This window comes from Micromonospora sp. LOL_021 (assembly GCF_048060215.1).
Classification (GTDB): Bacteria; Actinomycetota; Actinomycetes; order Mycobacteriales; family Micromonosporaceae; genus Micromonospora_E.
Genome location: NZ_JBHMIN010000026.1, coordinates 1 through 56,805, shown reverse-complemented (window position 1 = coordinate 56,805; position 56,805 = coordinate 1). Strand labels below are relative to the sequence as shown.

General features: G+C 70.8%; 52 protein-coding genes and 1 pseudogene (1 of these 53 only partly in view). 20 read left to right on the top strand and 33 right to left on the bottom strand.

The genetic code is table 11. The annotated features are described in order from the left end of the window. The 5 genes from ACFHWT_RS18020 to ACFHWT_RS18000 all read right to left on the bottom strand — a co-directional run. Positions 1-338: the 5' portion of a flavin reductase family protein gene (locus ACFHWT_RS18020; protein ID WP_416595860.1), read on the bottom strand. It extends 124 nt beyond the left edge of the window; only the first 338 of its 462 coding nucleotides appear in the window; the start codon lies at positions 336-338; its stop codon lies beyond the left edge, outside the window. A gap of 92 nt (positions 339-430) precedes the next feature. Next, a complete protein-coding gene (locus tag ACFHWT_RS18015) occupies positions 431-916 on the bottom strand; it encodes an acyl-CoA thioesterase (RefSeq protein WP_281551612.1) in 486 nt (161 codons plus the stop codon). A 3-nt stretch (positions 917-919) separates the two neighbouring features. Continuing rightward, positions 920-6,748, bottom strand: coding sequence for an SDR family NAD(P)-dependent oxidoreductase (locus ACFHWT_RS18010; protein ID WP_416595827.1), 5,829 nt, complete (start codon positions 6,746-6,748; stop codon positions 920-922). A 13-nt stretch (positions 6,749-6,761) separates the two neighbouring features. Further along, positions 6,762-7,757, bottom strand: a complete 996-nt coding sequence (locus tag ACFHWT_RS18005) for an enediyne biosynthesis protein (protein WP_416595825.1) — start codon at positions 7,755-7,757, stop codon at positions 6,762-6,764. Further along, positions 7,754-9,661, bottom strand: a complete 1,908-nt coding sequence (locus ACFHWT_RS18000; protein ID WP_416595859.1) for a CRTAC1 family protein — start codon at positions 9,659-9,661, stop codon at positions 7,754-7,756. The genes ACFHWT_RS18005 and ACFHWT_RS18000 overlap by 4 nt, the downstream gene beginning before the upstream one ends. Positions 9,662-10,181: 520 nt before the next feature. Here ACFHWT_RS18000 and ACFHWT_RS17995 point away from each other — a divergent pair. Further along, the gene (locus tag ACFHWT_RS17995) at positions 10,182-10,496 is read left to right on the top strand and encodes a hypothetical protein (RefSeq protein ID WP_416595823.1); all 315 of its coding nucleotides are present in this window, start codon (positions 10,182-10,184) and stop codon (positions 10,494-10,496) included. A gap of 206 nt (positions 10,497-10,702) precedes the next feature. Continuing rightward, positions 10,703-12,256, top strand: a complete 1,554-nt coding sequence (locus ACFHWT_RS17990) for an NAD(P)-binding domain-containing protein (RefSeq protein WP_416595822.1) — start codon at positions 10,703-10,705, stop codon at positions 12,254-12,256. Positions 12,257-12,310: 54 nt separating this feature from the next. Here ACFHWT_RS17990 and ACFHWT_RS17985 read toward each other — a convergent pair whose 3' ends face one another. The 3 genes from ACFHWT_RS17985 to ACFHWT_RS17975 all read right to left on the bottom strand — a co-directional run bounded on the left by ACFHWT_RS17985 (position 12,311) and on the right by ACFHWT_RS17975 (position 15,403). Beyond that, a complete protein-coding gene (locus ACFHWT_RS17985) occupies positions 12,311-12,910 on the bottom strand; it encodes a nitroreductase family protein (protein ID WP_416595858.1) in 600 nt (199 codons plus the stop codon). 149 nt (positions 12,911-13,059) lie between these two features. Beyond that, entirely contained in the window at positions 13,060-14,061 is a 1,002-nt protein-coding gene (locus tag ACFHWT_RS17980) for a carboxylate-amine ligase (protein ID WP_416595820.1), read from the bottom strand. A gap of 175 nt (positions 14,062-14,236) precedes the next feature. Then, positions 14,237-15,403, bottom strand: coding sequence for a M20/M25/M40 family metallo-hydrolase (locus tag ACFHWT_RS17975; RefSeq protein ID WP_416595818.1), 1,167 nt, complete (start codon positions 15,401-15,403; stop codon positions 14,237-14,239). A gap of 194 nt (positions 15,404-15,597) precedes the next feature. On the opposite strand from ACFHWT_RS17975, the gene ACFHWT_RS17970 reads away from it, so the two are divergent. Continuing rightward, complete coding sequence (locus ACFHWT_RS17970; protein WP_416595817.1) at positions 15,598-16,143, top strand: carboxymuconolactone decarboxylase family protein; 546 nt, start codon at positions 15,598-15,600, stop codon at positions 16,141-16,143. A gap of 41 nt (positions 16,144-16,184) precedes the next feature. On the opposite strand, the gene ACFHWT_RS17965 is transcribed toward ACFHWT_RS17970, so the two are convergent. After that, positions 16,185-17,090 (bottom strand): hypothetical protein, encoded by a 906-nt coding sequence (locus ACFHWT_RS17965; RefSeq protein WP_416595816.1) that lies wholly within the window; start codon positions 17,088-17,090, stop codon positions 16,185-16,187. Between the two features lie 181 nt (positions 17,091-17,271). On the opposite strand from ACFHWT_RS17965, the gene ACFHWT_RS17960 reads away from it, so the two are divergent. The 3 genes from ACFHWT_RS17960 to ACFHWT_RS17950 all read left to right on the top strand — a co-directional run bounded on the left by ACFHWT_RS17960 (position 17,272) and on the right by ACFHWT_RS17950 (position 19,916). Beyond that, positions 17,272-18,117 (top strand): maleylpyruvate isomerase N-terminal domain-containing protein, encoded by an 846-nt coding sequence (locus ACFHWT_RS17960; protein WP_416595815.1) that lies wholly within the window; start codon positions 17,272-17,274, stop codon positions 18,115-18,117. Between the two features lie 155 nt (positions 18,118-18,272). Then, positions 18,273-19,532, top strand: coding sequence for an extracellular solute-binding protein (locus ACFHWT_RS17955; protein WP_416595814.1), 1,260 nt, complete (start codon positions 18,273-18,275; stop codon positions 19,530-19,532). 33 nt (positions 19,533-19,565) lie between these two features. Beyond that, positions 19,566-19,916, top strand: a complete 351-nt coding sequence (locus ACFHWT_RS17950; RefSeq protein ID WP_416595813.1) for a hypothetical protein — start codon at positions 19,566-19,568, stop codon at positions 19,914-19,916. Positions 19,917-19,928: 12 nt separating this feature from the next. On the opposite strand, the gene ACFHWT_RS17945 is transcribed toward ACFHWT_RS17950, so the two are convergent. Beyond that, positions 19,929-20,612 carry a DsbA family oxidoreductase gene (locus ACFHWT_RS17945; RefSeq protein ID WP_416595811.1) on the bottom strand — a complete coding sequence of 228 codons (684 nt, stop codon included), beginning with the start codon at positions 20,610-20,612 and terminating at the stop codon, positions 19,929-19,931. 345 nt (positions 20,613-20,957) lie between these two features. On the opposite strand from ACFHWT_RS17945, the gene ACFHWT_RS17940 reads away from it, so the two are divergent. Next, positions 20,958-21,659, top strand: coding sequence for a helix-turn-helix transcriptional regulator (locus ACFHWT_RS17940; protein WP_123603638.1), 702 nt, complete (start codon positions 20,958-20,960; stop codon positions 21,657-21,659). Between the two features lie 29 nt (positions 21,660-21,688). Here the strand turns inward: ACFHWT_RS17940 and ACFHWT_RS17935 are convergent, their stop codons facing one another. The 15 genes and pseudogenes from ACFHWT_RS17935 to ACFHWT_RS17865 form a co-directional block, all read right to left on the bottom strand. Continuing rightward, entirely contained in the window at positions 21,689-21,961 is a 273-nt protein-coding gene (locus ACFHWT_RS17935) for a hypothetical protein (protein WP_416595810.1), read from the bottom strand. 101 nt (positions 21,962-22,062) lie between these two features. After that, the gene (locus ACFHWT_RS17930) at positions 22,063-22,575 is read right to left on the bottom strand and encodes a hypothetical protein (RefSeq protein ID WP_416595809.1); all 513 of its coding nucleotides are present in this window, start codon (positions 22,573-22,575) and stop codon (positions 22,063-22,065) included. Positions 22,576-22,664: 89 nt separating this feature from the next. Then, a complete protein-coding gene (locus ACFHWT_RS17925) occupies positions 22,665-23,618 on the bottom strand; it encodes a hypothetical protein (RefSeq protein ID WP_416595807.1) in 954 nt (317 codons plus the stop codon). Beyond that, positions 23,615-24,001 (bottom strand): hypothetical protein, encoded by a 387-nt coding sequence (locus ACFHWT_RS17920; protein ID WP_416595806.1) that lies wholly within the window; start codon positions 23,999-24,001, stop codon positions 23,615-23,617. Before ACFHWT_RS17920 ends, ACFHWT_RS17925 begins: the two co-directional genes overlap by 4 nt. A 44-nt stretch (positions 24,002-24,045) precedes the next feature. After that, a complete protein-coding gene (locus ACFHWT_RS17915) occupies positions 24,046-24,912 on the bottom strand; it encodes a hypothetical protein (protein ID WP_416595805.1) in 867 nt (288 codons plus the stop codon). A gap of 162 nt (positions 24,913-25,074) precedes the next feature. Continuing rightward, a complete protein-coding gene (locus ACFHWT_RS17910) occupies positions 25,075-26,103 on the bottom strand; it encodes a hypothetical protein (protein WP_416595804.1) in 1,029 nt (342 codons plus the stop codon). Next, positions 26,100-26,981: a hypothetical protein gene (locus ACFHWT_RS17905; protein WP_416595803.1), complete on the bottom strand. Its 882-nt coding sequence runs from the start codon at positions 26,979-26,981 to the stop codon at positions 26,100-26,102. Before ACFHWT_RS17905 ends, ACFHWT_RS17910 begins: the two co-directional genes overlap by 4 nt. Before the next feature lie 564 nt (positions 26,982-27,545). Next, a complete protein-coding gene (locus tag ACFHWT_RS17900) occupies positions 27,546-28,610 on the bottom strand; it encodes a Gfo/Idh/MocA family protein (RefSeq protein ID WP_416595857.1) in 1,065 nt (354 codons plus the stop codon). A gap of 11 nt (positions 28,611-28,621) precedes the next feature. Then, positions 28,622-29,890, bottom strand: coding sequence for an aspartate aminotransferase family protein (locus ACFHWT_RS17895; protein ID WP_416595802.1), 1,269 nt, complete (start codon positions 29,888-29,890; stop codon positions 28,622-28,624). A gap of 10 nt (positions 29,891-29,900) precedes the next feature. Continuing rightward, a complete protein-coding gene (locus ACFHWT_RS17890) occupies positions 29,901-31,265 on the bottom strand; it encodes a formylglycine-generating enzyme family protein (RefSeq protein ID WP_416595801.1) in 1,365 nt (454 codons plus the stop codon). A gap of 326 nt (positions 31,266-31,591) precedes the next feature. Then, positions 31,592-32,365 (bottom strand): alpha/beta hydrolase family protein, encoded by a 774-nt coding sequence (locus ACFHWT_RS17885; RefSeq protein WP_416595800.1) that lies wholly within the window; start codon positions 32,363-32,365, stop codon positions 31,592-31,594. 23 nt (positions 32,366-32,388) lie between these two features. Continuing rightward, positions 32,389-34,503, bottom strand: a complete 2,115-nt coding sequence (locus ACFHWT_RS17880) for an AAA family ATPase (RefSeq protein ID WP_416595799.1) — start codon at positions 34,501-34,503, stop codon at positions 32,389-32,391. A 209-nt stretch (positions 34,504-34,712) separates the two neighbouring features. After that, positions 34,713-34,892 carry a DUF397 domain-containing protein gene (locus tag ACFHWT_RS17875; protein ID WP_416595856.1) on the bottom strand — a complete coding sequence of 60 codons (180 nt, stop codon included), beginning with the start codon at positions 34,890-34,892 and terminating at the stop codon, positions 34,713-34,715. Then, positions 34,887-34,964 (bottom strand): annotated as a pseudogene (locus ACFHWT_RS17870) (DUF397 domain-containing protein); the annotation flags it as partial. The gene ACFHWT_RS17875 and the pseudogene ACFHWT_RS17870, both read right to left, overlap by 6 nt. After that, entirely contained in the window at positions 34,961-35,740 is a 780-nt protein-coding gene (locus ACFHWT_RS17865) for a helix-turn-helix domain-containing protein (protein WP_416595855.1), read from the bottom strand. The gene ACFHWT_RS17865 and the pseudogene ACFHWT_RS17870, both read right to left, overlap by 4 nt. Before the next feature lie 170 nt (positions 35,741-35,910). On the opposite strand from ACFHWT_RS17865, the gene ACFHWT_RS17860 reads away from it, so the two are divergent. The 4 genes from ACFHWT_RS17860 (at position 35,911) to ACFHWT_RS17845 (ending at position 37,842) form a co-directional block, all read left to right on the top strand. Further along, complete coding sequence (locus ACFHWT_RS17860) at positions 35,911-36,141, top strand: hypothetical protein (RefSeq protein WP_416595797.1); 231 nt, start codon at positions 35,911-35,913, stop codon at positions 36,139-36,141. Then, positions 36,131-36,388, top strand: a complete 258-nt coding sequence (locus ACFHWT_RS17855) for a hypothetical protein (RefSeq protein ID WP_416557259.1) — start codon at positions 36,131-36,133, stop codon at positions 36,386-36,388. The genes ACFHWT_RS17860 and ACFHWT_RS17855 overlap by 11 nt, the downstream gene beginning before the upstream one ends. Positions 36,389-36,493: 105 nt before the next feature. Next, positions 36,494-36,850: a PadR family transcriptional regulator gene (locus ACFHWT_RS17850; RefSeq protein WP_416595796.1), complete on the top strand. Its 357-nt coding sequence runs from the start codon at positions 36,494-36,496 to the stop codon at positions 36,848-36,850. Beyond that, the gene (locus ACFHWT_RS17845; protein WP_416595794.1) at positions 36,847-37,842 is read left to right on the top strand and encodes a hypothetical protein; all 996 of its coding nucleotides are present in this window, start codon (positions 36,847-36,849) and stop codon (positions 37,840-37,842) included. The genes ACFHWT_RS17850 and ACFHWT_RS17845 overlap by 4 nt, the downstream gene beginning before the upstream one ends. 43 nt (positions 37,843-37,885) lie before the next feature. On the opposite strand, the gene ACFHWT_RS17840 is transcribed toward ACFHWT_RS17845, so the two are convergent. The 5 genes from ACFHWT_RS17840 to ACFHWT_RS17820 all read right to left on the bottom strand — a co-directional run bounded on the left by ACFHWT_RS17840 (position 37,886) and on the right by ACFHWT_RS17820 (position 41,052). Next, positions 37,886-38,293 carry a VOC family protein gene (locus ACFHWT_RS17840; protein ID WP_416595793.1) on the bottom strand — a complete coding sequence of 136 codons (408 nt, stop codon included), beginning with the start codon at positions 38,291-38,293 and terminating at the stop codon, positions 37,886-37,888. Positions 38,294-38,303: 10 nt separating this feature from the next. Continuing rightward, positions 38,304-38,744, bottom strand: a complete 441-nt coding sequence (locus tag ACFHWT_RS17835) for a helix-turn-helix transcriptional regulator (RefSeq protein ID WP_416595791.1) — start codon at positions 38,742-38,744, stop codon at positions 38,304-38,306. 59 nt (positions 38,745-38,803) lie between these two features. Further along, entirely contained in the window at positions 38,804-39,436 is a 633-nt protein-coding gene (locus ACFHWT_RS17830; protein WP_416595789.1) for a hypothetical protein, read from the bottom strand. Between the two features lie 70 nt (positions 39,437-39,506). After that, positions 39,507-40,811, bottom strand: coding sequence for a YcaO-like family protein (locus ACFHWT_RS17825; RefSeq protein WP_416595788.1), 1,305 nt, complete (start codon positions 40,809-40,811; stop codon positions 39,507-39,509). Between the two features lie 106 nt (positions 40,812-40,917). Further along, complete coding sequence (locus ACFHWT_RS17820) at positions 40,918-41,052, bottom strand: hypothetical protein (RefSeq protein WP_416595787.1); 135 nt, start codon at positions 41,050-41,052, stop codon at positions 40,918-40,920. A 236-nt stretch (positions 41,053-41,288) separates the two neighbouring features. Between ACFHWT_RS17820 and ACFHWT_RS17815 the strand changes: the two genes are divergently transcribed. Continuing rightward, positions 41,289-43,133 carry a BTAD domain-containing putative transcriptional regulator gene (locus ACFHWT_RS17815; RefSeq protein ID WP_416595786.1) on the top strand — a complete coding sequence of 615 codons (1,845 nt, stop codon included), beginning with the start codon at positions 41,289-41,291 and terminating at the stop codon, positions 43,131-43,133. On the opposite strand, the gene ACFHWT_RS17810 is transcribed toward ACFHWT_RS17815, so the two are convergent. Beyond that, positions 43,026-43,982 carry a hypothetical protein gene (locus ACFHWT_RS17810; RefSeq protein WP_416595785.1) on the bottom strand — a complete coding sequence of 319 codons (957 nt, stop codon included), beginning with the start codon at positions 43,980-43,982 and terminating at the stop codon, positions 43,026-43,028. The genes ACFHWT_RS17815 and ACFHWT_RS17810 overlap by 108 nt on opposite strands. A 186-nt stretch (positions 43,983-44,168) precedes the next feature. Between ACFHWT_RS17810 and ACFHWT_RS17805 the strand changes: the two genes are divergently transcribed. The 8 genes from ACFHWT_RS17805 (at position 44,169) to ACFHWT_RS17770 (ending at position 54,775) form a co-directional block, all read left to right on the top strand. Next, complete coding sequence (locus ACFHWT_RS17805; RefSeq protein ID WP_416595784.1) at positions 44,169-44,744, top strand: TetR/AcrR family transcriptional regulator; 576 nt, start codon at positions 44,169-44,171, stop codon at positions 44,742-44,744. Positions 44,745-44,781: 37 nt separating this feature from the next. Beyond that, positions 44,782-45,963: an FAD-dependent oxidoreductase gene (locus ACFHWT_RS17800; protein ID WP_416595783.1), complete on the top strand. Its 1,182-nt coding sequence runs from the start codon at positions 44,782-44,784 to the stop codon at positions 45,961-45,963. An 85-nt stretch (positions 45,964-46,048) separates the two neighbouring features. Further along, complete coding sequence (locus tag ACFHWT_RS17795) at positions 46,049-47,308, top strand: sensor histidine kinase (RefSeq protein WP_416595782.1); 1,260 nt, start codon at positions 46,049-46,051, stop codon at positions 47,306-47,308. A 20-nt stretch (positions 47,309-47,328) separates the two neighbouring features. Continuing rightward, positions 47,329-48,036, top strand: a complete 708-nt coding sequence (locus tag ACFHWT_RS17790) for a response regulator (RefSeq protein WP_416595854.1) — start codon at positions 47,329-47,331, stop codon at positions 48,034-48,036. 96 nt (positions 48,037-48,132) lie between these two features. Then, complete coding sequence (locus ACFHWT_RS17785) at positions 48,133-48,966, top strand: ABC transporter ATP-binding protein (protein ID WP_416595781.1); 834 nt, start codon at positions 48,133-48,135, stop codon at positions 48,964-48,966. Then, complete coding sequence (locus ACFHWT_RS17780) at positions 48,911-51,592, top strand: FtsX-like permease family protein (RefSeq protein WP_416595780.1); 2,682 nt, start codon at positions 48,911-48,913, stop codon at positions 51,590-51,592. The genes ACFHWT_RS17785 and ACFHWT_RS17780 overlap by 56 nt, the downstream gene beginning before the upstream one ends. Before the next feature lie 291 nt (positions 51,593-51,883). Further along, a complete protein-coding gene (locus ACFHWT_RS17775) occupies positions 51,884-52,474 on the top strand; it encodes a lytic polysaccharide monooxygenase auxiliary activity family 9 protein (RefSeq protein WP_416595779.1) in 591 nt (196 codons plus the stop codon). A 147-nt stretch (positions 52,475-52,621) separates the two neighbouring features. Further along, positions 52,622-54,775 (top strand): ATP-binding domain-containing protein, encoded by a 2,154-nt coding sequence (locus ACFHWT_RS17770; RefSeq protein WP_416595778.1) that lies wholly within the window; start codon positions 52,622-52,624, stop codon positions 54,773-54,775. A gap of 71 nt (positions 54,776-54,846) precedes the next feature. Here ACFHWT_RS17770 and ACFHWT_RS17765 read toward each other — a convergent pair whose 3' ends face one another. Together ACFHWT_RS17765 and ACFHWT_RS17760 are read right to left on the bottom strand one after the other, a co-directional pair. Further along, positions 54,847-55,302: a hypothetical protein gene (locus ACFHWT_RS17765; RefSeq protein ID WP_416595777.1), complete on the bottom strand. Its 456-nt coding sequence runs from the start codon at positions 55,300-55,302 to the stop codon at positions 54,847-54,849. A 9-nt stretch (positions 55,303-55,311) separates the two neighbouring features. Next, entirely contained in the window at positions 55,312-56,223 is a 912-nt protein-coding gene (locus ACFHWT_RS17760) for a ParA family protein (RefSeq protein WP_416595776.1), read from the bottom strand. Positions 56,224-56,805 lie beyond the last annotated feature (582 nt).

The following is a 56,805-nucleotide window of genomic DNA, read 5'->3' as shown; positions in this document are numbered from 1 at the left end:
GCGGCCAGCTTGCACTCCACCCAGGCCAGGCTGCCGGAGATGATCGGGGCGCCGGTGTGCCGCCCCGCCCAGTGGTCGACCGTCTCGAACTCCCGCTCGTCGCGCGGCCGCGACGAGCTGGCGAAGTAGCGGGCCAGCCCTTCCTGGTCGGCGCCCAGGATCGACACCGCGAAGGTGCCCTGGGCCAGGACCGTCGCGTGCAGCACCGCGGTGCGCTTGACGCACACCAGCACCAACGCCGGCTCCAGCGACACCGAGGTGAACGCGTTCGCGGTCATCCCGTGCGGCAGGTCGGTTCCGGACGTCACCAGGGTGACGCCGGTGGCGAACATGCCCATCACGGTGCGCAGCTCGGCGTGGTCACCCGTGCCCGTACCGTTGGAACCGGCCGGCACGACGCCCGGCACGGTCTGCTTGTCGGTAGCCACGGTCAGCCCTCCCTGACGTCTTCGAGCACCCGGCGCTGCCCGTTGCCGTTACCGTTGCCGCCGGTGACGGCGTAGTGCGACAGCGCGATCCGCAGCGGGTCCGGCACCCGGGCCGGGCGGGTGTCGGTGTTCGGCCCGCGCATGCACGCGATCCGCTGCCGGCCGCGGGCGACCAGCTCCTCGAAACCGTCGCGCAGCCGGACGTAGTCGAACGCGAAGCCGATCTGGGTCTGGGTCAGGTCCTCCAACCGCATCCGGATCGACAGCTCGTCGAAGGCGCTGATCTCGGCGAAGAACTCACACTCGCACTTGAGGGTGAACAGCTTGAGATCGTCCCGGATGTCGGCCAGCACCTCCGGCGCGCGGTCCCGCAGGAACATCTCCCGGCACCGGCCCTGCCAGCGCAGATAGTTGACGTAGTAGACGTTGCCCACCAGGTTGGTTTCCTCGAAACCCACCAGGTGCCGGTACTCGTAGTAGGACTCCATGACTCACCTGCCTCCGTCGGCGGACATCGCGAAGACCACCGGGTCGTCGACGCCCTGCAGCGCGGTGGTGAAGGTGGCGATCCGGGTGGTCCCGGACCGCAACGCCACCCAGCCGGCCGGTGCGTTCGGCTCGGCGGCCAGGTCGACCCGCGCGTGGCCGTTCTTGCGCAGACACTCGACGGCGCCCCACACCCGGGTCGCCGACACCGACAACTCCTCGCCGCGTTCCCGGGCGACCAGCCTGGCCAGCGCCAGGTTCTCCGCGCCGAGCAGGTCGGCCCACTCCTCGTCGGTACGGCCGGCGGCCACCTCGACGTCGCAGCCGACCGCCGCCGGGCCGGTGACCGCCACGGTCACCCCGGCGCCGTGCGACGCCGAAATCTGCGGCCCGCCGGTGACCTCCGGTTTGCCGTCCGGCCGGTAGCGCACCTGCGTGTCGCCGCCCAGCGCCCAGCTGACCGCCTTGCGGGTCTGCTCCCGCCGGTCGGCCACCTCGGTCGCCTGCGGGTCGTCCGGGCGGACCACTACCCGCAGGTCGGTCGGCAGGAACGCGCCGACCCGCCGCTCCAGGTAGGGCCCGACCAGCGCCGGCAGCCACGGACCGGAACCGTCCAGTTTGCGTACGGCGTGCAGCCGCAGCCCCACCCACCGTTCGACGAGGTTGCCGTCCGGGTCACAGACGTCCACGTCGTACAGGTAGGTGTCGCCCTCCCGGGACCGTTCCAGCGCGTGGATGGTGACGGTGTCCAGGGTGGCGGCGACCTTCGCGTCGGCCAGGTGCAGCCGTTCGATCGCCCCCGGCAGCAGCGTGGCGTCCGGTACGCAGCACTGCAGGGCGTGCATCACCGTGTCCCGGGTGCCGGGGTCGCCGAGCACCAGCTCACCCGGCCGGAACCGGGCGAACCACGGCGCCACCGACCGGTTCGACACCCGCGCCACGCAGTTGGTGGCGGCCAGATCCAGGTAGCCCTGCAGCCGCTGGAACCGCGCCCCCTGGAACAGCACCGGCCCGTACAGCTCGGCGGCCGGGTCAATCGGCAGCAGCTCGGTGGCCGCGGTCGCCGGTCGTACCTCGGGACGGGCCGGCAGGTCGTAGCGCAGCCGGGCCCGGAAATGATCGGCCGCGAACCCGGTGTCGCTGCTGCGGACCACCGCGTCGACGGCGCCGTCCGGCGCGGCGAGCACCGCGATCCGGATGGTGTTGCTGCCGTCCGGCGGTACCACGATCGGCCGGAGCAGTTCGACGTTCTCCAGCACCGGCGTCTCGATCCGCCCGGTCAGCGCCCGCGCCGCCTGGGCCATCGCCTCCATGCCGAGCACCGCCGGCAGCAGCAGGTCCCCGTCGAGCAGGTGGTCCGGCAGGTAGAGGTCGTCGTCGGCGGTCAGGTCGGCGTCGACGATGAGCTCGACGCCCGGGTAGTGCACCTGCGGCCGGTCGACGAAGCGCAGCAGCGGCAGCTCCCGCCGCTCCATGGTGACCGTCGGCAGCCCGTCGGAGCGGCTCATCACCACCATCGCCTGCGGCGCGGACGGGCTGGCCAGCACCTCCTTGAGGATCGCGATGCCGTCCTCGACCGGGATCGGGGAGATGCCGTCGCGGGTCAGCGACTCCAGCACCCCGAGCCGTTCACCCATCCCGGCACCCGACCACACTGACCACTCCAGGGCGAGGCAGCGGATGTGCGGGTGGTCCTCGCCGACCTTGCGGGTCAGGTCGGTCATCCAGTCGTTGGCGGTGGCGTAGTGCGCCTCGCCGCGCAGCCCGGCCCGGCCGATGATGCTGCCGAAGGTGATCAGCAGCCGCAGCGCCTGCGGGTCGGTCGCGGCGAGCACCGCGTCCAGGCCGTCGATCTTCGGAGCCAGGGTACGGCGGAAAGCGGCCTCGTCGAGCGCGGCCACCGGCGTCGGTTCGTTGCGCCCGGCACCGTGCAGCACCCCGGTGACCTGGCCGAGCGCCTGCTCGACGGCGTTCACCGCCGCCTTCACCTGGTCCACCGCGGTGATGTCGGCCCGGGCGTAGTGGAACCGGACGCCGGCGGCCCGCAACCGGTCCAGGTTGGCGGCCAGTTCGGCGTCGTCGGCCGGGTCGGAGCGGCCGAGCAGGCCGACGGCGGTGCCGGTGTCCCGGCCCAGCGCCAAGGCGCACTCGGCGGTGATGCCCTTGCCGCCGCCGGTGACCAGCAGTACGTCGTCCGGGCCGATCCCGGCGCCGCCGTTGGGTGGCAGCTGGATCGGCCGCAGCACCGGCTCGTACCGCTCACCGGCGGCGTCGTAGTGCACCTCGCTGAACCCGGTCGTCGCACCGACGTCGGCGACGAGCCGGCGCACCACCTCGTCGAGTCCCTCGTCGCGGGCCGCCGGGTACTCCGGCAACGGCAGCAGCACCACCGTGGTGTCGATATCCGGATGCTCCTGGTGCAGCGTCTTGGCCAGGCCGGCGGCGGAGCGCCGGTCACCGACCGCGACGAACCGGACCGGCCCGCCGGCGGACAGCGCCGCGCGGGCGGCCCGCAGCAGCACCGGAACGTGCTCCGGCTGGCCGTCGCGGGGCAGACAGAGCAGCACCCCGTCGCCCACCCCGGCCGTGCCCAGCGCCGCCGCCAGTGGCTCGGCGAGCGGGTTGTGACCGGCGGTGAAGACCTGCCAGTCGCCGTCGACACCCGACCCGGCGAACGGGGCGACCCCGGTGGGCACCAGGTCCACGGCGAACGCCCGGACCCAGGGGGCCACTCCGGCGACGACCGGCTCCGCGTCGTCGCCGGCCGGTGCGGCACCGGCGGCGTCGTCGAGGATCTGCGCGATCTCGGCCACCGTCGCGGTGGCGTAGCTGGAGGTCAGCGTCGGCGCCGGTACGTCGAGTTCGCGGGCCGCCTGGTTGACGATCTGGCCCACGGTGATCGAGCTCAGATGCAGTTCGTCGAGGGGCCGGCTGCCCGGGCGTACCGCCTCCAGCGGCAGCTCGGCCCGTTCGGCGGCGAGCCGACGGAGCACCTCGAGACTGTCCGCACCGGAGCGCACCGCCGCCTGGTCCCGGGCGCCGTTCGCGGATCCCGGGGCGTGATCGGTCGGCTCGGCTCCGGCCTGCCGGGCGACGGCGAAGTCGCCGGCCGGGGCCGACTCGGCCGGGCTGGCGAGGAAGCGCAGCGGCCGACCGGGTTCCAGCGGCCGGGTGAACCGGCCCTGAAACAAGGCATCATGGTCGATCACAGCGCCCAGCGCGTACGCGGCCCCGACTGCGTTGAGCAGCCCGGACAGCGACAGGCTGTCGGTCTCCAGCGAGATCGTCGGCACGTCCGGGGCGATTTCGCCCGCCAGGCCCCGCAGGATCCGGCCCGGGCCGACCTCCAGCAGCAGGTCACTGGTCTGTGCCAGCCGGCCCACCGCCTGGGTGAACCGCACCGGGTCGAGCACCTGCCGACGCAGCAGGTCGACGACGTCGGTGTCGGCCGGCAGCGGCTCACCGGTGACGGTGGAGACCATCGACCTGGCCAGCGGGGTGAACGACTGACCGGCCAGGTGTTCACCGAACGCCACCGCGGCCGGGGCGACCGCCTCGGAGTGGAAGGCGTGCGACACGGCGATCCGGGTCCAGAACAGGCCCTGCCGTTCGGCTCGGGCACCGACCTGCTCGACTGCGACGACCGGGCCGGAGACCACGGTCTGCTGCGGACTGTTGTAGCCGGCGATCACCACCGCCGTACCGGCGAGCAGCGGCTGCACCACCTCGGGCGCGGCGGAGATGCTGGCCATCGTGCCGTCACCGGCGCTGGCGTCGGCCATGATCCGGCCTCGGGCGGCGGCCGTGGCCAGCAGCGTCGGCTCATCCATCGCCCCGGCCCAGTGCAGCGCGGTCAGTTCACCGAGGCTGTGCCCGGCGGCGCCGGTGGCCTCGATGCCCACCATGGACAGCACCCGCAGACCGGCGACCGATCCGGTGACGATCCGTGGTTGGGCGACCGCCGTGGCCACCAGGTCGGCACCGGCCGGTGGCTGGTACGTCCGGTACAGCGTGTCGACCTCGGCGAACCGGCGACGCAGTGCGCCACCGTCGGCCCGCCGGCCGGCACCCTGCCCGGGGAACAGGTACCCGATGCGCGGGTTGCCGCCGGCGGCGCCGAGGAACACGCCGTCGGCGGCGTCGATGACCGTAGGCTCGCCGGCGGCGACCGCCTCAGCCAGCCGGCTGAGCCGGCCGGCGGCCTGTTCCGGGGAGCCGGCGACCACCGCGGCCCGGACCGGCTGGCCGGCCAACTGCCCGGCCAGCGCGGCGGCCAGGTCGCCGAGTTCGGCGTAGGACAGCCGGGCCACCCACGGGGCCAGCCCGGCGAGTCGTTCGCCGAGCTCCTGCGGGGTCCGGGCGTCGAACAGCAGCAGCTCGGTGTCCTGCCGGGACCGCACCAGCGCCGTGGTCGCGGTCCCGACCCGGGTCCGCCGGCTGGTCTCGGCGGTCTCCACCACCACGTGGGCGTTGATCCCGCCGAAGCCCATCGACGAGACCGCGGCCCGGATCGGCTGGTCCGCCGGCCACAGCTCGGCGCTCTCCGGCACCCGCAGCGCGGGCTGCTCGACGTCCAGCTCCGGGTGGGTCTCGACGTGCCCGGTGGCCGGCGGGATCACCTGTTGGCGGACCGCCAGGATCGCCTTGAGCAGGCCGGCCACCCCGGCGGCGGCCTTGGTGTGGCCGAAGTTGCCCTTGACCGTACTGATCGCGGCCGGCTCGCCGTCCGGGGCCGCCTCCCGGCGGGCCTCGGTGAACGCGCGCAGCTCGGTGGCGTCGCCGACGGCCGTACCGGTGCCGTGCCCCTCCAGGTAGGCGACCGAGTCGATGCCGAAACCGGCCCGCTGGTACGCCCGCCGGATGGCCAGCCGGTGACCGCTGGCCTCCGGCCGGGTGATGCCGCCCTTGCCGTCGGAGGAGTAGCCCCAGCCGGCGATGACCGCGTGCCGACGCAGACCCCGGGCGATGGCGTCCTCGTCGCGCATCAGCACCAGCATGCCGCAGCCCTCACCGGGCCAGAAGCCGTTGGAGTTGCGGTCGTACACCCGCATCTCGGCGGTGGCCAGCGCGCCGGTCTTGGCGAAGCCGATCACCTCGAACGGGTCGATGCTCAGGTCCACCCCGCCTGCGACCGCCGCGTCCAGCTCGCCGTTGCTCAGCGCGTTGCAGGCGGTCGCCACCGACAGCAGCGACGACGAGCAGGCACCATCCACGGTGTACCCGCCGCCCTTGAAGTCGAAGTGGTTGCAGATCCGTCCGGCGATGGTGTTGGCCAGCCCACCCGCGAGGGTGTCCTCGTCGATCGGCGGGAACGGCGCCTTGTAGCGCGGCTCCAGATCGTCCAGGAAGGCGGTCACCGCGGTGTCGTCCCAGCCCTGTTCGCGCAGGGCCGCGCCGACCGTGCGCCGCACGTACGGCCAGCGCAGCCGCAGCAGGTTCGCCCGACTGAACTCACCGGTCAGGGTGTTGCCGATGACCACGCCGGTGCTGGCCGCCGGCAGCCCTTCGCCGTCGGCGAAGCCGGCGTCGGCCAGCGCCCGGGCGACGGTGTCCAGGGCCAGCCAGTGGGTCATGTCGGTGGACCGGAAGGTGCTGCCGGCGATCCGGTACTTGACCCGGTCGAACTCGAACCCCTCCAGCACCGCCGCCTTGGCCGAGTAGAACCGGTCCGGCGCGGCCGGGTCGGGGGAGTAGTAGTCCTCGTGGTTCATCCGCTCGTCCGGCAGCCGGCGGAAGGCCCGGCGGCCGGTGAGTACGTTCTCCCACAGTTGGTTGGGGGAGTCGGCGTCGGGATACCGGCAGGCGATCCCGACCACCGCGATACGGTCACTCATCAGATACCTTTCCTCACGCCGTCGCGCCGGCCACCGGCGCGGCGGCGGGTGCCACCGCCGCCTGCTGCTGGGCGCGCTTGCGCAGGTGGACCATCCACCAGTAGATGCCGCGGGCGCCGCAGACCACGACGACGGCGAAGAACAGCGTGTAGACGACGTTGAACAGCATCAGTACGCCGTAGACCATGGCCACCGACGACCCGAACATGAACTGGTGGATCGGCTTGACCGGGGTGGTCCCCGGGTCGGTGATCATGTAGTTGGTGAACAGCACGAACGCCACCCCGGCCATCACGCCGAGCGCGGAGAACAGCGCCACGTCCCAGATCCAGTGCCGCAGCAGCGCCTGGATGGCGAAGCCGCCCAGCCAGCCGACGATCAACGCCACCTTGCGGGTCAGCATGGCGTTGATCACCGTACCGGCGGTGACGATGATGATCGGGATCATGATCCGGAAGAAGGTGTTGGCACCCTCGGTGAACTGGTACGGCGGGGCGATCGAGATCCACGAGCCGAAGCAGACCAGGGCCACGGTGATGCCCAGGTTGGACGGGTTCATGTAGTGCCGCATCCGGCCGTACACCGGGGCCTGGAAGACGTACTTGCCGGTGACCCCGACGATCACCGCGAAGGCGATCGGCAGGAACATGTCGTTGGCGTACAGCAGCATGTTGCAGGCCAGCGCGGTGATGTGGGCAGGCAGCAGGAACTCGTACATGCCGCGTCCGCCGCGCCCGGTGTACCGGGGTGCCCGCTGCTGCATCCGGGCGCTGAAGGTCTCGAAGACCAGCTCGGTGGCGTAGCCCACCAGCACCGCCAGGATCGGCCACAGCCACGGCTGCTCGAAGCCCAGGACGGTGTACCCGAGGATGTTGAACACGGTCATCGAGATGGCGAAGTTGCGCAGCGCCAGGTAGCGGCGGTCCGGCTCCTTCGCCGCCGGCGCGGGTGGGCCGGCGGGGGCCGTCGTCGTGCCGACGGTCTGTTGGCGTTCGGCGGTCGTGGTCATCGGTTCGGAACCTCCTGGACACGGTCGGTCAGCACGAGGGTGTGCGTGCCGGCCGACAGCTGCTGGGTGGTGCTGTGCAGATCGCCGTCGAGGTCACGCCAGCGCAGGTCGACGGTGACCGGGCCGGTGGCGTCGCCGAGTCCGAGGTGGACATCGAAGCTGCGTTTGCCGCCGTGGCCGCTGCCGCCGTCGAGCTGGGAGACCTGCCGGCGTCCGTCTGCGGTGGTGACCGTGACGGTGGCGCCGTAGGCCGGCGTACCGGGCAGGTCGGCGTCGGTGCCGTCCAGCGTCGGCCGGTACAGCCGCAGGTTGAGGTAGTCGCCGAGGTCCGGTGCCTCGTTGGTGTAGAACGCCGGGGCGGCCCACTGCCGGGCCACGGCCAGGTCGAGCGCGCCGGTCGCCCGGGTGTCGGCGGTGGCGATGCCGCGGGTCGGGATCGGCACGTCCAGGCCGAGCTGCTCGGTGATGTTGGTGAACTCGCCGCTGTCGGTCCGGGCGAAGAAGGCGAGCGGCTGGTGACCGGCGATGTCGTCGCCGGGCTGCATGTTCGGCCACATCGCCGGGTTGGACAGCAGGTTGTCGTTGGACATCGCCATCTCCTGCAGCCACGGCCACCGGTCGATGTCGCCCTTGACGAAGCCGAGCGTCTGCACGACCTCCAGGTCACCGTCGTTGCGGAAGTCGGCGAACTTCACGTCCCAGCCCCAGCCGCTCCAGGCCAGGCCGAGCGGCCGGGCCTGCTGGATGAACGGCGCGGTACCGGCGGAGAGACTCTGCAGGGCCTCCTCCTCGGAGCCGGCCTGGTTCACCCAGACGAAGTTGCTCTCCTCCAACCCCCAGGCGGTGGTGATGTTGGAGACCACCATGTCGAAGCTGCCGTTGGCGTCCAGGTCGCCGAAGTCGACGCCCATCCCCTTGAACGAGTCCTTGCCCAGCTGGAACGACTTCGGCGTACCGTGGCTGCGCTCGCCGTACACCGCCTCGAACTTGATCCGACCCGGCCGGGAGACGTTGTGCAGCAGGGCGTCGAAGGTGAAGTCGTTCGCCACGTACATGTCCGGCAGGCCGCGACCGGTCAGGTCGGCGGAGCTCAGCGCCAGGGTCCAGCCGGTGCTCTTGGCGAACGGGACCGCGCCGCGCTCCGGCACGAACGTCACCGACGGCGTTTCACCGGAGGTCGCCGCGTGCCAGCGCAGCACCTGCAGCCCGCCGCCGTTGGTGGCGGTGGAGAGCGAGTCGTTCATCTCGACGTTGTCCTGGCCGTCCGGGTCGAGCACGTCGGACTCGGGGAAGTAGTTGCCGATCACCACGTCCGGCTTGCCGTCACCGTCGAAGTCGTTGACCGTGGCGGCGTTGGTGTGCCACTTCGGACCGTGGTAGCGGCCGTCCGGCGAGTCCTGCGGCAGGATCTCCTGCCGGTGGTACGCGTCGTTGGCGGGCAGCTCGGTGCCGGCCTTGCGCAGGAACATGATCGGCACCCGGCCCCAGTAGGTCACCATGATGTCCATCCGGCCGTCCAGGTTGTAGTCACCCGGTACGCAGCCCATCGGCGCCATCGTGTGGTCGATCGGCAGCGGTGCCGGGTCGAGCAGGAACGGCTCGAACCGGTCGGCGGCCGGTGCGGTCGGCGCGTAGGTGACCACCACCTCGTTGGTCCGCACGTCGACGAAGCACAGGCTGTTGGCCACCCCGTGGCCGGTCAGGTCGTTGACGGCGATGCTCGCGCCCACCGAGGAGATCCAGGACCGGATCTTGTGGTACGACTCGTTGACCTCACGGATGTTCCGTTTAGGTAGTTGGTCGTAACCTTCCGGATAGTCGATCTCATGCTCGGTGAACCGGTACTTTTGGGCAACCTCGTCAGCGCCGGCCACCGACACGCGAGCGTCGATGACGAAGAACATCACGACGAGAAGTAAAATCGCCGTTATTCCGGGGCTGATCGAGCGCAGGCGTTGACCCAGCACGGTCTGGTCTCCTTACTGCGGGAACCATCGGCTGTTGTCCAGGCCGACGGAGTTGACAGGGCGGACGTCGTTGCCGCAACGCCGATCCGATGAATTTCCGGAAATGGCGTGCGGTGAACGGGAGCCCTCGTGGCTCCCGGCTCGCCGGGGATCCTCCTGATGCCGAGGGTGGGTGGATATGGGGAGGCCGCGCGGCACGGTCGGCCACCGGGATCATCGTCCGACGGCCGTACGGTGCAGCGCTTCTTTCACATTGCCTCCGGTGATTCGTTGCATTCTCGGGATCTGTCACAATCCGTCGCCGATCCGACCGGGCCGAAAGACGGCAATATTGCGAAACCCTCGGCGACGGGAGCTGGCTAGCCTGAGTGAGGTGTCGCATGACGCGTCATCCGGACACCGTGCACCGTCGTATTGCGGTCGGCTGTCCGGCTCACCGCGCAGAGAAGGAGCCGTCGTGTCTGTCGAGGGATTCTGGAAGGTCGCCGTGTCCACCCCATTGGGTACCCGGCACACCGTGCTCGAACTGTTCACCAAGGACGGTGTGCTGCAGGGGATCTCCCGCGGGGAGAAGGAGGAACTGGTCCTGCAGGACCTGCAGTTGGCCGGCGACCGGTTGTCCTGGTACCAGTCGATCACCAAGCCGATCCGGATGAACCTGCTGTTCGACGTGGTGGTGAACGGTGACGAGCTGTCCGGCACCGCGAAGGGCGGCCCGATGCCGCCGGCGAAGGTCAGTGGCCGGCGCGAGCCAGCGACCCAGGCGGCCTGACCTCGGCCGCGGCAGCCCGGGCGCCCGGCCCGTCCACCACGGCCGGGTTTCCGGGCGCCCCGGGTCGTCCACCGTGGCCCGGGGATCGGATTCCTCGGCCGGGCCGCGCAACCGCCCCTCGGGCGGTCGTCGATGATCCGTACGACCGTTTGACTTATGCGCATTCATCATAAAAAGTCATGGATATTCCGACCGGGGAGAGATCCATGACCGACGTGCCGCCCGCGACCACCCACCACCGGTATCTGATCGTCGGCGCCGGCCCGGCCGGGCTACAGCTCAGCTACTACCTGCAGCAGGCCGGCAGTGACTACCTCACACTGGAGCGATCCGACGCTCCCGGGGAGTTCTTCCGGCGGTTCCCTAGACACCGCGGCCTGATCTCGCTGAACAAGGTGCACACCGTCAGCGCCGACCCGGAGATCCGACTCCGCTGGGACTGGAACTCGCTGCTGCACGAGCCGTTCGAACTGCCCTTCTCCGACTACAGCCGGGAGTACTACCCGAGCGCCGACGACCTGGTCCGCTACCTGGCCGACTTCGCCCGGCACCACCGGCTGGCGATCCGGTACGGCGTCGGCGTCGAGCGGGTCGAGAAGACCGACGACGGCTTCGTGGTGTCCGCCGGTGACCAGACCTACAGCTGCGAATGCCTGGTCGTGGCCACCGGCTGGGGCCGGCCGAACATCCCCGACGTAACCGGTATCGAACACGCGGTCGGCTACGAGGCGATGAGCACCGACCCGGCGGACTACACCGGCCACCGGGTGCTGATCCTCGGCAAGGGCAACTCGGCGTTCGAGACCGCCTCGGCGATCCTCGGCCACGCCGCCATGGTGCACCTGGCCAGCCCTCGGCCGATGCGGCTGGCCTGGAACACCAAACACCCCGGGGACGTACGCGGCCACCACGGCGCGGTGCTGGACAGCTACCAGCTCAAGACGCTGCACTCGGTGCTGGACTGCGTCGTCGACGAGATCCGCCCGGTCGGCGACCGCTACGAGGTGCACCTCACCTACACCCACGCCGACGGCGAGACCGCGGTGATGGAGTACGAGTCGGTGCTGCGCTGCACCGGCTTCGCCATGGACACCTCGATCTTCGGTGCCGGTGCCAGTCCGAAGCTGGTCCCCAGCGGCCGGATGCCGGCCACCGACCCGGACTGGCAGTCGGTCGACGTCGACGGGCTCTACTTCGCCGGCACCGTGGCCCAGGACCGCGACTTCAAGAAGGCATCCTCGGCGTTCATCGACGGGTTCCGGTACAACCTGCGGACCCTGACCGCGCTGCTGCGCGAGCGGTACGAGGCGGCGCCGCTGGGCTTCGACAAGGTCTCCGCCGACGCCGACTCGCTGACCCGGGCGGTGCTGGACCGGGTGAACTGGAGCTCGGCGCTGTGGACCCAGTTCGAGTTCCTGGTCGACGCCCTGGTCGTCGACCAGGCGACCGGTCACGTCCGGCACTACCACGACCTGCCGGAGGACTACGCGGTACGCCGATTCGGCAGCGAGAGCCACTACTACACGTTCGGGCTGCGGTGGGGGCGGGACGACTATCCGGACGTCTTCTCGATCGAACGCCACCCGCAGCCCGACCGGGCGTCCGAGAGCGCCTTCATCCACCCGGTGGTGCGCCGCTACCGGGGCGGCGAACTCGTCGAGGAGCTGCACCTGCTGGAGGACCTGCTGGCCGAGTGGCGTCGACCGGACCGGCACGTCCAGCCGCTGACCCGGTTCTTCGCCGCCGACCTGGACCGCTGACCCTGCGGGAAACCCGCCGTCCTCGCCGTCCGCCCGGCCCGGTACCACTGCGGCCTACCGGCGGACCAGGACTTCGGACAGCGGCTTGCGGGTCAGCTGCGGCACGGTCACCCCGGCCGCCGGGTAGCCGACCGGCATCACCACGCAGGCCCGTTCCTCGGCGGGGCGGTCGCAGATCTCGTTGAGGAACTTCATCGGGCTGGGCGTATGGGTGAGGGTGGCCAGCCCGGCCAGGTGCAGCGCGGTGATCAGCACCCCGGTGGCGATGCCGACCGACTCCTTGACGTAGTACGGCCTGGGCGAGTTGGGGCCCCGGTGCACCTCGAACACCACGATGACCACCGGGGCGGTCTCCAGGAACGGCTTCTGCCAGTCGGTGCCCATCGGGGCCACCGCCCGCAGCCACTCGGCGGACGCCCGGCGCGTGTAGAACTCCAGCTCCTCCGCCTCGGCGGCCTGACGCAGCCGGCGCTTGCGCTGCGGGTCGGTGACCACCACGAACCGCCACGGCTGCAGGTTCGCGCCGCTGGGCGAGCAGGCCGCCGCCCGTACCGCGTCCTCGATGACCTCCAGCGGCACCGGGTCGGGCGCGAAGTGCCGCACCGAGCGGCGGCTGGCCATCTGGTCGGCGAACCGGCGGGCGGTGGCACCCATCGCGACCGGGTCGAGCCGGTCGAGATGGAACGGGACCGTCGCGACGTTCTGCACGGGGACCTCCAGGACCGGTCGGGCTGTCCCTCAAGGATCACCCACCGCGGGCCGCGATGGTTGCCCCGGATTGCCGTTGTCCCGTACCTCCCGGGTCAGCTGGCGGTGCACTCGGCCAGGTAGTCGACGACGGCGGCCAACCCACCCGGCCGCCGCGCGGCGAGCCGCTGCCGGCGGGCGCCGGTGCCGTCGGCGAGCAGCCGGTCCACCCCGTCGACCACCATCCGGTGGGCGCGCTGGGCGTGCAGCTGCGGCTCCATTGCCGCGACCAGGTCACCGACCAGGTCAGCGGTTGGCCGGAGCCGACCGGTGGCCGGGTCCAGGCCCGCGCCGTCCAACCCGTCGCGCGCCGCCCGCCAGTACGCCACCCGCAGCAGTTCGTCCGGTACGTCGGGCGCGGGCACACCCTGCTCGACCAGCGCCGACAGTCGGGTCACCAGGGCGCGGACCACGGCCGCGTACAGCGCGGTCTCCTCGACGGTGAGCGCGGCGTCGGCGACCCGGACCTCCACGGTCGGGCTGTGCTCGGACGGGCGGACGTCCCAGAAGATGGTGCCCCGGTCGACCAACGCGCCGGCGGCCAGCAGCGAGTCCACCACCCGGTCGTAGTGGGCGGCCGAGTCGAACTTCGGCGGGGGACCGGCCACCGGCCAGCGTGGCCAGGTCATCGCCCGCCAACTGGCGTAGCCGGAGTCCCGGTTGTCCCAGAACGGCGAGTTCGCCGTGAGGGTCAGCAGCACCGGCAGGTACGGCCGCAGATGGTTGCCGACCTGCACCGCCCGCTCCCGGTCGGGCATCTCCACATGTACGTGCAACGCGCAGATGGCGAGGTCGTCGTGCAGGCCGCGGAACGTCTCGACGCCCCGGTCCTGCCGTGGACCGGTGGTGATCGGCGGCGGCACCGGTCCGGCGACGGCGGCCGAGCCGGTGGCCACCAGCCGCAGTCCGCGCTCCCGGGCGCACCCGCCGGCGACCTTGCGGGCCTCGGCCAGCTGCGCGGCCAGCTCGGTGTGCCCGGTGCACGGCTCGGTACGGGTCTCCACCTGCAGCGGGGTGATCTCGCCGGCCACCCGACCGGGCAGCCGGGGGGGCGGCACCGGCGACGACCTCGACGGCGCGCGGCACCGGGGCCCGGGTGACCGCGTCGACGACGAGGAACTCCTCTTCCACCCCGAACCGGGGGGCGCTGTCCGGCTGGCGGCTGGTCGGACTCATGGCGGCGTGGACCTCCACGGCTGGCTCGACGTCGGCCGCGGTCCGGCCGTCCGGAGCCTAACCGGTGGGCGCGTGGTCCCGTGCCGTCGAAAGTGCACTAAGCCGATGATCGTCCAGAATGTCGATCATCATCGCAGCCAGCAATGCCGTCCTGTCCGACATCTGTGACAGGTCCGCCCATTCACTACGGGCGTGCGACCCGCCGCCGACCACCCCCAGCCCGTCCAGGGTGGGTACGCCCATCGACCCGGTGAAGTTCGCGTCCGACGCGCCCGGAGCGCGTACCCCGACCAACGGCGGCAGCCCCATCCGCCGGCCGACCCGCTGGGCCACCTCCAGCAGCGGCACCGCCACCGACTCGGGCAGCGGGTACCGGTTCACCCCACCGTCGACGTCGAGCGTGGCCTCGGCCAGCCGCGCCGGCAACGCCCGGATCATCCGGTCCACCCGGTGCAGTTCGTCGCGGGTCCAGGCCCGCACGTCGACACTGAACTCGGCGGACTCCGGCACCTGGTTGGTCATGACGCCGCCGTGCAGCACGGTGGGCGTGACCGTGGTTCCGTCGGCGGCCAACGACCGTACCGCCAGCACCTGGTGGGCCAGCTCGACCGCCGCGTTCACCCCACGGTGCGGCTCCACGCCGGCGTGCGCGGACCGGCCATGGACGGTGATCCGGTAGACCGAACCGCCCTTGCGGGCCACCTTGAGCCCACCGTCCTCACTGCTCGGCTCGCCGACGAGCACCACCCCGGACCGGCCGGCCTGCTGCTCGATCAACGGCCGGGAGGTCGGCGACCCGCTCTCCTCGTCGCAGGTCAGCAGCAGCCCGACGCGGGACGGGTCGGGCAGCAGCGCCAGCGCGCCGAGCAGCTGCACGATCCCGCCCTTCATGTCGCAGACGCCCGGACCGGTGGCGATCCGGCCGGACACGGTGAACGGCCAGTCGGTGACGGTGCCCGCCGGCCAGACCGTGTCGTAGTGGCCGAGCAGCAGCACCTGCTGATCGGCGGCCGGCCAGAGCAGGTGCGGCAGCCCGTCGCGGATGATCCGCCGGGCCGGTCGGCCGAGCACCTCGCTGCCCCAGGTGTCGAGCAGGTCGGCGCAGTCGTGCAGCAGCCGTACCGCGCCGGGCGGTGACTCGGCGGCCACCAGTGTGCCGAGTCGCCGTACCATTTCCGCTGCCCGGTCCTGTGCTGCGCGTCGGACCGTTTCCAAGTCAGCCATGCGGCGATCGTGGCACCGGCCTTGCACCAGCGGCAATCCGCTAGCGTGCCCACCTCGTCGCTGTACGTGTCCATCCTGGGTGGTGCGACCGACCGGGCACTTTGGAAGAACCGCGGCGGCCGGCGGCCCGGCATCATCCCCTGTGGGACCGTGCCGCCGACCGGCGGCGGCCGACCGCCGCAGGAGGCTGCCGGATGGCGTACATCGATCTTGGTCTGGACGAGACGGAGCACCCGGGGATCACCGGCCTGTTCCGGTACCGGCCGGAGACCGCCGCACCGCTCGGCGCGCTCGCCGAGGTGCTGCTGCACGCGCCGCACCCGACGCTCAGCCCGGGAGAGCGCGAGCTGATCGCCGCGTACGTGTCCGAGCGCAACGAGTGCTCGTTCTGCTCCGCGTCGCACTCGGCGTTCGCCGCCGAGCAACTCGACGGCGGGATGCCGATGGTGCGGGCGGTACAGGCGGATGTCGACGGCGCCGCGGTCACGCCGAAGCTGCGCGCCCTGCTGAAGATCGCCGGCGCCGTCGCGCACAGCGGCCGCGCCGTCGACGCCGCGCTGGTCGACGCCGCCCGGGCGGCCGGCGCCACCGACCTGGAGGTCCACGACACGGTGCTGATCGCGGCGGCGTTCTGCATGTTCAACCGCTACGTGGACGGACTCGGCACGGTGCTGCCGGCCGACCCGGGCGTCTACGCCGAGCGGGCGCAGCAGGTGGCCGCCAACGGATACGGCGGCTGACCCTGCGCGGGCGTCAACCGGTCACCGCGGCCGCCGGTAGGTCAGCGGCTGTTGTACGGCATGGTGGGGAACCAGCCGTAGTCGAACATTGCCGGCAGCCGCACGTCCCAGTAGACGACCATGAAGACACCGAGCGCGATCAGCAGCCCGCCGGTGACCGCGGCGGTCCGGGCCGGGTCGGTGGCCAGCCACCGGATCAGCCCGCCCCGGGTGACCACGACGAGCAGCGCGAACACCGCCGACACGATGACGATGTTGCCCAGCGACTGCAGGATGAACGCGCCCGCGCCGTACAGTGGATTGCCGCTGTCCACCGCCCAGACGAACAGCTTGTTGAACAGCGGGTACGGCCGGCCGATCAGGAAGCCGCCGACGAGCGCGCCGAGGGTGACCACCCGGGCCACCGGGCGGCGGGCGAACGGATCCGGCAGTACGCCGATCGCGGCCAGCCCGAGGTAGGCGAAGGCCAGCCCGATCAGCCCGAAGACCACCATCGACTGGATCAGGCGTACCGGCAGCCCGCCGACCGAGCCGGTGGACAGCTGCGGCAGCCGGTCGCCGATCAGCACCCCGATGAAACCGTACGCTCCGGCGACGGCGACCATGCCGAGGGTGAGCCAGCCGATCGGCCGCAGCAGGCTGCGCAGCCCGGCGCGGGTCGCCGCGCCGCCGCTGGCCTGGCTCATCGGACCGATCGACGCGGCCATCGCCACGTTGCAGGCGGTGAAGGTGCCGGCCAGCCCGGTCACGAACGCGAACACCAGGCCGGCGACGGTGCCGCCGATCGCGGTCGCCTTGGCGTCGTGGCCGAGCAGCGCGTTCGCGACGTTGTCGCCGATCACGTGGTCGACGAAGTCGTACGACCAGAGCACCGCGAGCAGCACTCCGGCCGCGGCACCGATCAGCGCGATCCGGGTCCGGGAGGCCGGGGCCGGGTAGCCGGACACCGGTGGGATGGTCTGTGGGTGTGGAGATTCACTCCTGGAGATAGTCATGCGCCGATCATTTGTGCGGCGGACGCTGCTGTCCTCTCAGATCTTGCCCCGCTTGGTGCCGTTCGGCGCGGATGACGCCCAAGACGGCAATCCGCGACAAGTCAGCGGCACCGGCAACGGCGAGGATTGAGCCATGCCGGTCACCTCGGATCAGTGGCGGTGCGCCGCCACCTCTGCTCCAGACGTGTTACGACGGCTGCTCACCCTGGTGGACGGTGTGCCCGCCGACCATCCGGTGACCGCCCACTGGAGCCTCGCGGACACCATGGCCCATCTGGCCACCATCACCGCGATGGACATCGCACTGGTCACCGGTGGCGTACCGAATCTGCCGGTGCCGGAGATCAATGAGCTGCGGGCGACGACGACGGTCGACACCGTCGCCGAGATGAACCGGCGGGTGCTGGCACGGTTCACCGAACGCGACGTAACGGCGTTGTCGGCCCGGTTGCACGCCGACGTCGCGGAGCTGACCCGGCTGGCCGACGCGGCCGACCCGGACCACGAGGTGAGCTGGCTCGGTGCCGCCCAGCTGCCGGTCGCCGGCCTCTACTCCCATCTGCTCAACGAGATGAACGTCCACGCCTGGGACATCGCCCGGTCGGTCGGCGGACGCTGGCACACCGACCCGCACCAGGCGGCGCTGTTCGTCGACGTCTTCCTGGCCGGTGTCACCCGGTGCGGCTACGGCCGGCTGCTCGACCACGACCGGCCGGTCCGCGCCGGGCGGATCTCGGTGACCTTCCACCCGCGTACCGGTGGCCCGACCACCCTGGCCCTGGTCGACGGTCGGGTGCTGCTGGAGCCGGTCGACCCGAGGCCGGACGTACGGCTGCGCTACGACCCGGCGACGTTCAACCTGATGCTGTTCGGCCGGGTGGGTCGGCTGCGGGCGGCGCTCGGCCGCAACGTGGCGGTCGGCGGTCGGCGGCCGTGGCTGCTACCCACGTTCATGTCGACGATGCGACTGCCGTCCTGACGTCAATAGGTCCTGACGTGGATCCGTCGCAGTCGTCCTGACCGCGCCGCGTAACAGCCTTGACGCAGAAGCGTAGTGTGACGTACACAACCATCGCTGTTTGTCGATCATGGTGAAAGTCACCGCGATCGGCCGCGCGGAGGGAGTGTACGCCCATGTCGGACCAGGCGCCGTACAGCCGGCGCTCGTTTCTCAGTGGAGTGATCGCCACCGGGACCCTGGCGGCGGTCGCCACCTACGCGGCCCCCGGCGGCCGGCTGCAGTCGCGGGTCGAGCTGCGACTGTCCACAGGAGCGGACCCGACCGGAGCCCGCGACCTGCTGGTGAGCATGTGGAACGAGACCAACCCGCAGACCATCGTGCGGGTCGACCCGATCGACAGCGGCTCCGGCGACGAACGCCAGATCATGCTGGAGAAGGCGACCGTCGGCGAGGCCGACCTGCTCAACCTCGACATCGTCGATGTGCCCGAGTTCGCCACCAAGGGCCTGATCGAGAAGATCCCGCCGACCGGCGGGCGGCAGCTGATCACCCCCCTCGACGAGGTCAGCCGGGTGCCCGACGAACCCGGCGTGTACTGGGCCGCGCCGTTCAACACCGACGTCGGCATGCTGTTCACCCGGCTCGACGGTGACTCCACCGAGGCACCGCCCCGCCGGCTGCCCGATCTACTCGCCACGATCCCGGACGGGTCGCAGCAGTTCGTCGGCCAGCTACGCCCCAGCGTTTCGACGTTCTACGAGGCGTTCGTGGTCAACGTCCTGGAACACGCCGTTGCCGAGCGGCCCGCCGTACTGAAGCCACTGGGTACGCCCGGCGCCGAGCGGCCCGCCGACCGGATCTCCACCGACGTCGAGCTGTGGAAGGCTGCGCTGCAGCCGTTGAAGGACGCGATCGACGCCGGGAAGGTGCTGACGTCCGGCGGCGAGCCCGAGTCACTCGAGGCGTTCGGCGCGGCCGACTCCACGATCCGGTACCTGCGCAGCTGGCCGGTCGAGTACCGCAAGCTGCAACTGGCCGGCAACCGGGACGTGGCGACCGGACGGATCCGGGTCGACCCGCTCAGCCAGGGCATCCTCGGCGGCCAGAGCCTGGCCGTCGTCGCCGGTTCGCGCTACGTCGACCGCGCCCTGGCGTTCATCTCGTTCGCCACCAGCGAAGGCGCGCAGAAGATCCTCGCCTCGCACGGCATCGCGCCGACCGCGATCGGCGCGTACAACGACCCGAACCTGCGGGCCTCGATCCCACATCTGGTCAGAGTGCGCGAGGCGGTGGAGAACTCGCTGCCCCGGCCGGTGCACCCCGGCTACCGGCGGTTCTCCGACGTGGTCAAGGACCACGTCGAACGGTTTCTCTACGAGGACCAGGACCTGTCGCCACAGTTCACCACGGGAATGACCAGTGCGCTGGCCTGACCGAGGTGGCGGCACGATCCGGAGAGGTACGTCGTGCAGATAGAACCATGGCACGTCCCGCTGCTGGTGATGGCGGGCATCATCGTGCTCGAACTTCTCGCCGTCCTGGTGCTCCGCGACGCCGGCCCGGCGGTACGGCAGTTCCTGCGCACCGCCGGCCTCGGCGCGCTCGCCCTGGTGCTGCTGGTCGTCGTGGTGGTCAGCATCGGCCCGTCGCTGGCCGACCAGCTGGCCAGCGTCGCCGCCGCGATCGCCGGTATCGCCGCGCTGTGGCTGACCTACCGGTCACACCGGCCATCGGCCCCGCCGCCGGCGGTGGCCCAGCGGGCCGCCACGGCGGAGCCCGGCGGTGAGGACAGCCGCGACCGCCAACAGGCGAGCTGACCCGCCCGTGGGCTACACCGCCGCGCTGTGGGCGGTGCGCAGTGCGGACGCGAACGTCTCGACCGGCTGAGCCCCGGAGATCCCCCACCGGTCGTTCAGCACGAAGAACGGCACCCCGGTGGTGCCCAGCCGGCGAGCGGCCCGGGCGTCGGCGGCGACCTCGGCGGCGTACCCGTCGCCGTGGACCACCTGCTCGGCGGCGGCCCGGTCCAGGCCGACCTCGACGGCGAGCCGGACCAGGGTCTGCGGGTCGTCCAGCACCGCGGCTTCGGCCAGATGCGCCCGCATCAGCCGCTCGTGCAGCGGCCCGCCGAGCCCGTTAGCCGAGGCGAACTGGTTCAACCGGTGCGCGTCGAAGGTGTTCACCGCGACCGCGCGGTCCAGTGCGTAGGTCAGGCCCTCGGCGGCGGCCAACTCGCTGACCCGCTGGGTCATCGCCCGGACCTGGGCCGCTGACCCGCCGGTCCGGCGGGCCAGCATCTCGGGCACCGGCAGCGGCTCACCGTGCGTGGGGTCCAGCTGGAAGCTGCGCCAGCGCACCTGCACCCGGTCGGCGTGCGGGAACTGCTCCAACGCGGTGTGCAGCCGTCGCTTGCCGATGTAGCACCACGGGCAGATCACGTCGGACCACACGTCGATCCGGACCAGGGGGGTGGCGGCGGAGTCGGCCCGGCCGCCCGTCGTGGAGGTCGTCATCGTCACCTTCCAGGCCCGGGTTGGTCCCGCCGAGGGTATCCGGGTGCCGGGCCGCCGCCGGGACAACGTGCGAGACACCCTCGTTGGTGACACCCTTCGGCACACATTTCCGGGGTACTGCCCAGTAACAGGTGGAGCGACCGGCGTTCGGCTGACACGATGACGGCGCATCAGGTGGGTGTGCGTCGACCGACTGAGCCATGTGCGGTGAGTTGTCTGTCGACTACAGTGCGCAATAACCGGGCGTGAAGTGGGAACAACCGGGCCCAAGCAAGCAACAACCGGGCCGAAGCAAGCAATAAATGGACTGCCGAATGAGCAGTCGAGCCGGGCAACGTACCTTTTGTGGAGACTGCCAGCATCACCAGCGTTGCCCGTACGGAACCCGGCCTGGCAGCCGGCGCCGACCCCGACCTGATCGGTGGGCTCCGGCTCCGGCCCGACGCCCGGGCCCTGCAGCTCGACCGGTACGGCCGGGTGGTGCGCGTCTCGGCCGGCCTGACCCGGTGGATCGGCTGGTCGGGCGCGCAGCTCGCCGGACGTCCGTTCGAGCTGGTGCTGCACCCGGACCGGCGGGCCTGGTTCCGCCACCGGTTCAGCATCCTGCTGACCGACGCGTACCCGCATTTCGTCGGCCTGGCCGAGGTGACCACCACCGACGGCCGCCTCGCCTCCAGCCACATCACCGCCGTGGCGGTACGCGGGACGGAGCCGCCGGCCGACTCGGTGCTGGTGCTGCTCACCCCGGAGAACCGGGTACGCCGCCCGCAGCTGACCGAGGTCGGTGCCCGGGTGCTGGAAGGGCTCGCCGGCGGCGCCTCGACCGCCGAGCTGGCCGCCAGCCTGCACCTGAGCCGCAAGGGCGTCGAATACCACGTGACCGCGCTGCTGCGCCAGGCGCGGGTGACCAACCGGACCGCGTTGGTCGCCTGGGCGTACCACTGCGGGGTCCTGGTGCCCGGCAGTTGGCCGCCCCGGCTGGCGCCCGAGGCCCGGGAGCAGGTCCGCCCGCGCGCCCGGACCTCAGCCGCCGCCCAGCACGCGTAGGCCGGCAGCGCCGACGGTCGCGGCCCGGCTCAGCGCCGGCCCGGCGGTGCCAGCGGTGAATAGCGGATCCGCGGCCCCGGCGGCTGCTTCGCTCGGGTCTGCTTCGGGTGGCGGGCGGCCCGGTGCCGCATCAGCAACCAGACGCCGAGGCCGCCGAGCAAGGCCCCCATCAGGACCGCCAGCACCAGCCGCACCGTGCCGCCGAAGACGATCTGCCCGAGCGCCGCCCCGACGATCCACCGGGCGACCCACGCGCCGACCGTCGACTCCGTGACCGAACTGGTGTCCGCTGCAACCGGCATGACGCCTCCCCTGACCACGGTATCGATCCTTGGCGTTCCCGTGCAGGGCCGGCGGAAACCATGTCGGCAACTTGACGGCGGTCACACCCCTGCTGGCCGGACTATCCGGCCGTACCGTAGATGGTGTCCTTCAAGGAACGGACCTGGGCAAACTGGTCGCGGATCAGTGCGGTGGCGGCCTGCTGCACGCGTACGGAGAATTCGTCCTCCCGGAACCGGCGCAGGCTGCCCGGCACGATCCGCACCGTCCAGTCCCGCATCCCGCGTACCTCGATCTGCACCGAACCGTCGTCGGATCGGCCTTCGGCGACGATCCCGCCCCGGGCCGCCTGGTAGTCGACGTCGCGCGGCCCGACCGGCGGGTCCTCGCCGGACACCGCAGTGCCGAGCGCCTCGCTGACCGCCGCCCAGTACGCCTTCATCCTGCCCGCCCACAACAGCCGGCCCAACCCGGCCAGTTGCTGCTCGACATAGCGTTCGTCCAGCCACTGGTAGCGGCCAGCGGCGAAGGTGACCCGTACGCAGTCGCGGCCGCGCAGCTCACCGGAGATCGCGCCGCCCGGCGCGTCCGCGGTCACGTGCATGTTGTCGAGCCGATCTGCCAGCAGTCCCACGATCCGTTCCCCAGTCTGTGTCGTCGAAGTGGGTGTGTGGAGAGTCGTTGTGGATGGTCGAGCCAAACGGCCGAGGTGGGCGGTCGCCGTCAGGTCGAGTAGCCCATGAACAGCGGCCCGGTCACGTTGGACTGGGTCGCGTCGGCCAGCGCCGGCCGTTTCGCTACGAAGCTGTCCCGCTGCTGCGCCACGGCCTGGCAGCAGCTGGTGAGCGCGTTGGCGATCTTCTGCTCCTGCTCGGCGATGTAGCCGTGCAGCAGCCGGATGGCGTCGCGCATCGAGTCGACGACCGCCGGTGCCGTCTCACCCTGGAACCGGACCGCCGGTGGGTCGTCGGGCACGCCGGCAGCCGCCACCTGTGACGTGGCCCCGACAGCAGTCAACCCCAGCGAGAGCCCGAAGCTGACCGGGGCGAGTGCCACACCGGTCACCGCCGCCACCGACGACACCACGGTGAAGGTCATCACCCACTCGTTCTTGCCGCAGTCGTCCATCCGGTCCAGCGCGGTGATCGTGTCGTGGGCGATCTTGTCGATGTCGTCGCGCGCCCGGACCCAGATCTCCCGCTCCGCGTCCAGCGCCGCCCGGAGAACCGCGATCCCCATGAACTGGTTGTGAACGATCGACGGGAACGGGGAGATGAAGTTGCTCTTGAACTCCATGGCGGCCCGACCCGTCCAGCTCTCGATGTGGCTCTCCGCGTCGAGCATCTCGTCGAGCCGCGGGTTCGCCGGATAGATGTTGCCACTGATCGGGTCCTCCGACACCGATCCCGATGACAGTTCCTCGATGGAGCGTCGGAGCTCGTTGAGTCGACCGTCGAACGCTGCCGGGTCGGGCATCTCGGCGAACGCCCGGAACAGCTCCGGAATGTCGCCGAACATCTGCTCGACCCGCTGGCGGGTCTCCTGCTCACCTTGCCACGGTGCCAGTTGCGGTTCACCGGCCAGGGCTGCCGGACGAGCCCCGGACTCGGTCAGCGCCTTCAACGTCGCCTGCTGCTGGATCTCGTACGCGTGCTGCATCAAGTTGTCGAAGCTCATCCGATGTCGGCCCTCGGCTCGCCGTTGACCTCCAGCAACCGGGCGAACTCACTGGCCGCGTCATAGTCGGTACGGGCGTACTCGACGGTGGCGACGCAGAGCGCGTCCGCCGTCGCCTCGATGTTGTCGGCCGTGTCGTGGCAGATCTTCGCCAGGAGGTCGTGCAGCTCGACCCACGGTTGGTACGCCGGACCGTACGGCACCCCGGGCAGGTTGCCCGAGCGGACGAATGCTCCGGCGACGCCGATGGCGGCAGCATCGAGGGCGTCACCGGCCGCCGAGTAGACCGCTGCCACGGTGGGAAGATTGTCCCGGCCGGCACGCCAGAGCCCGTACAGGTCCGCGCCCAACCTCGTGCCGCTGTTGGGCTCACTGTTCGTCACGTGATCCTCCATCTGCCCGTCGAGTGGCCGACCCTGCCAGCCGGTTAGTTGAAGGGAGCTGCCGTCGACCACCCCGGCGATCTGGGCGCGGGGCCGAAGTCGCAGTAGGGGTAGCTCTCGGTCAGGGAGTCGTCGAATTCAGCCGGTACGCTGCGGATGACGTCGGTCCGCTGCTCTGCCTGGTTCGGGTCGCATCGGCCGGGTCCTTTGTCGCCGCTGATGCTGCCGCCGACGATCTGGCCGGTAGTGTCCCGGAAGATGGTGCCGACGCCCCGGGTGAACAGGCCGGTGCAGTACGGCGAGACCATCCGGTAGTACACGATCCCGCTGTGCGACTCCGCGTCGACGATGGTGGTGCGGTTGTGGGTGGTGGTGACCCCGGCGACCTGGTCCGGTCGGTGCTCGACCCAGGTGGTGGCACCGAGGGCGGTGTCCACCTCGACCTGGTCGGCGGCGCTGGCCGCTCCGTCGACGTACACGGCGGTGCCGACGCCGGACCGGGCACCGGGCAGCAGCAGCGGCACCTCCAGCAGCACCGTCCCGCCGCCGTCGCCGATCACGACGGTGTCGCCGGCACCGTCGAGTACGTCGAACGAGACCCGGGTGCGGTAGGCGACGTACCCGCTGGTGTTCTCGACGATGACCCCGATGCTCGCGGTCGCCGAGCCGAGTCGACGCACCGGTGGGACGACCGTCACGCCGGATTCGACGACCCGCAGCCCGCCGCCGTCAGGGGCCTCGGCGGACGGGCCGGCGGTGCCGGTGAGCGGGCCGTCGGGTGCCTCGATACAGGATGCTGCCGGGTCGGACTCCGAGTCGGGTGAGCAGGCGGCGGTGATAGCGACGGCCACGACCAGGACGACGGCGAGCGCCGCCGGCACGTATGGCCGGGGCCGGATCGATGCGGGCATGGCGCGCCTGTTCCCCACTCTTGAGCCGATGGACTGCCGCGGTTACCCCAACGTACTACATGGACACATTCCGTACGTGGTGCAGGGAGGTTGCGGTGACTCTAGGTGAGGATGATCAGTCTGCTGAGCTCCTGTCGCCAATCCGTCACTTTCCGGTACGGCTCAGTCGGCGAGCGCCTGCTGGCCCTGCCGCAACGCGGCAGCCATCGCATCCCGGTATCCGGACAGTTCGGCACCGTGCCGGTCGACCGCAGCGTCCAGCGCCTTCTCCCACGCCAGCCGCTGCGCCTCACGCAGGCCGGTCCGGTCGGCACATCCGGCGTCTGCGACGGCGAGCCCGATCTCCTTCTCCCGAGCCACCTCGGCCGGCCACGGGCCACCCTCCGGCACCCGGCCGCCGGGCCGTCCACCGATTGGGTGGTGGAAGTACTGGGCGAAGCGCCGGGCGTCGGCCGGGTCGAGCAGTTGCGGCTGGCCGGCCTGCTGGAGGCAGTCCGACCAGGCGGCCGTCGCCGAGGCCACCGTCGGATCGGCGGCGTAGCCGGCGCGCGCCGCCTCGTCGATCGCGGCCGCCGGGCTCGGCGGCGCGGCAACCTCGCCGTACACAACGGATCTGGCCTCGCCGACGCAGCCGCCGAGCGTCGGGTTGCCGGCGTCGTCGGTGAGGGTCTCGCCGTCGGCGGCGCCGGTCAGCGCCTCCAGGTAGCGGCGCTCCTCGGCCGGTGACGGCCAGGTGAACCGTTCAGTGGTGGCACCGGCACCGGCCTCGGCGTCGGCCTGGCCGGCGGTTTCTGCCGCTCGGATGCCGTACCCGTTCGCTTCTGCCTCGGCCAGCGTCGGTGACTGCTGCGGAGGCACGACCGCCGGCCCGGGAAGCCCGGCCGGGAGCTGCGCGGGAAACCGGTCGAGGCCAGCATCGCGCAGACACGCTTCGGTGAGCCGGCCGACGACGGCACGTACCTGCGGGTCCATCTCCAACGTGGCGGCGAGCAGCGGATGCTGGCCTGACATCGGATCGGCTCCGGCGGGCTGCCCGCCCGAACCGGCCGGCGGCTTGGCTGCCTCGTCGGATGTCGACGGCTCCGGTGAGCAGGCCACCAGCATCGCCAGTACGCCGACCATCGCGGCGGTGGGCAGCAGCTTGCCGAGGCGTTCGTGGTGCAGCATGTTCAGACCGTCTCCGTTGATCATTGTTGCGGGTCGTCAGGGGGCGCGCAGTGCTGGTAAACCTCGGTCCGGGTGTCGGCTGCGGCAGGCGGCAGACTGCTCGGCAGCAGCGTCGACCCGGGGTGCCGGCCGGGCAGGCAGGCGGACGGTGAGACGGTGCGGTCGAAGCCCCCGCCGACCACCGTGCCGGCGTCATCACGGAACACCGCGCTGGTGCCGACTGAGGTCCACTTTCGGCAGTACGGTGAGTGGACCTCGTAGGTGACCGTAGCGTCAATCTGGTCCGTACCGTGCCGCCGGGTCTCCAGATGCCGGGTGGTGATTCCGCCGGCCGTGGTTGCCGCAGCGTCTACGGCCGCGTCCCGGGTCGCATCTGGCGTGTCTGCGGTCGCCGTCGCGGTCCAGGTAGCGCCGGAGACGGTGGCGTTCACCCGGGCGACCTCGACCCGCTGGCCGTCCTCAGACCGGATCCAGAACTGGCTGCCCACGCCGACGCGTTCGCCGGGGAGGATGACCGGGATCTCCCGGGGTCGGTCGAGGATCGTAGTGAGGACTGCGGACTCACCCGCACTGTCGAGGACGTCGAAGGTCACCAGGGCACGATGCGCGGTGCGCGTACTGGTGATGGCGACGACGGCGCCGATGCTGACCATGGCGTTGCGGGTGATCGGCGCCGAGGTGCTGCCGAGCTGGGTGAAGCCGGACTCGACCACGTCGAGCCCGTTGCCGTCCGGCGGGGCAGTCGCTGTCGCTTTATCTGCCGCCGATGGTGTCGCTCGATCCGGCGGTCCGACGCACGGCGCGGTGGGGGTTGCGGTCGCGTCCGGCTGGCCCCGCATCTGCAAGGCGACCGCCGCACCGGCGGTCACCACCGCGACGAGCACCACTACGGACAGAGGCATGAGGATCTTTCGCCTTAGTCGGCTGGGATCAGGGGCATCCACGGTCGGTGTGGCCATGACGCGTACTCCCACTTTCCAATGCGGACTGAAGGCGGCTCTGCCACGGTACAGCCTGGTAACCGTCGATGCCGACCGCAGCGCGGCCGGCTGCTCGCCGCAGCCGGTCGCAGGTGCGGGTGGGCGGCGTGCCGCTCGTCATGGCCCCCGGGGCAGGTGTCGCTACAGTCTTGATGCCACAGGTGCATCAAGATGCAGCTGTGGCATCAACCCGATGGGCACACCGGCCCGGCGTCGGTAACGCTGCGTACAAGTCGATGTGCACCTTCGGTGAGAGCGGCTCATCTCTCCGGCTGGATCCGGGGTGCCGGGCCCGTGGTCGGGATCTACCGTCGGATCAGGAGATCGTCGAGGGGCGACGCCTTGCCTGATCGGCCACCACTAGTCGCCCATTCGGGTGACAACTCTTGAGAATGGACATTGTGGAACACCATGGCGGACCGTGTCCACAACGACAATCGCGAGCTCGCAAACTCTAACCACCCGTACACCAGCGGCAGATCGGCCTTACGGCGATGATTCGCCCGAGCGGATTGCTCGCCACCTGGCATCCGCTTGGCTTGGCTGGTACGTCCTTGCCCGATCATGGGCGCCGACCGAATGCCACCGACCGCCGCCTCCGGCGGAGACGTAAGCGGCGGCGATCACCTCCGCGACGGTCAGCGCGGGTGCGGCCAGCGTCCGTACGTCGCTCGCGCAGACCACGTGGCGGAGTACGTCGCGAGCCATCTCCGGCATCCAGTCAGCGTGGGTGTAACCGTTCTTGGTCTCAGCCGGGACTGCTCCGGTATCGCGGCCACCGCGCACCACACCCGGCTGGTCGTCGAGGACGACTGCAGCGGTGCCGTACTCGCCGATGACCCGGTACGCGGTCCGTCTGCTGACCGCACGCCAGTCGAGCGTGACCGTCGCGGTGAGACCGCCGCCGAGGCGTAGCCGCAACTCGCTCCAGTCGTCGATGCCGGAAGCGCCGTACCGGATCCGGCAGGACACCTGGCGGATCTGCCGGTCGCAGAGCCACTCGGTGAGGTACACGCAGTGTGCGCCGTGATCGACCAGGATTCCGCCACCTGCGACGCCACGGTCGCTGCGCCAGTCAGGTCGCCAGTCCGAGATGCCGGGGGCAGGCCGGGTGCGGTCGATGGTGATCTCGACCCGCTGCGGCCGACCGATGCGTGCTGGTGAGCACTGTTCGCGTAGCGCGTTCAGGACCGGCGCAAAGAGGTAGTTGTGCCCGGGGAAGATGATCCGGGCCCGAGCGCTGGCGAGGTCGATCAGTCGTCGGCCGTTGACCGGGTCGAGGAAGACGGGCTTTTCGCAGAAGACATGCACACCGCGCAGCAAAGACTCTTCGATGTACGTCTCGTGGCTGCTCGGCGGGGTGCAGATCAGCGCCAGGTCGACCTCGGCGCTGAGCTCGGTCAACGACCCGACGATCTCTGCGTGAGGGTGGTGGCGACAGGCGATCCGTCGCCTCGTCGGAGTCGAGTCCACGACCGCGACGACAGCAGCGTCCGGCATGGCGGAATAGCAGCGTGCATGGGCCTCGCCACAGCGGCCGTAGCCAACCACCGCGACTCTGATCACTGCTCGTCCCAGTGCCGTCGGAGCACTTCGGACAGGGTGTCGGCAGCCGCCATCAGTTCGGCCTCGTCAACGGTCAGCGGTGGGTACAGCCGGAGCGTACGCCCTCCGGTCATGACCAGGACCCCGGCGTTGAGCAACTGCTGGAAGACGTGGCGCAGCTGCTCCTTGTTGGCGATGTCCAACTCGATCCCGAGCGCGAGGCCCCGGCCGCGCACCTCGGCGACCAGCGGAAGATCGACCAGGGACGCCGAGAGCCGAGCGAGCAGCCGTTCGCCGAGCAGGCGCGCCCGACCGGCAAGACCCTGCTCCTGCACGGCCTCGGCGACGACCGCGACAGCCCGGCAGGCCAGAGGGAATCCGCCGTAGCTCGACGAACTCGCGCTGGGTGCGCCGAACGGTCCGCGTTGCATGAGTTCCAGCGAGGCGCAGACGGCGGACACCGGGTAGCCGTTGCCAAGTCCTTTGCCGAGCACCATGATGTCCGGGCGTACGTCCGGGCGGTCGCTGGCGAAAACCTCGCCGGTACGCCCCATGCCGGTCATCGACTCGTCGGCGATGAGCAGCGCTTCATGCTCGTCGGCGAGTTGCCGGAGTCGGGCCAGATAGCCGGCCGGCGGCACCACGTTTCCGGCCCGGCCCTGCACCGGTTCGACGAGTACGGCGGCGAGTGCGCCGCTGGACTGCTCCCGCAAGACATCGCGTGCCAGGTCGACGCAGGCCAAGTCACAGCCAGGATAGGTCATGCGCAGGGGACATCGGGCGCAGTCGGCGTACGGGGCACTGATGCTTCCAGGCACCGGCGGGCCGAGGCCGTTGCGGGCACCGCTGGTGTGGGCGAGGCTACCCATGGTCCGGCCATGGAACGACTGCCAGAACGAAAGGATCTCGTACCGTCCGGTGGCGGACTTCGCCAGCCGGATGGCGGCCTCGACCGCTTCGCTGCCGCTGCTGTAGAGCTGGATGCGGTTGAGCTGCTCAGGCAGCAGACGCTGCAGCTGCCGCCCCATGTCCCGCCGGGCGTCCGATCCGTGGGCACCGATCATCCAGCGTTGCAACTGATCTGCCATCGCCCGGACATAGCCGGGGTGCGAGTGACCGAGCAGGTTGACACCGGCGGCACCCATGAGATCGGTGACGCGACTACCGTCCGGCTGGATCAACTGCATGCCGCGAGCCTCGGCGATAACCAGTCCTGCCCATCCGACGGCCTCGGAGATCCCAGGACCCAGGACAGGATCCTCGGCCGAGAACGAGTCGGCACCCACTGTCGCCCGGCTATCCCGTACGCCGGACGACCACGACGCGGAATCCGGTCGCCGGATGTCGTTGGGTGGCGAGCATCTGGTTGCGGGTGTAGGAGTTGGCGCACTCCGTACCGTAGTGGTAGGCGCCGCCGCGGATGACGTACCGCGCGTCGGGCGACGAGCCGTTCGCTTCCCTACCGTCGTCGGCCCGGTACGGGTAGCGGTATTCCGGTATCCGTCCGGAGGTGCCCCACCTGCTGCGGGTCCACTCCGACACGTTGCCGATCAGATCCTGGCACCCTGCCGCGCTGTCGCCGCCGGGCGTGAATCGGCCCGGCGCGACGACTTCGCCGAGGCCGCTGGCGCGGATGTTCGCCCGACCAGGGTCGGCGGTGTCACCCCAGGGGTAGGGGTCGCCCCGGCCGTTGCCGGCGGCGTATTCCCATTCGGCCTCGCTGGGCAGCAGAACGTGTTCGTCCCAGGCGAGCCGACCGGCCGCCCGCAGCTGGTCGGTGAGCCAGCCGCAATAGCGGTAGGCATCGTGCCAGGAGACCATCACGACGGGCAGGTCGGACGTATCCCAGAGCTTGTTGCCGGTGACCCAGTGTCCGGGACAAGGCCCGTCAGTGGATGCGACGAACGCCAGGTACTGGCGGTTGGTCACCACTGTGCGGGCCAGCTCGAACGGCGGGAGTAGGAGCAGGTGCCGCGGTCGGCACGAGCTGAACCTGCTGTCTGGCGAGTCGAAGCCGATGACGACCTCGCCACCGGGGTGGGGCACGAAGTCGGGCAGGGTCGGCCGGTGCAGTGCGTCGCTGATCCCGGCGGCCGAGATCCGCCCGTTGTCGAGAAGTTCCTGCAGCGTGGGCTGCTCTGACCGGCGGTCCGTGGAGTCCGCGTAGCTGCGTACCTCGTCGGCGGTGTCGTGGGTGGCAACCCGCTGCAGACAGATCCGCGCGTACACGCTGCTGGGCGCGAGAGTGGCCAGTTCTGCGACGGCGTCGAGACGCGACCCTGCGTGCGGTGAGTAGAGGTCCTCGCGCACGTAGTCGGGCAGCTGCTCTTCGGCGTACTTCCCGCTGAGAACGATCGGTCGGTCGACGGTGCTGACATGCACCGCTACTCCGCTGGCCCGGGTGCGGTCCGCCGCCCGGTGCAAAACCTCGTTCAGCGGCCGGAGCTCGCCGGAAGCGGCCAGGTCGCCGAGTTCGGCGGCGAGGGCGTCGTGGCAGGCGTGCCCGACTGCGGCTGCCGGCCCGGGGATGGACGCCAGCAGGTGCACGCCGGGTATCGGCGACAGCGGTGCGCTCCCGGTCGGCGCGGTGGTGAGATCGGCGCAGATCACGACGCTTCCTGTCGCGTCGCAGCCGTGCAGCCCGGCGACCAGGTCGGACATCGGCAACATACTGCCGGGACGACCCGGCACGGAGTTCGGGAGTACGAGGGAAACCAGGCCACCGGTCCTGCGGTCAAAGTGCACGACGTGACCGGCCAACGCCACGAGCAGCATCCCGACGCCGTCAAGTTCCCGAACTGCGGCTCTGACCGCCCGGAGCGTGCCGGTCGGACTGCCGAACTGCCCGGATCTGAGCACGACCGGGCGCACGTCGAAGTGCTGACGCAGCTGCCACTGGAGGTCCTCGCCGGTCCTGCCACAGCGTTGACCGGGGATGGTGGGAAAGGCCGAGGACTGCCGGGGTGCGAGAAAGAGTGCTCCGACTGTCAGAGATGGGCCGCGATCCATGTCACCGTCTCGCGGTGGACGATTTCTCTCTCGTGTGGCCGTTCCAGGCAATGGTCGCCGTCGTCGATGACAACCACCTTCCTCGCTCCGCCGACGAGCTCGGCCGCTCGCACGCTCTGCTGGAAAGGTACCTCCCGGTCGGCCGTGCCGTGAATGAACAACACCGGTGTGGCGAGGCCGACGAGCGGCGCACTGACATCTACGACCTGTTGTAGTTCGTGGAGGAAGTCCAAGCCGATCTGCTCGCCGTCGATCTCGGAGAATCCCTCATGTTCTGCCGCTTCGAGGTGGGCTGGGTGCAGGTAGGACTCGAAGGTGCCGTCCAACAGCCAGATGGCTGGCCACAGCATGACAATCGCCTTGTACGCCGGATGGAGGTCGCTCAGGCCGATGGTGGCCCCGAAACTCTCGCCGATCAACACCCACGCGCCCGGCCGGAATCTCTCGTCGACGAACTCCCGCACCGCGCGCATCTCACGGACCTGCCGGCGGATGGTCATGTCGCGGTAGCGGCCGGTGCTCTCGCCGCAGCCCCTGAAGTCGAACCGCACCGACGCGATGCCAAGCTCGGCGAGTTGCCGAGCAAGGTTCGCGTACAGCTGCTCGGGTCCGTCCTTCTCGCCGCCGGGTCCACCGTGCAGCATCAGCACCATGCATCTGCCTGCCCTGCCTGTCGGCTGCGTCACCACCGTTGCGAGTTCGTCATCTTCAACACTGACGCGATACCGCAGCTCCTCCGCTGTAGTTGGCATGCTCTGAGCCCTCCCGGTGTATATCAATCGCCACCTACGGTCATTTCGGTGAATCGGATTCTTGGTTTCCGGAATACAACAATCCACAACCATGGCCAGAACAGGGCGCGGACTGCGTACCTTGCTACTGCCTCCGCCTCGGCCCGCTCGCCGATCAGCGACAAGCTGTGAGCGTCGGCCGCTGCCCGGAGCGCGTACCTCCTGGACCTGATCATCCGCCCTTGGAACAGATGCATGCGAGCATCCGTCAGGTCGACTCTCACCAACTGGCGTACATCGCGGTACCTCACAGCGATGCGGCGTGCCTGATCGAGGAGCAGCATGGCGTCCTGAAAAGCGCCACCCATCATGGTGACTTCGGCTAGATCGCGAATCGCGTAGGCCTTGCCCCGCTCCCAGGGCAGCTCTTCACACGAGTCGAGGAACCGCCGTACGGTCCGTGCACACTGATCGACTCGACCCAGATGCCAGTAGGCGGCCCCGACCAGTGACTGAATGTCGATCATGTTGTTGAAGTCGCCGACGGACCGGGCCATCTCCTCGGCGTCCTCACCGGCGTTCTTGACGACAGCCAGCGCCTCGACCGCCTTGCCGGCTCGGAAGAGTTGAAACCCGACACATCTGAGCTGACGTGCGATTTCCTTGACCGAACCGATCTCGCGGGCGATGCGGAGGCCGAGATCGGCGGTGCGGGCAGCGGCTGCCTCTTCGCCCCGGATGGCATGCGTCGACGAGATCACGGACAACGCGAGCGAGCGTTCTTCGCTCTGCCCGCGTGCCGTCGCCGCCTGGTAGGCCACCCAGCCGAGGTCGATCCGATCGTCGAAGAGCCCCAGCGTGAAGAAGATGTCGAGGGTGACTTCGAAGAGCTTGAAGCTCTGCTCGAACGCTCTGTTGTGGTGCCGATCCCGGATGAGCAGTCGGATGGCGTCGAGGTGGGCTTCAGCGCCGGTTGCATCCTCCCAGTGCTGGCCGAACCGACTGATGAAGTGGTCGGCGAGGCAGGTCGCGATTCCGTTGAGCTCATCCTGTGACGTGTGGTTGAGCACGAACAGGCGTAGCGCTGCCGAGCAGGTATAGAAGGTGGTGTCATGCCGCTGATGTGAGGAGAGCAGCCCGTCCGACCACAAGCGTTCCGCGAGGTCCTCAACCTCGCCCTGCGGCAGATTGAGAGCAACGCATAGCTGCTCCGCGTTCGCGCTTCCGTTAAGGAACGCGCAAACGCTCAGCAGGCTTCGCCCGGTCGTACCGATGTCATGCCACACCGCAGTGAACAACGCGTCAGTCAGCTGTGCGGATCCGGCCTCCAGCTGACGTAATCTGATCGAGAAACTCCGGCCTTCGTGTGCACACGCCAGAGCGAAGAGTTCGATCGCTCGCGGGTTCCCTCCCAACAGCTCGTGTAACCGGGACAGCGTCGCTCGGTCGGCGTTGAGGATGTCGGTCACACCGCGGCGGGTCGCCTCCCGGATCAGCAGCTCCTCTGTGTACTTCTGTTGAAGTTCCTGGAGCATTACACGTGGTGCCGGCAGCCGGCCCGGGGTGTTCGCGCTGACGATAGCAAGGGATCCACTCGGCAGGGTCCGTAGAAAGTCGACCAGGTGATGGGCGTCCGTCGCAGTGAGCCGCAGATTGTCGATGACCAGTACGGCCGGGTGACTGGCGAGGAACGCGCGCAGCACCTCTGCCTTGTGCTCTGCTGGTGCCGCAGACAACGTTGGGTCACCGGCGGCCAACCCGAGGGTACGAGCGAGATCGGCAAGGCCGAGCGCGCCGTTGTGCGCGTCGAACCAGACGAGCGAGGCGTATGCCCGTGCCTTCTGCCGGCCGGTGCCGCGCTGCGCTAGCCGGTGGGCCACCTCGGTGGCCAGCGCACTTTTTCCGACACCAATGCTGCCCTCAATGGAGACGAGGTACTCGCCCCGGTCGAGATGCTGCAGGACCTGGGCAACCTCGTCGGTCCGGTCGACGAGGTGGGTGCGTGACGGCAGCAGGATCTTGGGCGGTTGACGCCTCGCTCGATCGCCACGCCGCCACCGTCCGATCAACGGGGGGAGGGCGAGTACCGCCGCGATGACCGCCAGCAGCGCAGAGACCAGGCCGAGTAGCTCGTTGACACCAGCGGTGATGCCATCCACAGCCGTGACGCCACCTTAAGCACCAGAAGGGCGGTCAACGCCTTCGATGTCGCGAAGGTCGTACCAGTCTGCGGGAGGCGCTTACGGTGCGCAATGGCTTAGTCGCCGAGTAGTCACCGACCTGTGCCATTGGAGATCAAAGGTGCGGCGCCGGTCGCCTCGCCAACGGTGGGCTGGCGAGGCGACCGGCTGTGCACGTACGGGTGGGGTCAGTGGGCGGGGGTGTGGGTGAGGAAGGTGGTCCAGGCGGTGGGGGAGAAGGTGAGGGTGCCGCCGTCCCGGTCCTTCGAGTCGCGGACCAGGACCCGGCCGGGCAGGTTGCCGGCCACTTCGACACAGTTGCCACCGTTGTCGGTCGACCGGCTGGACGTGCGCCACACAGCGGCCACTTCGACACAGTTGCCACCGGTGTTGGTGGAACGGCTCGACGTGTGCCACTGGAGACCATCGGTAGTAGTCATGGCGTCAGCCTATATTTCGCGATGATGCGCAGCGATGCGCTCGTGGAGGCAGCGTCGCCGAGCAGACAGTCCCACTTGCGGTTGAGCAGGTTGATCGTCTCCTCGTCGTCGGCGACTTGGCCACGGGCGTTGTTCTCCAGATAGAGCACTGGATCTACATCTGGCAGTTGCGCGATTGCAAAGCTGCCGCCGAGTCCGACGTGCGCGCCAACCTCCGTCGGCAGGATGTGGATCCGCACGTTTGGTAGCTCAGCAGCGTCCTGGAGATGCTGTAGTTGCCGGTCGAGGATGGCGTGGTCGCCGATCGGTCGAGCCAACGCGGATTCGTCGATGACGAAGATGCACTCCGGTGGGTCGTCGCGGGTCAGCAGCTCCTGCCGCTCCATCCGGATCCGGACCAGCTCCTCCACTTCGGTCGGGGTGCGTAGCCCGCTGGCGGAGATGATCGCTCGGGCGTACTCCTCGGTTTGTAGCAGGCCCGGGATGACGGTCAGTTCGAAGTTTCGGAGTCGGTTGGCCTGGGCTTCCTGCTTGCGCCAGGGTAGGAACCAGGCGGGGGTGCGTTGGCGTTCGGCGCGGTCCAGCAGCTCGGTCAGCAGGCCGCCAGTGGCCAGCACCTCGTCAACCTCTTCAGCAAACTTGAAGGTCGGCTTGCGTCGGCCCGTCTCGATCGCGGCAATCGTCGACGCACTCCAGTTGATCTTTTCGGCGAGCCCGTCCTGGCTTACTCCGGCGGCGACCCGCGCTGCTTTGAGCGCGCGTATCCACATGATCATGTCCACCGCTTACCCCTCCGTACGTGAGTGATTTCACGGGTATGCCGCTTCATCCTTACGGGAGAGTGCCGGCGGAGTCCAGAGTGTTCGCAGGAGAAGTTTCCGAGGATCAGCGGAGGGCAGAAATGAGTGTCCTGGTACCAGGTTCCCAACCGCCGGCCATCCCCGAGTTGAGCGAGGAGCAGACCCGTGACGTCGCCATCCGGTACGCGACGAGCGTCGTCACCGACCACTGGCCCTCGGCGGAGTGGGCTGGCTGCCCGGTCTGCCTGACCGACGGATGTCGCCCGATGGACACCGCCCTGCAATTTTTACGCGTGGAAGACTTCGGGGCGTACGAGTGGTTCGCCGAGCTGCTGCGCGACGGCAAGCCGGTGGAAATGATCAACAATGAGAAATGACCCGCTGGTCAAAGTCGGCGACACGGTTTCGCTGAATACCGGCGACTACTGCTACGGCCTCGGCCGACTCGTGCTGCGGGTCACCCGGGTCGACGACGGCGCACAGCATCCGGGGATCGAATGGGTCCATCTGGTCGGGGTCGAGGTCGTCGGCGGCGAGGACCACCGCTTCCGCTCGATCGTCGTACGGGCGGACGCGCTGCGCCGCCCCGGCGCGGTGACCCGGCCGGCCCGTCGCCGCCCGTGAGCTGACGGTGCCTCCGGCCGGGACCGGCAAGCCGACCGGAGGCACCGTCACCCCTCACAAATACCTTCGCTTGCGATATATTTTCGTCACCGATACGTTGTGTTCATGCCCGAGGTGCTACGTGAGCCGACGTTCCTCATCCTGACCGCCCTCGCCCGGGAGCCGATGCACGGCTATGGCCTGATCACCGAGGTAGCCACCCTCTCCGAGGGCCGGCTGGCGCTACGGCCCGGCACGCTCTACGGCGCACTCGACCGGCTCGGTGACGACGGCCTTGTCGCCACCGACCGCGAGGAGATCGTCGACGGCCGGCTGCGCCGCTACTACCGCCTCACCGATCGCGGCGAGACGGTTCTGCGGGCCGAAACTGAGCGGATGCGGCTCAACGTGCAGGCCGCCAGCCAACGACTGCGCGCCCGCGAGCAGGCAACCGGCACCCGATTCGCCGGAGGTGTGGCATGACCGACGACCAATCCCTCCTGGAGCGCCGGTACCGGGCGTTGCTGCGCTGCTATCCGGCGCACTACCAGGCCCACCGCAGCGACGAGATGCTCGACACCTATCTGGCGACGGTGGACGGCGGCCGCCGACGGCCGAGCGCTGCCGACGTCCGGGACGTGTTGGCCGGTGCGAGCCGCGCCCACCTGCGCAGCACCGGCATGGCGGCGGCGCTGCCGGTCGCCGCCACCGTCGCGATCAGCACGTCCACCATGCTGGCCACCTACTGGCTGATCAGCATCGAGGTGATCGGCCCCACGCGGGTCGGTCCGGTGCCGACGTTCGGCCCGTTCCAGACCATCGGTGTAGTCGCCTGGGTCGCCTGGCTCGCCGTCGGGCTCACCGCACTCGTGTCGCCCGGTCGTGTCGTCCGGGTCGGTGTCCTGGCTGCCCTGGCGGTGACAGTTGCGCTGCTTCCCGCCACCGTACTGCTGCCGTACGACCGGCCCCCGTTGATGGTGCTGGTGCCGCAACTGGCGCTCGGCCTGGTCGCGCTCGGCCTGCCGGACAGTCCCGGTGCTCGGGCCGGGCTACGGCTACGAGTCGTCGTCGCTCTGGTAACGGCGACCGCCGCCGCAGTCGCGATCATCACCATGCCAGGCGGCCTGTACCGGTGGTTCGACGGCGATGTGCTCGCCGCGACCGCCGCGATCCTGCTGACCGGGCTGCTGGGTGCCAGCGGCCTGCTCGCGGTGCGCGGCGACGATCGGGGCTGGCTGGCGACGGTGATCATGTTGCCGGCGCTCGCGTTGCTGCTGGTCGAACCGCTCACCGGGCTGGTGGTCAGCTATGCCGGGACCTCCGCCGATTCCTGGACGTTGACCGCCTGGGTGGCCGCCGTCTCGGCGCTGGCGGCCGGCGCGGCCCTACTACTGACTGCCGCGATCCGTAGCCGGCAGCCGAGGCGACCGGCCACGGTCTGTCCGACCTGCGGCAACCGGGCTGTCTCGGGATGAGCCAGAACAGCCCGGTTGCCGCAGGACGGCCTTGTCGATCAGCTCACTGGGACAGTCGCTGCGAGAAGCGGATGTTGTTGCCGGACGGGTCGCGGACACCACAGTCGCGTACCCCGTACGGCTGGTCGATGGGCTCCTGCACGACCTCCGCCCCGGCGGCCCGGACCCGCTCGAACGTCGCGTCCACGTCGTCGACCAGGAAGATCAGCCCGCTGAGCGAGCCCTTGGCGAGCAGCAGCTCCAGAGTCTCCTGGTCGGCGGCGCGACCCATCGCGGCGACTTCGAGCACGATCTCGACGTCCGGCTGTCCGGGCGGGCCGACGGTCAGCCAGCGGACGCCCTCGAACGGCACGTCGGTGCGGACCTCCAGGCCGAGCACGTCGCGGTAGAACTTCAGCGCCTCGTCCTGGTCGCGGACGAGCAGGAAGGTGTGGGAAAGCTTGATGGTCATGTCAGCGACGCTACGCCGGCCGGCTGACCTGGGCTTCTTCAAACCGACTTGATACGCCGGCTCGGCGGGTCGGGCGGGTGACGGCTTTGGCGTAGCAGGCCGGGATGGCCGCGCCGGCCGCATGTGACCCGGCTCGGTACGCGCTGGGCGTCTCACCGACCAGCTCGGTGAAGCGGGAGCTGAACGAGCCGAGCGAGGTGAACCCGACCGCCATGCAGACGTCGGTGACGCTCAGGTCGCCACGGCGCAGCAGCGCCTTGGCCCGCTCGACCCGCCGGGTCGACAGGTAGCCGTACGGGCTCTCGCCGTAGGCGGCCCGGAACAACCGGGTGAAATGCGACGGCGACATGTACGCGGCCCGCGCTATCGCCGGCACGTCCAGCGGCCGGGCGTACTCTCGATCGAGCAGGTCCCGGGCGCGGCGCAGTCGGACGGCTTCCTCGACGTTCACCCGGTCAGGGTGCCATGCGCCACCGACGGACTCTCCCCGGTTTCAACCTCTCGCCGGGGTCAGACCTCGGTGACGTTGGGTCGACGAAGGCTCCGGGAGCGGGCGGCGCGCCACGCTGGGCCGACGACAGCCACCAGGCCGATGGTGCCGACGCAACCGAGCCACACTGTGGTGATCGTTCGTGCCGCGTCCCGCCCGGGGATACAGGAGATGGTCAGCGGCTCTCGCTGACCGAGCGGGTCGATGTCGACCTCGACCATCGAGCCGACCGGCTCGGCCGGCCCACAGAACGGAACCCAGCCGAGATCGTCGCCGCCGACGGAGAGCTGGTAGCTGGGGCGGCACAGTTCGGTGCCCGGCACGCACCCGTCACGGACATCGGTGACCTCGGCGGTTACCTGTTCGCCGTACGGCGAAAGGTCGCCTTCGCCGTAGGCGGCGGCGAAGGCGAGACTGAGCGCTCCGACCGCGATCCCCAGCAGCGTGCGTCCGGTGATGACGACCGTCGTCAACCGGCTGGCCCGGTTACCGGAGGTTGCGCGAGCGGACCAGATGGCGGCGACCACGTAGGCGGCTGCAGCTGCCCACAGCAGCGCGATCGCCGCGACGAGGGTGAATCCCGACGCCTGGCCCATCAGGAAGCCGCTGAGGAGAGTCAGCAGCACCGCTGCGCCGAGCCACAGCATCGCCATGCTGCCGATTGTCGGCGCTGCCGGTCTCGCCGCGCCAGGGCGGCCGGCCCAGCGCAATGATCAACGTCAGCTATCTGACATCGTGCCCGGATTCAGGCCGTACTCCGTTGTTCTTGACCGCCATGCCGCGCTTTCCCGGCACCACCACCTGTCCGTCGGTGACGAGCATGAACCGCTCCAGGCCGGGGACGAAGATGTTGACCACGGCCAGATTGTCGGTGACGTAGTGGTCACGCTGCAGCGGCGTGAAGCCGCGTCTGGCGAGGATGTCGACGAGCTCGTCGAAATGGCCGGCGGCAGTGTCCGGTGCTTCGGTGTCCCGGTACGGCACCAGGATGGCGTCGCCGAGCCGGGTGCTGAAGTCGCTTCGGTAGCAGGCATGAAGCGCGGGATAGGGCGTCGTCCAATCGTGCCGGGTGGGCGTCATGGCGGCGAACGCGGAGTGGATGTTCCCGAGTGAGGACGCCAGGTGGACCTGGACCAGCTCGCTCACCGCACGGGCGATCGCGTAGTGCCGGGAGAGGGAGGCGCCGCAGCCGCGGATCCGGGCCGGTTCGCCGTCGGGCGTGGGAAGGTAGGCGAAGATCGCCGGTACGCCCAGGTCGGTGGTCATGTCGATCAGGTGCAGCCGCTGGCCGGTGATGGTTTCCGCCGCCGACACCAGGGCTGCGAGGTCGCCCGGCAACGTTTCCGTGTCGATGAGGACCAGCGGTGACCTGCGCCGCCCCAGGAACTGGTCGATCAGCAGGAGGGAGAGGGCGTCCCGCTCGATGGTCTCGTTGAGCGCGTGGACCGCTGCCTCGACCGGGTCGGTGCCCGCCGCCCAGCCGTTGTTGCAGGAGTAGCGGCTCACCCCGGTGTAGTCGTAGTGGTCACCCAGGCTCTCCCGCAGCGGGTCGGCCTCCTCGTCGAGGTAGTCCGGCACGGAAAGGAACAGCGGTACGTCAATCTCGGCGCCGCTGGTCACCGCCCGGAAGGGTAGGCACCCCAGCGGCCCGTCGGGCAACTCCCCGAGCAGGCCGAGCGCCACGTCCTGGCTGAGCATCAGATCGCGGGAGGTCTCACCCGCGCGGCGCAGCGTCGTCCCGCCGCCAGCGAGGCCGCGCAGCCCACTGAGGTGGTGCTCCAGCGCCTCGAAGATCGCGCCGACCCGCGCCGCCGCCGAGTTTCCCTTGCCGAGTCCCAGCCCGCTGGGCACCGGGTCGTCGCCACGCCACAACGTCGCGGTCCAGACGGCCGGATCACCGTCGAGCACCGCCGTGCAGTCCACCCGGAGATCGAGCTCGGCCGCCGCCGCCAACCCCCGCAGGCGGGCCTCGGACAAGCTCAGTGTCCGCTCACCGTCCTGGACCACCGGACCGGCCGCAAGATCCATTCTCGACACCACTTTACCTCCGACGTCACTGCATCTCAGGCTGAACGCACACTGCGCGACCGGGTGGGGCCGGACGGGCGAGCCGCCCGGCCCCGGTGACGTCGACTCAGCCGGCGGACTCGACCGCCGCCACCTCGGAGTCCTGGTCACGCTCGGTCAGCTCGTCGAGGACCCGCCGCTCGGTCTCGGCGAGTTCCGGCTTGTCCTGCTGGGCCCGGTAGATCTGGTCGTGCAGTCCCATCTGCTTCCTCCATCATCGAGTGGGGCCTTGGTTCGAGCTTCGGGTACGCCGATAGACACTGGATACGCGGTTTGGTATATCCACAGTTGAACAGCGCTGTCGATCAATGTCGCCGTCATCCACATCGCGCCTATGGGTTCACCTACAGCCGGGCCCGCTGGCCGCTCCGGTTTGCCAGGATGGCGAGATGAGGGTGGGTTTGTGGGACGCCGCCGACGCGGTCGTCTGCGATTGACATGGAATCCCTTCGTTTCAACCTGCTCGGTGTGGTGCGCGGCCGCCGAGGCTCCGTCGATATCGACATGGGAAGTCCGCAGCAACAGGCCCTGCTCGTCGTCCTTCTCCTGCGGCCGGGTCAGGCGGTGAGCGCTGCCGTTCTGATGGAAGCACTGTGGGGCGACGACCCGCCGGTCACGGCGACGAAAAGCCTCCGCACGTACGCCTGGCGCTGGCGCAAGGTGCTGGAGAACGACGCTGCCGAGCCCCGGATCCTGACGACCGTCGGTGACGGCTACCGCCTGGAGGTGCCCGAGGACGCCGTCGATGTGCGGTACGCCGAGGCGTGCGCCCGTCGCGCCCGTCGCGCCCGCCGGGTCGGCGACGCGAGGAGGGCCCGCGCAATGCTGGCCGAGGCGCTTGCCCTGTTCAACGGCGAGCCGCTGGCCGGGGTGCCCGGCCCGTTCGCGCAACGGCATCGTCGCCGGCTGACTGAGCTGCACCTGGACCTGCTGGAGGCGCGTCTGGCGTTGGACATCGACCTCGGTCGCGCCTCCTGGTGCGTGCCCGAGTTGCGTGCGCTCATCGACGAGAACCCGCTGCGGGAAAGCCTCATCGTGCTGTTGATCCGGGCGCTGCACGCCAGTGGCCGGACGGGGGAGGCCGCTGCGGTGTTCCCGGCGGCTCGCCGCAGGATCGTGGACCGGCTCGGGTTGGAACCCGGCGCCGAGCTTGCCGACGCCCACCGGCGGCTCCTGGCCAGCGAAGGGCCCGCCGCCCCGCCGCCGCGGAGTGCGGATCCGGCGGGCAGTGCGGAGCCGGCGGGCAGTCGTGTGCCGGCGCCCCGGCCAGCCCAGGTCCCGGCCAGCACTGCGGACTTCACCGGTCGCGAGGCGGTGGCCCGTCTGATCATCAACGCCCTGAGCCGGTCCGACCGGGGCTCGTTGCCGATCGTCGCCGTGGCCGGGATGGGCGGCCTCGGCAAGACCACCCTGGCACGACACGTCGCTCACCGGCTCGGCGCGCACTACCCCGACGGTCAGTTGTACGCGGAGCTCAAGGGCGGCGACGCCAGGCCGGCATCGCCGCAGGACGTCCTGGACGGATTCCTCGCGGCACTCGGGGTGGAGTCCGTCCCGGACTGCCTGGACAACAGGTCGGCGCTGTTCCGCTCGGTGACGCACGACCGCCGGCTGCTCGTGGTGCTGGACGACGCGCACAACCTGGCCCAGATCACCCCGTTGCTGCCGGGCGCCGCGACCTGCGGCGTACTGGTCACCTCCCGATCCCGGCTGGCCGGCCTGAACGGCGCCGTGCACGCCGATCTCGAGGTGTTCGACGAGGCTGAGGCGATTGAGCTGCTGTGTCGGGTGATCGGCCACGACCGGGTGGCCGCCGAGCGCGAGACGGCACGGGAGCTCGTGATGGCGTGTGGATTGTTGCCGCTGGCGGTCCGCATCGTGGCGGCCCGGTTGGCCGCCCGGCCGGGCTGGTCGATCGGCATGCTTCGCGACCGGTTCACGCTTCGCGACCGGTTCACCGGCGGGCGCCGGCTGGGCACGTTGCGGGCCGGTGATCTCGACGTGAGCGCGACCTTTCTGGCCAGTTGGCGGCAGCTCACGCCGGAGCAGCAGCGGGCACTGGTCCTGCTGGCCGCCGCCGACCTGCCGGACTTCGCGCTGCCCGTCGCGGCACGGATGCTCGACCGGTCCGAGCCGGACAGCGAAGACCTGCTGGAGGAGCTGGTCGACCTGGCGTTACTCGAGTCGGACACCGCCGGGCGATACCACCTGCATCCCCTCGTGCGGTCGTTCGCCCTCGCCCAGGACATCGCCGGGGGAGCCGGGGCGAGCCGGTCGCCGTGACCCTGGTCGGGCAGATGGCGGCCGGCGGAGGAGGACAGTGTCCAGGATGTCGAAGCGGGCCGGGTCGTCGCGGCGGCTGCCGACCAGGAACGCCACCTCGCGGCCGGGCTGGCACAACGGCCACCAGAACTCACCGGCCAGCGCGCGCCGCAGCGGCAGCCCGCAGTACTTCTGCCGCGCGCGTTGGTATGCCACCACGTCCCGGTCGCGTAATTCCTGTACGTGACTGCGGCAGACCGGATGGTGGCAGTGGTAGCGGTAGGCGACGGTGAACGGCGGTCGGCGCAGCAGGTCGTGCACCACCGGACGGAACAGGTCGGGCTCGGTGCGGCGCCAGGTGGCGGCGGACCAGCGGTCGGCGGGCGCTGCCACCGGGGTCCGGTTGACCCGTAGGTAGCGCAGTTCGGCGACCCGGATCAGGGCCAGTGACTGGGCGTCGGGGTCCCGTGCCGCCGAGTCTTCCAGGTCACACATGGACCATTCGGCGTGTCGGTGCAGGATCGCGGCGCGTCCGCGCCACCGGCGGGCTTCGTGACGGACCCGCAGGGTTGCGTCGTGGACTCGCCAGCTCTCCGGGCGGGGGTCGGCCGGGTCCGGCTCGGCGACGGCCGAGACGATGTCGTAGCGCCGTACGGGCGCGGTCTGGCTGAGCGGGTGGGCGGGGATCTCGTCGAACCGGATCCAGTGTCGGGGGCCGTCGAGGCGTAGGCCGACGAGGGTGGTCATCGCGCCGTGTGTCGCGGACGGCACCGGCGGGGTGATGCCGGTGACCAGCACCTGCATCGGGGTCGCACCGCTGTCCTTGCCCGGCGGCGGATCGTAGTTGGGCCTACGGTACAGCTCGCTCACGCACGCCTCCGGCCGAGGGGTAGCCATTGGTGATCGGGCGACTACTTATAGCTAACAGGGTCGCACGGGTGCCGCACCGGAATCCAGAGCCGATTTCGCGGACCGGGTTGGCGTGGTAAGTTGTTGGGCAGTCGCCCAATGCGAATGTCCAGGGCGGGCGCCCAACAGCTGCTCCGGAGGTGGGAGATGACACAGACCGCCGCCGAACGCGGCCGGCAGGTGCGGGCCCGGCTGCGCGCCGCCGCTGGCGCGTTGATCGCCGAGCGCGGCTGGGCCGCGGTCAGCACCCGGCTCGTCGCAGACCGGGCCGGGGTCGCCCCCGGGCTGGTCCACTACCACTACGCCTCGGTGCGGGCGCTGCTGATCGAGGCGGCCACCGGCGCGATGACCGACCTCGTCGGCGAGCTCGACACGCTGCTGACCGGGGCAGCCAGCCCCGAGGCCGGGGTACGGGCCCTGCTCGCCGCCCTCGACGGCTATTCCGGCACCGACCCGACTTCGCTGCTGTTCGCCGAGGCGTACCTGGCCGCCGCCCGCGACGCCGAGCTGCGCGACGTGCTCACCGGCATCCTCGACGGGCTGCGCGACCGGATCGCCGACTGGCTGGCCGGCCACGGCGTCGCCGACCCGACGGGCAGCGCCGCCGTGCTGGCCGCCGCCCTCGACGGCCTGCTGCTGCACCGTCCACTGTCATCCGACCTCACCTCGGACGCGGTCGCCGGACCGCTGATCCGCCTGGTCGCCACCGACACCTCAGCATGAGCACCACCGACAACGCCATGACGGAAGGGGACCGACAGTGAAGGCGGTCATCTGCGGCGCCGGGATCGCCGGGCTGGCCCTGGCCCACCAGCTGGACACCGCCGGCTGGACGGTGACCGTCCTCGAACAGGCACCGGCACCGCGTACCGAGGGCTACATGATGGACTTCTTCGGGCCGGGCTACGACGCCATCGAACGGATGCGGCTGCTGCCGCAACTGCACGAGTACGGCTACCAGGTCACCGCGCTGACCTACCGGGACGACCAGGGCCGTCGCCGGGCCAGCCTCAGCTACTCCCGGTTCGCCGACATCGTCGACGGTCGGCTGGTCAGCATCATGCGTCCCGACCTGGAACGGATCCTGCGTGAGGCACTGCCCGGCCGGGTCGCGCTGCGCTACGGCAGCCGGCTGGCCCGCATCGACCACCGCGCCGACCGGGTCGACGCCACCACCGTCGACGGCACCGTCCACCGGGCCGACCTGCTGGTCGGCGCCGACGGCATCCACTCCACCGTCCGCCGGCTCACCTTCGGCGACGAACGGCACTTCCTGCGCCACCTCGGCTTCCACACCGCCGCCTGGGTGTTCGACGACCCGGCGGCCCGCGACGCCGTCGGCGACGAGTTCGCCCTCACCGACAGCACCCGGCGCCAGCTCGGCTGCTACGTGCTGCGCGACGGGCGGATCGCCGTCTTCGCCGTGCACCGCACCACCGACCCGCAGCTGCCGGCCGATCCCCGGTCGGCGCTGCGCGAGGAGTACGCCGGCCTCGGCTGGATCGCGCCGCAGGCGCTCGCCGCCTGCCCACCCGCCGACGACATCTACTACGACCAGGTCGCCCAGATCGAGCTGCCGGCCTGGAGCCAGGGCCGGGTGGTCCTGGTCGGCGACGCCTGCCAGGCGGTGTCCCTGCTCGCCGGGCAGGGTGCCTCGCTGGCCGTCGCCGGGGCGGAGACCCTGGCCGCCGAGCTGACCCGGGCACTCGACCCCGCCGCCGGCGCCGACCCCGGCGTGCTGGCGATAGCGCTGCGCCGCTACGAGACCGCGATGCGACCGGTCGTCACCGACAAACAGCAGGTGGCCCGGCGGGGGGTCCGCTGGTTCGTGCCGGAGCACCGGTGGTGGCTGCACGTGCGGCGGGCCGCGTTGGCCGCCGCTGGGCTGCCCGGCATGGACCGGGTGATCGCCGGTGCGATGGTCGGCAAGTCCAGTACCTGACCCCCGGCAACGGCCGCCGGGTCGGAGCACCTGACCCATGGCCACGGTCGCCCAGTCCGGCAGCTGGCCTGGGTACGCTCGCAGCATGCCGGTGCCGCATCCGCCCCCGACTCCGCCGAGCTGGATGCTCCGTGGCCGTGAGCTGCTGTTCGACCTCGCCATCGTCACGGTCGTCGGTTCCGCGTCGGTGCTCGCCGAGGGGCCGTACGGCCTGATCGGCATCGGCCACGGGCTGCTGATGGCCGCCCCGCTGCTCGCCCGCCGCCGCTTCCCGGCCGCCACCTACGCCGTGGTCGCCCTGCTCGCCGCCGCCCAACTGCTCGCCGGGGACAGCTTCACCCTGCTGCCGCACGACGTGGCGATCATGATCGCGCTCTACTCGGTGGTCAAGTACGCCCGGCAGGCCTGGGTCGGGTTCGCCGCCCTGGCCACCACCCTGTTGGGCGGCTTCATCGCCGCCGTCCTGCTCAGCCCGGCGGTGCAGTGGGACGACGGCAGCGGGACGTGGCTCGACCGGTACATCTTCCTGCTGGCCAGCTCGGTCACCATCGGGGTCTGGCTGCTCGGGCTGACCGTACGGATCCGGCACCTGTACGTCCGCAGCCTGGAGGAGCGGGCCGCCACCGCCGAACGGGAACGGGACCACCTGGCCCGGATCGCCGTCGTCGAGGAACGCGCCCGGATCGCCCGCGAACTGCACGACATCATCGCCCACTCGCTGTCGGTCATGATCGTGCACGCCGACGGCGGCCGGTTCGCCCTGGACCGCGACCCGGACCGCACCCGCAGCGCGCTGACCACGATCGGGGCCACCGGCCGGGAGGCGCTCGGCGAGATGCGTCAGCTGATCGACGTACTGCGGCATCCGCAGCGCTCCGCCGAAGCGGTGGTGGACCGCCCGCGCGGCAGCCTCGACCAGGTGGGCGAGGCGGTGGCCAAGGCCCGGACCGCCGGGCTGGCCGTCGAGTACACCGTGACCGGCACCGTGCCCGAGGTGCCCGACGGGATGGCGCTCGCCGTCTACCGGATCGTGCAGGAGTCGCTGACCAACACCCTGCGGCACGCGGGGGAGCGGGCCCGGGCGCGGGTGGCGATCACATACACCTGGCAGGCCATCGCGATCGAGGTCGTCGACGACGGCGGCCGCCGGGCCGCGACCCCGGCGTTGAGCAACGTCACCCCGCTGCCGGTGCCGGCCCCCGCGCTGCCCGTCGGCGGGCACGGGCTGATCGGCATGCGCGAGCGGGTCGGGCTGTACGGCGGCGAGTTCACCGCCGGGGCCCGGCTCGACGGCGGCTGGCAGGTGCGGGCGTCGATCCCGCTGACCTTGGCGGCGGCGGCATGACCGGCGACCCGGGCGGCGGCATGACCGGCGACCCGGGCACCGGTGCAGCCGTGGCCGGCGACGCCGCCATCCGGGTGGTCCTCGTCGACGATCAGGCCCTGGTCCGGGCCGGCTTCCGGATGGTGCTCGACTACTCCGGCGACATGACCGTGGTCGGCGAGGCCGGTGACGGCGCGGAGGCACTGCGGCTGCTGCGTACCGTCGAAACCGACGTGGTGGTGATGGACGTGCGGATGCCGGTCCTCGACGGCGTCGAAGCGACCCGCCGGATCTGCGCCGCCGGACCCACCCCCCGGGTGCTGGTGCTGACCACCTTCGACACCGAGGCCGACGCGTTCGCCGCGCTGCAGGCCGGTGCCAGCGGATTCCTGCTCAAGAGCGTCCCGCCGGAGGACCTGCTCGCCGCGATCCGGGTGATCGCCGCCGGCGACTCGGTGGTCGCGCCGCGGATCACCCGCCGGCTGCTGGACCGGTTCGCCGGCCAACTCGTCGCCGCCGGGCCGGCGACCCCGGCCGTGGACGGGCTCACCGACCGGGAACGCGAGGTGCTGCTGCTGGTCGGCCAGGGGCTGTCCAACGCCGAGATCGCCGGCCGGCTCACCGTCGCCGAGGCCACCGTGAAGACCCACGTCGGGCGGATCCTGGCCAAACTGGGGCTCCGCGACCGGGTTCAGGCCGTCGTCCTGGCGTACGAGACAGGTCTGATCCGCCCCGGCACTACGACCTGAGGCGTACGCCGGCCGGCGGCTGCGACCAGCGGCGGACCCGCAAGTGACGCGCGACGGTGGACGCGGCACGCCGCCTGCGTCCCTAGCGTTTCCGGGATGTCTTCGACCACTACGACCACGGCTGCGGCGGTCACCGCCACCGGCCTGACCAAGGTGTACGGCACCGGCGAGGCAGCCGTCACCGCGCTGGACGGCGTCGACGTCGCCTTCGACGCCGGCCGGTTCCACGCGATCATGGGTGCCTCCGGCTCCGGCAAGTCGACCCTGATGCACTGTCTCGCCGGCCTGGACCGGTCGACCTCCGGCTCGGTACGCGTCGGCGACGCCGACATCACCCGGCTCGACGACCGGCGGCTGACGATGCTGCGCCGCGACCGGATCGGGTTCGTCTTCCAGCGCTACAACCTGCTGCCGACGCTCACCGCGCTGGAGAACGTCACCCTGCCGCTGGCGATCGCCGGCCGCCGGGTCGACGGTGACTGGCTGAACCGGGTGGTCGCCGCCGTCGGGCTCACCGACCGGCTCGGGCACCGCCCGGCCGAACTCTCCGGCGGGCAGCAGCAGCGGGTGGCCGTCGCCCGCGCGTTGATCACCCGACCGTCGGTGATCTTCGCCGACGAGCCGACCGGCAACCTGGACTCCCGCACCGGCGCGGAGGTGCTGCGCCTGCTGCGCGACGCCGTTGACCAGCTCGGCCAGACCGTGGTGATGGTGACCCACGACCCGCTCGCCGCCACCCGAGCCGACCGGGTCACCTTCCTCGCCGACGGCCGCCGGGTCACCGATTTGAACCGGCCCGACGCCGACGCCATCCTCGACGTGATGTCCCGCCTCGACGCCGCCGGTGCCGGCACATCCCATGTGGCCGCCGCCGGTGCCGGCACATCCCATGTGGCCGCCGCCGGGCGCGACACCCGAGTGGGCGGGTGAGCCGGAGATGCTGCGGCTCACCCTGCGTTCGCTGCGCGCCCACGCCAGCCGACTGCTGCTCTCCTCGCTGGCGATCGTCCTCGGCGTCGGCTTCGTCACCGGCACCCTGATCTTCTCCGACGGGCTGACCGCCGCGACCGAGCAACGCGCCGGGCTGCTCGACCGCTTCGTCGACATCGAACTGACCCGCGACTTCGACGTGCCGGCCGGCGAGGCCGGCGCGCCGGACGTCAACGGCGAGGTGCTGCCGGCCACGCTCGTCGACGCCGTCCGTCAGGTCGACGGGGTCGCCGCCGCCGAGGGCACCTTCAGCTGGTACGGCGTCGGGCTGCTCGGCCCGGACAACCAGTCCATCCCCGGCCTGAACAACATGGTCACCGTCCCGGCGGACCCCCAGTTGGCCGGTCTGCCGCTGGCCGCTGGCCGGCTGCCGCAGCGGCCCGGGGAGGCGGTGCTCGACGCCCGGACCGCCGACCGGCGGGGCATCACCATCGGCGACCGGGTGCAGGCCGCCGTCACCGACCGGCAGCCGCGGCCGTACCAGGTGGTCGGTCTGGTCGACGTCGCCGGCACCGGCGTCGACTCCGGCGGCGCGCTGCTCGGTCTGGTCGACGCCGACGCCCGCCAACTCACCGGCCGTGCCGACCTGGACCGGGTGCTGGTCGTCGCCGAACCGGGCGTCGGCCAGGCCGAGCTGGCCGAACGCCTGAGTTCGGCCGCCGGCGGGTACGTCGCCACCCGCACCGGCGAGCAACTGCGGGCCGCCGCGCTGGACTTCGCGGTCGGCAACGGCGAGCAGTTCACCCGGCTGCTGCTGGCGTTCGCCGCGATCGCGGTCTTCGTGGCCGCGTTCGTCATCGCCAACACGTTCACGATCCTGCTCGCCCAACGCACCCGGGAGACGGCGCTGCTGCGCCTCGTCGGGGCCACCCGGGCGCAGCTGTTCCGGGCCGGCGTCGTCGAGGCCGCCGCCGTCGGAGCGATCGGCGCGGTCTGGGGACTGCTGCTCGGGGTGGTGGCCGCCGCCGGGCTGCGCCAGCTCTACGCCGAACTGGGCAGCGGTATGCCGAGCGGCACGGTGGTTACCCCGCGTACCGTCGTCGTCGCCTTGGTCTGCGGCGTCGGGGTCACCGTCGGCGCGGCGCTGCTGCCGGCCTGGCGCGGCACCGCCGTACCGCCGGTCGCGGCGCTGACCGATGCGGCGCTGACCGTCGCCCGACCGGTCGGCCGGTTGCGGCTCGGTGCCGGCCTGCTGCTGATCGTCGTCGGCGTGCTCGGGCTGGTCGCCGCCGGCCGGCTCGAGGACCTGCTGGTGGTGGTCGCCGGTGGGATCCTGGCCTTTGTCGGTCTGGTGCTGGCCAGCCCGTTGATCGTGCCGGCGGTGACCCGGCTGCTCGGCCGACTGACCGGGTGGGCGACTGGGCCGTCCGCCCGGCTCGCGGTCGCCAACGCGGTCCGCAACCCGCGCCGCGCCGCTGCCACCGCCATGGCGCTGGTGATCGGCATCGGGCTGGTGACGTCGTTCTCGGTCGGCGCGCACAGCGTCAAACGTGCCGTGGAGCGGGAGGTCGACGCCCGGATCGGAGCTGCCTTCCTGGTTGAGTCCGACCTGGACCCGGTGCCGCCGGAGCTGATCAACCGGCTGCGTGACCTGCCGGAACTCGGCGTGGTGCTCGGCGGCGCCGGGGTGTACGGCGCTCCGGGCGGGTTCGACGTGGCCGCCAGCCATCCCGACCTGCTGGCCAAGGCGAAGCTGGCGGTGGCCGACGGGGACGTGCGGGACTTCGGGCCGGGCCGGGTGATCGTGAACGAAGCGACCGGGTTCGCCGTCGGCGACCGGTTCCGGCTGGAACCCGTGCCGGCCGATCCCGTTGACCCGGCCGATCCCGTTGACCCTGCCGATCCCGTTGACCGGGCCGACCCCGCCGAGGCGGTCGATCCCGCCGGCCCGGTCGGGCAGGCACGCGACGTCGTCGTGGTCGCGGTCCTCGCCGACCCGAGCGGCGGCGACCAGTCGGCCACCGGCAGGGTGTTGGCCGTCGAGGAGGACGTCACCGCCGTCTACCCCGACATCGACACCTGGCTGGTGCAGGTCGATCCGGCAGCCGGCGTCGGCGCCGAGGCCGCCCGCGAGGCGGTGGAGTCGATCGTCGTCAGCTACCCGTTCGTGACCTTCGTCGACCGGGCGGCGTACGCCGAGGCGCGTACCGGCACCGTCGACACGGTGTTGCGGTTCGTGCTGGCGCTGTTGGCCCTGGCGATCCTCATCTCGCTGCTGGGGCTGGCCAACACCCTGACCTTGTCGGTGGTCGAACGGACCCGGGAGAACGCCCTGCTGCGGGCCGTCGGCCTGACCCGGGGCCAGTTGCGCCGGATGCTCGCCACTGAGGCGGTGCTGACGGCGGTCAGCGGTACGGCGTGCGGCATCGCGATCGGGGTGGCCGGCGCGGCGGGCGCGCTCGCCGTGCTCAACCGTGCCGAGGACGACATCTTCCGGCTGGACCTGCCCTGGGCGCAGCTCGGGGTCGTCGTCGCGGTGGCGGCGGTCGCCGCGCTGGTCGCCTCGGTGCTGCCGGCCCGCCGGGCGCTGCGCCAGCCGGTCGTCGAGTCGCTGGCGGCCGACTAAGTCGGCAGCTGTTGGTCGCTGATTGCGAGATCAACGCTTTCTTGGATCGGTAACTGCCCGGAGTCGCTGCGGGGGCGACTCCGGGCGGCCCGACAAAAACAGATATCCATAGACCATCATTGATATCCGGACCAATGGGTGCGATAGTCGGGTGGAAGCGCTCCCGCACCCGTATGAGCGCCCAGGAACGGAGGATGTACCATGCGTTCACGCAACCTCGATCAACCCGGTCGGCGATCCCGACCGGCCGCCCGTCAGCCTGTTCGAGCGCTTGTTCTGCTGCTCGCCCTGATGGCAGGCATGCTGCCGTTCACCGGCGCGGCGCAGGCTCACGGCACCATCGTCAACCCGGCGAGCCGCGCCTACCAGTGCTGGCAGGACTGGGGGCACCAGCACATGAACCCGGCCATGCAGCAGCAGGACCCGATGTGCTGGCAGGCCTTCCAGGCCAACCCGGACACCATGTGGAACTGGATGAGCGCGCTGCGCGACGGACTCGGCGGAAATTTCCAGGGCCGCACCCCCGATGGGCAGCTGTGCAGCAACGCCCTCTCCCGGAACAACAGCCTGAACCAGCCCGGACAGTGGAAGAAGACCAACGTCGGTCGCAACTTCACGATCCAGCTGTACGACCAGGCCAGCCATGGCGCCGACTACTTCCGGGTGTACGTGAGCAAGAACGGGTTCAACCCCGCTACCCAGCGGCTCGGGTGGGGAAACCTCGACTTCATCACCCAGACCGGCCGGTACGCGCCGGCACAGAACATCAGCTTCAACGTTTCGACCTCCGGTTACACCGGACACCACATCGTCTTCGTGATCTGGCAGGCGTCCCACCTCGACCAGGCCTACATGTGGTGCAGTGACGTGAACTTCGTCTGATCGGCAGGCCGACGAACGACGGCACGGCACGCCCGCCGGCCCGGGACATCCGCGTCCCGGGCCGTCGGTCCTGCACACTCAGGGGCTGTCCGACTCCTGCCCGCACCGGTACGGTGTGCCGGGTCTGCCGACCCGGGGAGCGTGCACATGGCCGACATGTCAGCGGAGATCGCCGCGGAACAGGCGTACTTCGACGCCGCCGCCCGGGAGCGCGACCGGCGGGTGGCCGAACTCGGCTCGCTGGCGAGCAGCGGGGCCGACCGGGCCACCGCCGCCCGGCTGCGCCGCCACGCCGAAGCCGTCACCCGGGCCCTCGGCGGCGCCGCCGACGCGGTCGCGTTCGGCCGCATCGACGACGAGTCCGGCGAGGCGTACTACCTCGGGCGGCACCTGATCGGCTCGCCCGACGGCGGCGACCCGCTGGTGATCAACTGGCAGTCGCCGGCCGCGGCCCGCTACTTCACCGCCAGCCCGGACGACCCCCAGGGCCTGGTGCGCAGACGCGGATTCCAGTGCACCGGCAACGTCATCGACCACCTCGACGACGTCCTGTTCGCCGAGATCGCCGCCGGTATCGCGGGCGGGTCAGCCGACGGGTCGAGTCGGGCCGACGTCGACGCGCACCTGCTCACCGAGCTGGCCAAGGGCCGGACCGGCACCCTGCGCGACATCGTCGCCACCATCCAGGCCGCCCAGTACGAACTGATCCGCGCCCCGCTGCAGCAGGTCCTGGTGATCGAGGGCGGCCCGGGCACCGGCAAGACCGCCATCGCCCTGCACCGGGTCTCCTGGCTGTTGTTCAAACATTCCGAGCTGACCGCCGACGACGTACTCGTGGTCGGCCCGCACCCTACGTTCATGCGCTACATCGGCCAGGTGCTGCCCGGGCTCGGCGACGCCGAGGTCGAGCTGCGCGACATCAGCCGGCTCGCCCCGACGGTACGGCGTGGCCGCGCCGAGCCGGCGGCGGTGGCCCGGCTCAAGGGCGACGCCCGGATGGCCGGCCTGCTCGACCGGGCGCTACGCAACCGGATCGGCACCCCGGACCCGGCGGAGCGGCTGCTGCTCGGCAGCCGGTTCATCACCCTGCCCGGCGAGCAGGTGCAGCAGGCACTCGACGCCGCCTCGGCGGCCGACCTGCCGTACAGCGGTCGCCGTCAGCTGTTCCGTGACCGGCTCGCCGACCTGGTCCACGACCGGGCCGGCGTCGACCCGCGCGGCGAACCGGCGCTGGCCAACCTGGTCGAGCGGCTCTGGCCGCAGCAGAGCCCGGCGGCGTTCCTGCGCGGCCTGCTGGCGTCCCGGCCCCGGCTGCGCGCCGCCGCCGACGGGCTGACCGCCGACGAGTTGGCGCTGCTGCACCGGCGCGGCGCCGACCGGATCTCCGAGGAAATCTGGTCCGCCGCCGACCTGCCGCTGCTCGACGAGCTGGACCAGCTGATCGACGGCGGGCCGTCGCGCCGGTACGGGCACGTGGTGGTCGACGAGGCGCAGGACCTGTCACCGATGCAGTTGCGGGCGGTGGCCCGACGCAGCCGCACCGGTTCGTGCACGGTCGTCGGCGACCTGGCCCAGTCGACCGGCGGTTGGGCCCGGGACAGCTGGGACGAGGTGACCCGGCATCTGCCGTCGACCTGCCCGGTGCGGGTCGCGCCGCTGCGGTACGGCTACCGGGTGCCCCGCCAGGCGTACCAGTTCGCCGCCCGGCTGCTGCCGGTCGCCGCGCCCGGCGTGACACCACCGGAGGTGGTCCGGGACGGCCCGGCCGAACCCGGCGTGCACCGGGTCGGGCTCACCGAGCGGGCCGGTCGGGTCGTCGCCGTGGCCGGTGAGCACGCCGCGCGGGGCGCGTTCGTCGGCGTCGTCTGCCCGCCGCGCTGCCGCCGCGAGGTCGAGGCGGCGCTCGCCGACAACGGGCTCGCCTGGAGCAGCGCCCAGCAGGGCGACCTCGGCGCGGCGATCAACCTGGTCAGCCCGGCCGAGGCGAAGGGCCTGGAGTTCGACGCCGTGGTGGTCGTCGAGCCGGAGCAGATCGTCGCCGACGACGAACGCGGCCACCGGATGCTGTACGTCGCGTTGACCCGCACCACCGGCCACCTGGACGTGGTCTGTGTCGGCGATCCGTTGCCGCTGACCACGCCGTACCGCCCGGAACCGGGTTCGGCCGACGACCAGCCCGACTTCACCGAACGGTCCGCCCGCCTGCTCGCCGAGCACCTCGCCGGTCAGCTCCGCGCCGGCGCGCCGGCCGCGCACTGGGCGGAAGTCCTCGACGAGGTACGCCGCCAGCTCGGCGACTGACCGTGCACAACCGACTCTTCACCGTACGGAGCTACTGGCCGGGCGGTGTCGTGCTGCTGTCAGGGCTGTTGTCAGGAGCTGCTGGCGGGGCGGCTGAGTACCGCCGAGGTGAGCCGTCGGCCGACGGTCGCCTGGACGATGTTCTTCTGGATGACGGCCTTGGCGGCCCGGCTCGGCAGCGCCACCCCGAGTTCGGCGGCCAGGGCCCGTAGCTCGGCGACCTTCAGCCCGAGATCGTCGAGGTAGCGTCCGGCGGCCACCCGGTCGTCGATCGCCGCCAGGTCGGCGCGGATCCGGTCGGTGTCGACGACGACCGCCGGCTTCGCCGCCTTGGCGGCCCGGTTCCGGCGAGCCGGTGCCGGTGCCGGTGCCGGTGCCGCAGGCTGCTGCGGCCCGGCGGTGGCGGTGGCGACCGTCAGCTGCGCGGTGCCGTCGGCGAGCGCGGCCAACTGCTCCGGCGGCAGGGTACGGAGGAAGTCCGCGACCCGGATCAGGACGGCGTGGGACAGGTCGGCGGCGCTGGTCACGTGACTCTCCTACGGGCGGATCTTGGCGAGGAACTCGCTGGCGAGCTGCTGCAACTCGTACTGGACGTTGACGTTCGCGTCCGGCATCAGGACCGCGGGCAGGCCGTGCTCACCGGCGGAGGCGAACACCGTCTTGTTGTCGCGGATCATCTGCTGGAAGCGCGGGATCTCGATGGTCGCAGGATGGCCGATGAAGTTGCGCAGCGCCAGCAGTGGCCCGTGCCCGGTGTACTGGACCATCGTGAAGACGATGCCGAGGATCTCCGGGCTGATCTGGTCGGCCCGGCCCGCCGCGACTCGGTTGTAGTCGGTCACCAGCTCGGAGACCTTCTTCCGCAGGTAGTCGATGCCGAGCGTGGACAGGTAGTCCGGCCGGGCCGGGATCAGGATGTGGTCGCTGGCGACCACCCCGGTGCGGGTGACCATGGTGAAGTTTGGTGGGCAGTCGACCAGGACAACCTGGTAGTCGGTGAACGCGGGCGCGGCGAGCGCCTCGGCGAGCGCACGGTGCAGGGACAGGAAGCGCGGGCTGCCGTGCTGGAACCGCGATCCGCCCAGGCTGGCGGCGAAGTCGAGGTCGGCGTCGGTGAGCATCAGATGGGACGGCACCAGGTCGAGCCGACCCTGGCTGTGCTGACCGATCACCTCGTTGACGGTGGGCGGGGTGAGCACGTAGCGGTCCAGTGGCGCGGCGCCGCCACGGTCCAGCACGTCACCGAACCACTGCAGGATGGTCCGTTCGTCGGCCAGTTCCCGCTCCCACATGGTCGGTTCGACGAAGGAGAAGGTCAGGCTGGCCTGTGGGTCCAGGTCGATGAGCAGCACCCGGTGCCCGCGGTACGCGAGTTCAGCCCCGATGTTGGCGGTGACGGTGGTCTTGCCGACACCACCTTTGTAGTTGATGACGGACACCACGGTCATCGGCAGCTCCGCACACACATGGTCAGCAGCATGCCACGTGACCCGATGGGTGTGTGCGGTGAGCTTGATGCCGCAGATGCATCAAGATGCACCTGCGGCATCAGCCTCGCCCGGATCAACCAAACCCTCAGCCAGCCGTACGGCGGCTCTGGTGCCACCCGGTCTCTCCCGAAACGTCGCCAGTCTTCTGGCTGCCCTTGGGCGCCAAAGGTGACGCTGCGCGCTGAGCGTGCGCGGTTCCTGAGGTCCAGGTCGGCGCGGAATGGTCCGGCGGGCGGGGTCGTTGTGCATGGTCGCGCCACCCACTCCGGCCCGCAGCCGCCGGGCGGCAGCCAGGCTCCGGCCCGGCCAGTGGATCGGGTCGGTGGGCCCGGTCGGGAATCGTCGACGGGCCGGCGTGGTTGTACATGGTCACGGCGCGCGGCAGCGCCCCCGCGCCCGCGCCTGACTCCGTACCACCCGGATGACCGTTCACCGCGCACCCGCCCGCCCGTGACCGGTGCGGTGTGCCCCCTCGGCAGACGGAAGGTGGACCCCCCATGACCACGATCATCACCCGTACCCTGCGTACCAGCCTGCGTA

What these genes read in the sequence shown, in the direction of transcription:
- ACFHWT_RS18015 (WP_281551612.1), bottom strand. Translation starts at nt 916, where the DNA reads ATGGAGTCCTACTACGAGTACCGGCACCTGGTGGGTTTCGAGGAAACC.
- ACFHWT_RS18010 (WP_416595827.1), bottom strand. Translation starts at nt 6,748, where the DNA reads ATGAGTGACCGTATCGCGGTGGTCGGGATCGCCTGCCGGTATCCCGAC.
- ACFHWT_RS18005 (WP_416595825.1), bottom strand. Translation starts at nt 7,757, where the DNA reads ATGACCACGACCGCCGAACGCCAACAGACCGTCGGCACGACGACGGCC.
- ACFHWT_RS18000 (WP_416595859.1), bottom strand. Translation starts at nt 9,661, where the DNA reads ATGTTCTTCGTCATCGACGCTCGCGTGTCGGTGGCCGGCGCTGACGAG.
- ACFHWT_RS17990 (WP_416595822.1), top strand. Translation starts at nt 10,703, where the DNA reads ATGACCGACGTGCCGCCCGCGACCACCCACCACCGGTATCTGATCGTC.
- ACFHWT_RS17985 (WP_416595858.1), bottom strand. Translation starts at nt 12,910, where the DNA reads ATGGGTGCCACCGCCCGCCGGTTCGCCGACCAGATGGCCAGCCGCCGC.
- ACFHWT_RS17975 (WP_416595818.1), bottom strand. Translation starts at nt 15,403, where the DNA reads ATGGCTGACTTGGAAACGGTCCGACGCGCAGCACAGGACCGGGCAGCG.
- ACFHWT_RS17970 (WP_416595817.1), top strand. Translation starts at nt 15,598, where the DNA reads ATGGCGTACATCGATCTTGGTCTGGACGAGACGGAGCACCCGGGGATC.
- ACFHWT_RS17960 (WP_416595815.1), top strand. Translation starts at nt 17,272, where the DNA reads ATGCCGGTCACCTCGGATCAGTGGCGGTGCGCCGCCACCTCTGCTCCA.
- ACFHWT_RS17955 (WP_416595814.1), top strand. Translation starts at nt 18,273, where the DNA reads ATGTCGGACCAGGCGCCGTACAGCCGGCGCTCGTTTCTCAGTGGAGTG.
- ACFHWT_RS17945 (WP_416595811.1), bottom strand. Translation starts at nt 20,612, where the DNA reads ATGACGACCTCCACGACGGGCGGCCGGGCCGACTCCGCCGCCACCCCC.
- ACFHWT_RS17935 (WP_416595810.1), bottom strand. Translation starts at nt 21,961, where the DNA reads ATGCCGGTTGCAGCGGACACCAGTTCGGTCACGGAGTCGACGGTCGGC.
- ACFHWT_RS17925 (WP_416595807.1), bottom strand. Translation starts at nt 23,618, where the DNA reads ATGAGCTTCGACAACTTGATGCAGCACGCGTACGAGATCCAGCAGCAG.
- ACFHWT_RS17915 (WP_416595805.1), bottom strand. Translation starts at nt 24,912, where the DNA reads ATGCCCGCATCGATCCGGCCCCGGCCATACGTGCCGGCGGCGCTCGCC.
- ACFHWT_RS17910 (WP_416595804.1), bottom strand. Translation starts at nt 26,103, where the DNA reads ATGATCAACGGAGACGGTCTGAACATGCTGCACCACGAACGCCTCGGC.
- ACFHWT_RS17905 (WP_416595803.1), bottom strand. Translation starts at nt 26,981, where the DNA reads ATGCCTCTGTCCGTAGTGGTGCTCGTCGCGGTGGTGACCGCCGGTGCG.
- ACFHWT_RS17890 (WP_416595801.1), bottom strand. Translation starts at nt 31,265, where the DNA reads ATGTCCGACCTGGTCGCCGGGCTGCACGGCTGCGACGCGACAGGAAGC.
- ACFHWT_RS17885 (WP_416595800.1), bottom strand. Translation starts at nt 32,365, where the DNA reads ATGCCAACTACAGCGGAGGAGCTGCGGTATCGCGTCAGTGTTGAAGAT.
- ACFHWT_RS17865 (WP_416595855.1), bottom strand. Translation starts at nt 35,740, where the DNA reads ATGATCATGTGGATACGCGCGCTCAAAGCAGCGCGGGTCGCCGCCGGA.
- ACFHWT_RS17855 (WP_416557259.1), top strand. Translation starts at nt 36,131, where the DNA reads ATGAGAAATGACCCGCTGGTCAAAGTCGGCGACACGGTTTCGCTGAAT.
- ACFHWT_RS17850 (WP_416595796.1), top strand. Translation starts at nt 36,494, where the DNA reads ATGCCCGAGGTGCTACGTGAGCCGACGTTCCTCATCCTGACCGCCCTC.
- ACFHWT_RS17845 (WP_416595794.1), top strand. Translation starts at nt 36,847, where the DNA reads ATGACCGACGACCAATCCCTCCTGGAGCGCCGGTACCGGGCGTTGCTG.
- ACFHWT_RS17840 (WP_416595793.1), bottom strand. Translation starts at nt 38,293, where the DNA reads ATGACCATCAAGCTTTCCCACACCTTCCTGCTCGTCCGCGACCAGGAC.
- ACFHWT_RS17830 (WP_416595789.1), bottom strand. Translation starts at nt 39,436, where the DNA reads ATGGCGATGCTGTGGCTCGGCGCAGCGGTGCTGCTGACTCTCCTCAGC.
- ACFHWT_RS17825 (WP_416595788.1), bottom strand. Translation starts at nt 40,811, where the DNA reads ATGGATCTTGCGGCCGGTCCGGTGGTCCAGGACGGTGAGCGGACACTG.
- ACFHWT_RS17820 (WP_416595787.1), bottom strand. Translation starts at nt 41,052, where the DNA reads ATGGGACTGCACGACCAGATCTACCGGGCCCAGCAGGACAAGCCGGAA.
- ACFHWT_RS17815 (WP_416595786.1), top strand. Translation starts at nt 41,289, where the DNA reads ATGGAATCCCTTCGTTTCAACCTGCTCGGTGTGGTGCGCGGCCGCCGA.
- ACFHWT_RS17805 (WP_416595784.1), top strand. Translation starts at nt 44,169, where the DNA reads ATGACACAGACCGCCGCCGAACGCGGCCGGCAGGTGCGGGCCCGGCTG.
- ACFHWT_RS17795 (WP_416595782.1), top strand. Translation starts at nt 46,049, where the DNA reads ATGCCGGTGCCGCATCCGCCCCCGACTCCGCCGAGCTGGATGCTCCGT.
- ACFHWT_RS17790 (WP_416595854.1), top strand. Translation starts at nt 47,329, where the DNA reads ATGACCGGCGACCCGGGCACCGGTGCAGCCGTGGCCGGCGACGCCGCC.
- ACFHWT_RS17785 (WP_416595781.1), top strand. Translation starts at nt 48,133, where the DNA reads ATGTCTTCGACCACTACGACCACGGCTGCGGCGGTCACCGCCACCGGC.
- ACFHWT_RS17775 (WP_416595779.1), top strand. Translation starts at nt 51,884, where the DNA reads ATGGCAGGCATGCTGCCGTTCACCGGCGCGGCGCAGGCTCACGGCACC.
- ACFHWT_RS17770 (WP_416595778.1), top strand. Translation starts at nt 52,622, where the DNA reads ATGGCCGACATGTCAGCGGAGATCGCCGCGGAACAGGCGTACTTCGAC.
- ACFHWT_RS17760 (WP_416595776.1), bottom strand. Translation starts at nt 56,223, where the DNA reads ATGACCGTGGTGTCCGTCATCAACTACAAAGGTGGTGTCGGCAAGACC.